Annotated in this window: 48 protein-coding genes (2 of these 48 cut by a window edge); 15 read left to right on the forward strand and 33 right to left on the reverse strand. The window is 71.3% G+C overall.

From position 1 onward, the window contains the following. From pgi to uvrC, 11 genes are all read right to left on the reverse strand, one after another. On the reverse strand, nt 1-313 hold the start of the coding sequence (gene pgi, locus OGH68_RS08405) for a glucose-6-phosphate isomerase (protein ID WP_264249974.1). Its footprint begins 1,337 nt before the window's first position; 313 of the gene's 1,650 nt are visible here — the first part of the coding sequence; its start codon is at nt 311-313; its stop codon lies off the left edge, out of view. Nucleotides 314-483: 170 nt separating this feature from the next. Further along, the gene (locus OGH68_RS08410; protein WP_003957010.1) at nt 484-819 is read right to left on the reverse strand and encodes an RNA polymerase-binding protein RbpA; all 336 of its coding nucleotides are present in this window, start codon (nt 817-819) and stop codon (nt 484-486) included. A gap of 135 nt (nt 820-954) precedes the next feature. After that, the gene (gene secG, locus OGH68_RS08415) at nt 955-1,185 is read right to left on the reverse strand and encodes a preprotein translocase subunit SecG (protein WP_005318972.1); all 231 of its coding nucleotides are present in this window, start codon (nt 1,183-1,185) and stop codon (nt 955-957) included. Nucleotides 1,186-1,319: 134 nt separating this feature from the next. After that, entirely contained in the window at nt 1,320-2,096 is a 777-nt protein-coding gene (gene tpiA / locus OGH68_RS08420) for a triose-phosphate isomerase (RefSeq protein WP_264242707.1), read from the reverse strand. 5 nt (nt 2,097-2,101) lie between these two features. Continuing rightward, nucleotides 2,102-3,313 carry a phosphoglycerate kinase gene (locus OGH68_RS08425; protein ID WP_264242708.1) on the reverse strand — a complete coding sequence of 404 codons (1,212 nt, stop codon included), beginning with the start codon at nt 3,311-3,313 and terminating at the stop codon, nt 2,102-2,104. A 117-nt stretch (nt 3,314-3,430) separates the two neighbouring features. Beyond that, complete coding sequence (gap, locus tag OGH68_RS08430; RefSeq protein WP_264242709.1) at nt 3,431-4,441, reverse strand: type I glyceraldehyde-3-phosphate dehydrogenase; 1,011 nt, start codon at nt 4,439-4,441, stop codon at nt 3,431-3,433. A 227-nt stretch (nt 4,442-4,668) separates the two neighbouring features. Next, entirely contained in the window at nt 4,669-7,629 is a 2,961-nt protein-coding gene (locus tag OGH68_RS08435; RefSeq protein ID WP_264242710.1) for a M14 family metallopeptidase, read from the reverse strand. Nucleotides 7,630-7,827: 198 nt separating this feature from the next. Beyond that, nucleotides 7,828-8,817, reverse strand: coding sequence for a DNA-binding protein WhiA (gene whiA, locus OGH68_RS08440; RefSeq protein ID WP_005318962.1), 990 nt, complete (start codon nt 8,815-8,817; stop codon nt 7,828-7,830). Continuing rightward, complete coding sequence (locus OGH68_RS08445) at nt 8,808-9,842, reverse strand: gluconeogenesis factor YvcK family protein (protein ID WP_264242712.1); 1,035 nt, start codon at nt 9,840-9,842, stop codon at nt 8,808-8,810. The genes whiA and OGH68_RS08445 overlap by 10 nt, the downstream gene beginning before the upstream one ends. Continuing rightward, nucleotides 9,839-10,783 carry an RNase adapter RapZ gene (gene rapZ / locus OGH68_RS08450; protein ID WP_264242713.1) on the reverse strand — a complete coding sequence of 315 codons (945 nt, stop codon included), beginning with the start codon at nt 10,781-10,783 and terminating at the stop codon, nt 9,839-9,841. The genes OGH68_RS08445 and rapZ overlap by 4 nt, the downstream gene beginning before the upstream one ends. Beyond that, complete coding sequence (gene uvrC, locus OGH68_RS08455; protein ID WP_264242714.1) at nt 10,780-12,765, reverse strand: excinuclease ABC subunit UvrC; 1,986 nt, start codon at nt 12,763-12,765, stop codon at nt 10,780-10,782. Before uvrC ends, rapZ begins: the two co-directional genes overlap by 4 nt. Nucleotides 12,766-13,033: 268 nt before the next feature. On the opposite strand from uvrC, the gene OGH68_RS08460 reads away from it, so the two are divergent. Continuing rightward, a complete protein-coding gene (locus tag OGH68_RS08460) occupies nt 13,034-13,957 on the forward strand; it encodes a hypothetical protein (protein ID WP_264242716.1) in 924 nt (307 codons plus the stop codon). Between the two features lie 24 nt (nt 13,958-13,981). Here the strand turns inward: OGH68_RS08460 and OGH68_RS08465 are convergent, their stop codons facing one another. Further along, nucleotides 13,982-14,404 (reverse strand): Rieske (2Fe-2S) protein, encoded by a 423-nt coding sequence (locus OGH68_RS08465; RefSeq protein WP_264242717.1) that lies wholly within the window; start codon nt 14,402-14,404, stop codon nt 13,982-13,984. A 254-nt stretch (nt 14,405-14,658) separates the two neighbouring features. Further along, nucleotides 14,659-17,634: an excinuclease ABC subunit UvrA gene (gene uvrA, locus OGH68_RS08470; protein ID WP_264242718.1), complete on the reverse strand. Its 2,976-nt coding sequence runs from the start codon at nt 17,632-17,634 to the stop codon at nt 14,659-14,661. Between the two features lie 196 nt (nt 17,635-17,830). Here uvrA and OGH68_RS08475 point away from each other — a divergent pair, with 196 nt between their 5' ends. Both OGH68_RS08475 and OGH68_RS08480 read left to right on the forward strand, forming a co-directional pair. Next, nucleotides 17,831-18,514, forward strand: coding sequence for a maleylpyruvate isomerase family mycothiol-dependent enzyme (locus tag OGH68_RS08475; RefSeq protein ID WP_264242719.1), 684 nt, complete (start codon nt 17,831-17,833; stop codon nt 18,512-18,514). Nucleotides 18,515-18,534: 20 nt separating this feature from the next. Then, entirely contained in the window at nt 18,535-19,191 is a 657-nt protein-coding gene (locus OGH68_RS08480) for an MBL fold metallo-hydrolase (protein ID WP_264242720.1), read from the forward strand. 15 nt (nt 19,192-19,206) lie between these two features. Here OGH68_RS08480 and OGH68_RS08485 read toward each other — a convergent pair whose 3' ends face one another. From OGH68_RS08485 to OGH68_RS08510, 6 genes are all read right to left on the reverse strand, one after another. After that, nucleotides 19,207-19,917, reverse strand: a complete 711-nt coding sequence (locus tag OGH68_RS08485; protein WP_264242721.1) for an alpha/beta hydrolase family protein — start codon at nt 19,915-19,917, stop codon at nt 19,207-19,209. Nucleotides 19,918-20,243: 326 nt separating this feature from the next. Beyond that, the gene (locus tag OGH68_RS08490) at nt 20,244-21,233 is read right to left on the reverse strand and encodes a TerC family protein (protein ID WP_264242722.1); all 990 of its coding nucleotides are present in this window, start codon (nt 21,231-21,233) and stop codon (nt 20,244-20,246) included. A 249-nt stretch (nt 21,234-21,482) separates the two neighbouring features. Beyond that, nucleotides 21,483-23,435: a TerD family protein gene (locus OGH68_RS08495; RefSeq protein ID WP_264242723.1), complete on the reverse strand. Its 1,953-nt coding sequence runs from the start codon at nt 23,433-23,435 to the stop codon at nt 21,483-21,485. Between the two features lie 220 nt (nt 23,436-23,655). Continuing rightward, the gene (locus OGH68_RS08500; RefSeq protein ID WP_100106600.1) at nt 23,656-24,234 is read right to left on the reverse strand and encodes a TerD family protein; all 579 of its coding nucleotides are present in this window, start codon (nt 24,232-24,234) and stop codon (nt 23,656-23,658) included. A gap of 153 nt (nt 24,235-24,387) precedes the next feature. After that, entirely contained in the window at nt 24,388-26,508 is a 2,121-nt protein-coding gene (uvrB, locus tag OGH68_RS08505) for an excinuclease ABC subunit UvrB (RefSeq protein WP_264242724.1), read from the reverse strand. A gap of 61 nt (nt 26,509-26,569) precedes the next feature. Next, complete coding sequence (locus OGH68_RS08510) at nt 26,570-27,451, reverse strand: MHYT domain-containing protein (protein ID WP_264242725.1); 882 nt, start codon at nt 27,449-27,451, stop codon at nt 26,570-26,572. A gap of 312 nt (nt 27,452-27,763) precedes the next feature. On the opposite strand from OGH68_RS08510, the gene OGH68_RS08515 reads away from it, so the two are divergent. From OGH68_RS08515 to OGH68_RS08535, 5 genes are all read left to right on the forward strand, one after another. Continuing rightward, nucleotides 27,764-28,645: a glycerophosphodiester phosphodiesterase gene (locus OGH68_RS08515; protein WP_264242726.1), complete on the forward strand. Its 882-nt coding sequence runs from the start codon at nt 27,764-27,766 to the stop codon at nt 28,643-28,645. A 41-nt stretch (nt 28,646-28,686) separates the two neighbouring features. Continuing rightward, nucleotides 28,687-29,217, forward strand: a complete 531-nt coding sequence (locus tag OGH68_RS08520) for a methylated-DNA--[protein]-cysteine S-methyltransferase (RefSeq protein ID WP_264242727.1) — start codon at nt 28,687-28,689, stop codon at nt 29,215-29,217. 41 nt (nt 29,218-29,258) lie between these two features. Further along, nucleotides 29,259-30,542 (forward strand): MFS transporter, encoded by a 1,284-nt coding sequence (locus OGH68_RS08525; RefSeq protein ID WP_264242728.1) that lies wholly within the window; start codon nt 29,259-29,261, stop codon nt 30,540-30,542. A gap of 67 nt (nt 30,543-30,609) precedes the next feature. Continuing rightward, nucleotides 30,610-31,521, forward strand: coding sequence for a pseudouridine-5'-phosphate glycosidase (locus tag OGH68_RS08530; RefSeq protein WP_264242729.1), 912 nt, complete (start codon nt 30,610-30,612; stop codon nt 31,519-31,521). Further along, entirely contained in the window at nt 31,518-32,399 is an 882-nt protein-coding gene (locus OGH68_RS08535; RefSeq protein ID WP_264242730.1) for a carbohydrate kinase family protein, read from the forward strand. The genes OGH68_RS08530 and OGH68_RS08535 overlap by 4 nt, the downstream gene beginning before the upstream one ends. A gap of 65 nt (nt 32,400-32,464) precedes the next feature. Here OGH68_RS08535 and OGH68_RS08540 read toward each other — a convergent pair whose 3' ends face one another. Then, the gene (locus OGH68_RS08540) at nt 32,465-33,103 is read right to left on the reverse strand and encodes a uridine kinase (protein ID WP_264242731.1); all 639 of its coding nucleotides are present in this window, start codon (nt 33,101-33,103) and stop codon (nt 32,465-32,467) included. Between the two features lie 217 nt (nt 33,104-33,320). Between OGH68_RS08540 and OGH68_RS08545 the strand changes: the two genes are divergently transcribed. Continuing rightward, nucleotides 33,321-33,983 carry a DUF2293 domain-containing protein gene (locus tag OGH68_RS08545; protein WP_264242732.1) on the forward strand — a complete coding sequence of 221 codons (663 nt, stop codon included), beginning with the start codon at nt 33,321-33,323 and terminating at the stop codon, nt 33,981-33,983. Here the strand turns inward: OGH68_RS08545 and OGH68_RS36135 are convergent. Both OGH68_RS36135 and OGH68_RS08560 read right to left on the reverse strand, forming a co-directional pair. Then, nucleotides 33,980-34,633, reverse strand: a complete 654-nt coding sequence (locus tag OGH68_RS36135) for a chaplin (RefSeq protein ID WP_319020189.1) — start codon at nt 34,631-34,633, stop codon at nt 33,980-33,982. The genes OGH68_RS08545 and OGH68_RS36135 overlap by 4 nt on opposite strands. A 158-nt stretch (nt 34,634-34,791) precedes the next feature. Then, the gene (locus tag OGH68_RS08560) at nt 34,792-36,162 is read right to left on the reverse strand and encodes an amidohydrolase (RefSeq protein ID WP_264242733.1); all 1,371 of its coding nucleotides are present in this window, start codon (nt 36,160-36,162) and stop codon (nt 34,792-34,794) included. Nucleotides 36,163-36,494: 332 nt separating this feature from the next. Between OGH68_RS08560 and OGH68_RS08565 the strand changes: the two genes are divergently transcribed. Further along, nucleotides 36,495-36,941: a DUF3574 domain-containing protein gene (locus OGH68_RS08565; RefSeq protein ID WP_264249975.1), complete on the forward strand. Its 447-nt coding sequence runs from the start codon at nt 36,495-36,497 to the stop codon at nt 36,939-36,941. An 18-nt stretch (nt 36,942-36,959) separates the two neighbouring features. Here OGH68_RS08565 and OGH68_RS08570 read toward each other — a convergent pair whose 3' ends face one another. The 3 genes from OGH68_RS08570 to OGH68_RS08580 form a co-directional block, all read right to left on the reverse strand. Then, entirely contained in the window at nt 36,960-38,240 is a 1,281-nt protein-coding gene (locus OGH68_RS08570) for an SWIM zinc finger family protein (RefSeq protein WP_264242734.1), read from the reverse strand. Continuing rightward, complete coding sequence (locus tag OGH68_RS08575; protein WP_264242735.1) at nt 38,237-41,107, reverse strand: DEAD/DEAH box helicase; 2,871 nt, start codon at nt 41,105-41,107, stop codon at nt 38,237-38,239. Before OGH68_RS08575 ends, OGH68_RS08570 begins: the two co-directional genes overlap by 4 nt. A gap of 164 nt (nt 41,108-41,271) precedes the next feature. Beyond that, nucleotides 41,272-41,718 carry a DoxX family protein gene (locus OGH68_RS08580; RefSeq protein ID WP_264242736.1) on the reverse strand — a complete coding sequence of 149 codons (447 nt, stop codon included), beginning with the start codon at nt 41,716-41,718 and terminating at the stop codon, nt 41,272-41,274. A 205-nt stretch (nt 41,719-41,923) separates the two neighbouring features. On the opposite strand from OGH68_RS08580, the gene OGH68_RS08585 reads away from it, so the two are divergent. Beyond that, a complete protein-coding gene (locus tag OGH68_RS08585) occupies nt 41,924-42,184 on the forward strand; it encodes a DUF6343 family protein (protein ID WP_264242737.1) in 261 nt (86 codons plus the stop codon). An 83-nt stretch (nt 42,185-42,267) separates the two neighbouring features. Here OGH68_RS08585 and OGH68_RS08590 read toward each other — a convergent pair whose 3' ends face one another. The 4 genes from OGH68_RS08590 to rpsA form a co-directional block, all read right to left on the reverse strand. After that, entirely contained in the window at nt 42,268-42,633 is a 366-nt protein-coding gene (locus OGH68_RS08590; protein WP_264242738.1) for a tetratricopeptide repeat protein, read from the reverse strand. Nucleotides 42,634-42,697: 64 nt separating this feature from the next. After that, a complete protein-coding gene (gene coaE, locus OGH68_RS08595; protein WP_264242739.1) occupies nt 42,698-43,303 on the reverse strand; it encodes a dephospho-CoA kinase in 606 nt (201 codons plus the stop codon). Nucleotides 43,304-43,353: 50 nt separating this feature from the next. Further along, nucleotides 43,354-44,292 (reverse strand): PAC2 family protein, encoded by a 939-nt coding sequence (locus tag OGH68_RS08600; protein WP_264242741.1) that lies wholly within the window; start codon nt 44,290-44,292, stop codon nt 43,354-43,356. A 189-nt stretch (nt 44,293-44,481) separates the two neighbouring features. Next, nucleotides 44,482-45,984, reverse strand: a complete 1,503-nt coding sequence (gene rpsA, locus OGH68_RS08605) for a 30S ribosomal protein S1 (RefSeq protein ID WP_264242742.1) — start codon at nt 45,982-45,984, stop codon at nt 44,482-44,484. Nucleotides 45,985-46,349: 365 nt separating this feature from the next. Here rpsA and OGH68_RS08610 point away from each other — a divergent pair, with 365 nt between their 5' ends. Both OGH68_RS08610 and hrpB read left to right on the forward strand, forming a co-directional pair. Continuing rightward, entirely contained in the window at nt 46,350-47,153 is an 804-nt protein-coding gene (locus tag OGH68_RS08610; protein ID WP_264242743.1) for a class I SAM-dependent methyltransferase, read from the forward strand. Nucleotides 47,154-47,476: 323 nt separating this feature from the next. Further along, nucleotides 47,477-50,014 (forward strand): ATP-dependent helicase HrpB, encoded by a 2,538-nt coding sequence (gene hrpB, locus OGH68_RS08615; RefSeq protein ID WP_264242744.1) that lies wholly within the window; start codon nt 47,477-47,479, stop codon nt 50,012-50,014. Between the two features lie 82 nt (nt 50,015-50,096). Here the strand turns inward: hrpB and OGH68_RS08620 are convergent, their stop codons facing one another. The 3 genes from OGH68_RS08620 to OGH68_RS08630 all read right to left on the reverse strand — a co-directional run bounded on the left by OGH68_RS08620 (nt 50,097) and on the right by OGH68_RS08630 (nt 53,152). Further along, nucleotides 50,097-51,086 carry a DUF3068 domain-containing protein gene (locus tag OGH68_RS08620; protein ID WP_264242745.1) on the reverse strand — a complete coding sequence of 330 codons (990 nt, stop codon included), beginning with the start codon at nt 51,084-51,086 and terminating at the stop codon, nt 50,097-50,099. Between the two features lie 10 nt (nt 51,087-51,096). Beyond that, nucleotides 51,097-51,234 carry an SPW_0924 family protein gene (locus OGH68_RS08625; protein ID WP_264242746.1) on the reverse strand — a complete coding sequence of 46 codons (138 nt, stop codon included), beginning with the start codon at nt 51,232-51,234 and terminating at the stop codon, nt 51,097-51,099. A gap of 151 nt (nt 51,235-51,385) precedes the next feature. Beyond that, nucleotides 51,386-53,152 (reverse strand): lytic transglycosylase domain-containing protein, encoded by a 1,767-nt coding sequence (locus tag OGH68_RS08630; RefSeq protein WP_264242747.1) that lies wholly within the window; start codon nt 53,150-53,152, stop codon nt 51,386-51,388. A 208-nt stretch (nt 53,153-53,360) separates the two neighbouring features. Here OGH68_RS08630 and OGH68_RS08635 point away from each other — a divergent pair, with 208 nt between their 5' ends. Next, nucleotides 53,361-54,218 carry a DUF4184 family protein gene (locus OGH68_RS08635; protein ID WP_264242748.1) on the forward strand — a complete coding sequence of 286 codons (858 nt, stop codon included), beginning with the start codon at nt 53,361-53,363 and terminating at the stop codon, nt 54,216-54,218. Between the two features lie 118 nt (nt 54,219-54,336). Here OGH68_RS08635 and polA read toward each other — a convergent pair whose 3' ends face one another. Then, a complete protein-coding gene (polA, locus tag OGH68_RS08640; RefSeq protein WP_264242749.1) occupies nt 54,337-57,045 on the reverse strand; it encodes a DNA polymerase I in 2,709 nt (902 codons plus the stop codon). Between the two features lie 135 nt (nt 57,046-57,180). Between polA and OGH68_RS08645 the strand changes: the two genes are divergently transcribed. Beyond that, on the forward strand, nt 57,181-57,671 hold the start of the coding sequence (locus OGH68_RS08645) for an FdhF/YdeP family oxidoreductase (protein ID WP_264242750.1). The gene runs 1,789 nt beyond the window's last position; 491 of the gene's 2,280 nt are visible here — the first part of the coding sequence; its start codon is at nt 57,181-57,183; the stop codon falls past the right edge of the window.

Genomic DNA, 57,671 nt, shown 5'->3' on the forward strand with positions numbered 1-57,671 from the left:
GGGCACGCAGCGCCGTGTGCAGGACGGCGCGGTCCTCGGTGGTGTTGATCTTCTCGCCGCGGAACATGGCGTCCCGCAGCCCGGCGACGCCGGTGGCTGCGGCCAGGTCACGCAGCAGCGCCAGCGTCTCGTCGGTGACCAGGTGCTTGGAGTGGTCGAGATACAGATCGCCGACCTGGAGGGTGTACCTGCTCCCGCGTTCCGGGTCCGCGGCGAACAGCTCCCGCAGATGCGTACCGCCCAACTGCTCGCGGTGCTTGCCGAGAGCGGTCCATTCGGGCATCTGGTTGAGCCTGGTCTGCCTTGCGTTCATCTCGGACATCAGCCCACTTCTTCTCGTACCTGCCTGCATGCCCCGCTGCGGTTCCCAACCTAATTGATCAGGCGGGCCGGCGAGGCTTCGGCGGGTCGGCGCACAGAAAGCGAACCGGTGACGAGAAAGTCCGGCCGGCACCCCGATCGGGGTGCCGGCCGGACCTGGAGTCAGATCTCGCCGCGCAGTTTGGCGAGCGCCTCCGCGAGGATCGCCTCGCCGTCCGCGTCGCTGCGCCGCTCCCGCACGTACGCGAGGTGCGTCTTGTACGGCTCGGTGCGCGGCGGGTCCGGCGGGTTGTCGCGGTCCTGACCGGCCGGGAACCCGCACCGCGGGCAGTCCCAAGTGTCGGGGACCTGTGCGTCACTGGCGAAGCTCGGCTGCGTCTCGTGCCCGTTCGAGCACCAGAAGGAGATGCGGAGGCGCGGCGCGGACTCGCCTCGCTCTGCCTCGCCCATCGGCCCCGCTCCGACCCGGCTTCCCCGGATCGCGTTGCCACTTGCCACGGTCGTAACTCCCTGCGTGATGGTGCTGCACAGCGATTCACAGCGGCTGCGCCGCGAGTGCCCCAGTCTACGTAAGGCCCAACGCTCGTCCAGTGATTGGAGTTGGACACCGGCTCCGGACACGGAACGGACGGGTCAGCTGTCCAGCTTCATCAGCAGACCGAGCACGACAATGCACGCGAACCACAGCAGACCCACGACGACGGTGATGCGGTCGAGGTTGCGCTCGGCCACCGAGGAGCCACCCACGGACGACTGCATTCCGCCACCGAACATGTCGGAAAGACCGCCGCCCTTCCCCTTGTGCATCAGCACGAGCAACATCAGCAGCCCGCTGAAAATGATCAGGGCGATCGAGAATCCCATAACCACGGCTGGACCCTACTTCCTGGCAATTCTCTTGGACTCAATACGGACGACGGGGGCCCGGGCTCGATGTGTGAGCCCCAGGCCCCCGCAAGGGTACGCCGGATCGGCGCTACCGCATACTCACCGGTTACTCACTGGTCGCGGAAGCGGACGATCTTGACGAACTCGTCGGCGTCCAGAGCCGCGCCGCCCACCAGGGCGCCGTCGACATCGGGCTGGGCCATGATCGCGGCGACGTTGCCCGCCTTCACGGAGCCGCCGTACTGGATCCGGACCTTGTCGGCCAGTTCCTGCGAGTACAGCTCCGCGAGCCGCGCGCGGATCGCGCCGCAGACCTCCTGAGCGTCCTCGGGGGTGGCGACCTCGCCGGTCCCGATGGCCCACACCGGCTCGTAGGCGATCACGACGGACTCGGCCTGCTCGGCCGGGACGTCCTTCAGACCGCCGTCGAGCTGGGCGAGGGTGTACTCGACCTGGTTGCCGGCCTTGCGGATCTCCAGGCCCTCGCCGACGCACAGGATCGGCGTCAGGCCGTGCTTGTAGGCGGCCTTCACCTTGGCGTTGCAGATCTCGTCGGTCTCCGCGTGGTACTGGCGGCGCTCGGAGTGCCCCACGGCCACGTAGGTGCACTTCAGCTTGGCCAGCATCGGACCCGAGATCTCGCCGGTGTAGGCGCCGGAGTCGTGGGCCGAGATGTCCTGGGCGCCGTACTTGATCTTCAGCTTGTCGCCGTCGACCAGGGTCTGGACGGACCGCAGGTCGGTGAAGGGCGCCAGAACGGCCACCTCCACGGCGTCGTAGTCCTTGTCGGCCAGGGCGAAGGCGAGCTTCTGGACGTGGGCGATGGCCTCGAGGTGGTTGAGGTTCATCTTCCAGTTGCCCGCCATCAGCGGGGTGCGCGTGGTCAAGGTGTTCAGTCCTCCAGTGCGGCAAGGCCGGGGAGCGTCTTGCCCTCGAGGTACTCGAGGCTCGCGCCGCCGCCGGTCGAGATGTGGCCGAATGCCTTCTCGTCGAAGCCCAGGGTCCGCACGGCCGCGGCGGAGTCCCCGCCGCCGACCACGGTGAAGGCCGGGGAGTCGACGAGCGCCTGGGCAACGGCCTTGGTGCCCTCGGCGTAGTCGGGGTGCTCGAAGACGCCCATCGGACCGTTCCAGAAGACGGTGGCCGCGTCGGCGAGTTTCGAGGCGTACAGCTTGCGGGTCTCGGGACCGATGTCCAGACCCTCCTGGTCGGCGGGGATCGCGTCCGCGGCGACGACCGCCGGGTGGGCCGGGGCCTTGGTCTTCAGGTCCGGGAACTCGGAGGAGACCAGCACGTCGACGGGGAGCACGAACTCCACACCCTTGGCCTTGGCGCGCTCCAGGTACTCGAGCACCGCCGGGACCTGGTCCTCCTGGAGCAGCGAGATGCCGACCTCGTGGCCCTGGGCCTTGAGGAAGGTGTAGGCCATGCCGCCGCCGATGAGGATGCGGTCGGCCTTCTCCAGCAGGTGGTCGATGACGCCGAGCTTGTCGGAGACCTTGGCGCCGCCGAGCACGACGGCGTAGGGCCGCCGGGCTTCCTCGGTGAGCTTCTTGAGGACGCCGACCTCGGTGGCGATGAGGAAGCCGGCCGCGTGCGGCAGCCGGGCCGGGAGGTCGTAGACGGAGGCGTGCCTCCGGTGCACGGCACCGAAGCCGTCGCCGACGTAGACATCGGCCAGGGCGGCGAGCCGGTCGGCGAAGGCGCCGCGCTCGGCATCGTCCTTGGAGGTCTCCCCGGCGTTGAAGCGGAGGTTCTCCAGGACGGCGACCTGACCGTCCCCGAGGTTCGCGACGGCGGCGGTGGCCGACTCGCCGACCGTGTCGGTCGCGAACTCCACGTGTGATCCGAGCAGTTCACCCAACCGCTCGGCGGCGGGGGCCAGCGAGAACGCCGGGTCCGGGGCGCCCTTGGGGCGGCCCAGGTGCGAGGCGACGACGACCCGCGCCCCGGCCTCCGCGAGCTTGGCGACGGTCGGCACGACGGCCCGGATCCGGCCGTCGTCGGTGATGGTGGTGCCGTCGAGCGGCACATTGAGGTCGGCGCGGACGAATACCCGCTTGCCGGTGACCCCGTCGGCCAGCAGCTGGTCGATGGTCTTCATGTTTTGCGGCTCCTCGGAGGGCTGGACGCACGGCAGGGCCCGGACAGCGCCGCATTGCGCTGCCCGAGCCCTGACGCTCACATCGTGGTGCTCTCGTGGTGGATCAGGCGGTACAGGTCAGAGCTGCTCGCCGACGAAGACCGTGAGGTCGACGAGGCGGTTGGAGTAGCCCCACTCATTGTCGTACCAGCCGAGGATCTTCACCGACTTGCCCTCCTGGACCATGGTCAGCGAGGCGTCGAAGGTGCAGGACGCCGGCTCGTTGACGATGTCGGAGGACACGATCGGGTCCTCGGTGTAGACGAGGAAGCCCTTGAGGTCGCCGTCGTCGGCGGCCTTCTTGAACGCGGCGTTGACCTCGTCCTTCGTGACCTCGCGCTGCAGCTCCACGACCAGGTCGGTGGCCGAGCCGGTGGGGACCGGGACGCGCATGGCGATGCCGTCCAGCTTGCCCTTCAGCTGCGGGAGGACCAGGGCGGTGGCCTTGGCGGCACCGGTGGTCGTCGGAATGATGTTCTCCGCGGCGGCGCGGGCGCGGCGCAGGTCCTTGTGCGGGAAGTCCAGGATCCGCTGGTCGTTGGTGTACGCGTGGACCGTCGTCATCAGGCCCTTGACGATGCCGAAGTTCTCGTCCAGAACCTTGGCCATCGGCGCCACACAGTTGGTGGTGCAGGAGGCGTTGGAGATGACGTGGTGGTTGGCGGCGTCGTACTTGTCCTGGTTGACGCCCATCACGATGGTGATGTCCTCGTCCTTGGCCGGAGCCGAGATGAGGACCTTCTTGGCGCCGCCGGCGATGTGCTTCTCGGCGTCGGCCTTCTTGGTGAAGATGCCGGTCGACTCGATGACGATGTCGACGCCCAGCTCGCCCCACGGGATGTCGGCGGGGTTGCGCTCGGAGAGCACCTTGATGGTGTGGCCGTCGACCGTGATGGTGTCGGCGGTGTGGCTCACCTCGGCCTTGAGACGGCCGAGGATGGTGTCGTACTTCAGCAGGTGGGCCGTGGTCGCAGTGTCACCCAGGTCGTTGACAGCCACGATCTCGATGTCTGCACCCTGCTCCAGCAGCGCGCGGAAGTAGTTACGACCGATGCGGCCAAAGCCGTTGATGCCTACGCGGATCGTCACGAACCGATCTCCTCGTTAGGTACGCCGGTTTTCGACGCCGGCGAGTTGTATAGGGATGTCCCCGACCGCCTACGACCCTACCCCGCTGAGGCCCCCGCAGTGACATCGAGATGCCCGGTTCTCGGGACGGTGGCCCATACCCGCCAGTAGGAATATCCGGCCGCGGTTTCGGGTGACCGGGCGCGGGGCGTGCCTGCCGCCGCCCAGCGCCCGGTCACCTCGGGTGGTCAGCGCCGCAGGGCCCGCAGCGCCGCGCCGACGACGCGCTCGCGCTCGGCTGCGCCGCGCACGTGCTCGAGGCCGAAACCGAGCAGCACACTGTCCCTGGTGCTCACCGCGGACCCGGACGGATACAGGTCCTGGCTGCGCTCCCAGCCGCCTCGCGGGGCCGGGCTGCCCTCCGGCGGCCCGGCCGCCCGCCAGGGCCCCAGTGACGTCTCGAAGCCCTCGACGGACTGCTCCACGCCGCCGATGACCAGGCCGGCCCGGTCGACGAAGACGCCACGGCCGCCGGCGCTCGGGTCGGTGACGTAGGAGACGGAGACCTCGATCTGCCGGCCCGCGTAGGCGCTCAGGTCGAAGGAGGCCGCCCGCCAGCCGTCCGAGGCTCCGGTGAAGGAGTTCCAGCTGCCGGTAGTGCCACTGGCCGTGCACGCGTCCTGCCCGAGCGTGAGGTAGTGCCCCAGGAACGGGTGCTGGTCGATGTAGAAGCCGCCGTCGCACTGGGTGGGCACGGTGGTGGACGTCCCCCCGTTCGCGTCGGGCAGCGTCGTCCAGTCGTCCTGGCCGACGGTGTGGACCTCCACGACGGCGTTGTCGTAGCCGGGCTCGGTGTTGAAGCTGAGCCGCATGTTCAGCGTGGGCTTCTCGCCGGCGGCCGTGCCGGTCAGATCGACGGTGCGGGACAGCCGCGTCCAGGAGGAGTTGTGATGGGCGGCCGCCGCGTACCACTCGCCCTCGTACGGCGAGAACGGCATCTTCGCGCCCGGGTAGTCGCCCGCGGCCGCGCTGCGGAACTGCGGGAACTCGTCGGACGGCAGCGTGTCGGAGGTGATCGTGTACGCGCCGGCCGCGTCGAGGAGGTTGCCGGGGGCGTCGCCGAGCGTGCCGGAGGCGCCCGAGAGGCGCCCGGTGCCGAGGAACCCGTTCACTCCAGTGAGTGAGGCGCGGCCGAATGCTCCGAGGTAGTACTGGGAGAAGTCGTCGCTCAGCGCCCGGCCGAGGTCGGCGTCGCCACCCGCGTGTTCACCCGCGGTGATGAGCTTTCCGCCCTCGTTGACGTAGGCGCGCACGGCCTGGGTGGTGGCCCAGGAGGGTTCCGCCGCGGCCGAGTACCACAGGACGGTCTCGAAGTGGCTCAGCACGCCGAGCGGGTGCGGGGTGCCCTGCGTGGCGACGTCCCAGACGGCGCTGCGCTTCCCGTTGCCGGCGAGGGCGCGGGTGTAGGCGGCCGTGTGCCGGGCGGCGGCCGTGCCGCCCTCCTCCGCGATCACCAGTGTGTCACCGCGCGGGCGCTCGGCGACGGTGTAGATGAAGTGCTCGCTCGCGGTGCGTCCGCCGTTCTTGGCGCGGCCGGTGAACCACACCTCGACGCGGTCGCCCGGTTCGGCGCCCTCGATCCGTGCGCGGTACTCGTCGAAGTGCAGGTTGTCCTCGCCGCCGTAGCGCTCGCCGCCCTTCCAGGGGCGCAGCTTCTCGTCGTGCGTGCGGCCGCCGTTGATCCGGTAGTTGAGCTCCTTGTGGCGCACCGATCTGCGGGCGGTGACGGAGACCTCCTGGTCGCCGCCGCGGGCGTAGGAGGTGGTGAAGGTGTCCGGGGTGAAGTCCGGGGCCTCGATCCCCGACGACGACGACGGCCGGTCGGGGTGGGCGGCGGTCTCGGCGACGGAGAGCGCGAACGGGATGTTCTTGGCGAACTCCTGCTGGATCAGTTCCTCGTCGTCGGGGAAGGTGAAGATGGAGGCGCAGTCCGCGGGGTTCCACTCGTCGTCGGGGTCGACGCGGGAGGCGGCGGCGCAGGTCGACATCTCGGGGGTGAACATCATCGTCCCGTTGACGTTGGCCGCGTGGCCGTCGGTCTCGCCGTTGGTGGTGTAGAGCTCGGACGAGACCTGCGGCCGGTAGCCGGGGATCGCGGAGTTGTCGGGCGTGCCGGCCAGCGCCTTGTAGAGCACGTCGTCCGGGGTCGGGGTGGCCACCTGCCAGCCCACTCCGTACAGCAGCAGCTGGGCGGCGGAGTGGTAGTTGATGCCGTACTCGAAGCCGATGCGCTTCTGGAAGCGGTCGATGGCCCGCGTCTCCGGTTCGGAGCCGGGGCCGGGGCCGCGGTAGGTCTCGTCGAACGGGTCGGGCGAGGAGCCTTCGTTGTCGTAGCCCCACTTGTAGGCGAAGTTGCGGTTGAGGTCGACGCCGTCGCCCGCGGTGGTCCTTCCGTCTCCGTTGTTGTCGCGGAGGTTCTTGCGCCACTGGCGCTCTTCGGTGCCGGTGAAGGTGTAGTCGTAGCCGTCGGGGTTGGCGGAGAGCACGAACCACAGCTCGGTGGCGTCCACGATCTTCGTGATCCGCGGGTCCTTGCCGTAGTTGTCGAGGTAGTGGTGCATCAGCCGCCGGGTCATCTCCGGGGTGATCCATTCACGGGCGTGCTGGTTGGACAGGTACAGGGTGGCCGGCTTGGCGCCGTCGCGGTGCCGGTCGGCGCCCTTGGAGATCTTGAGGGCGAGAATGTCCTGGTCCTTGACGGACTTTCCGATGCTCACGACCTTGGTGAGCTGCGGGTGGGCCTTCGCGGTGTCGAGGATCTCGCTCTTGAGGCCGCCTTCGCCGCTGTACGGGCGGAAGACTCCGTCTCCCGTGGCGGCGAGGCGCCTCTCCGCCTTGTCGGAGATGGTGTGCTCGGTGATCTCGACGCCCTGCTCACGCAGTTCGCCGGCCTGCCGCTGGGTGAGGTGCAGTTCGATGGTGGCAGTGCCCTTGTCCGGGATCTGCTCGCCCAGCTCATGGCCGTCGGTGCCCGCCGCGAGGACCAGCGGCACCTGTTCCTTGCTCACTTCCGCGTGCCATACGGCGAGTTCCTCGCCGTTCCCGCCCCCGCCCCTGCCCCCTGGGTCGGCCTGCGCGATCGGCGCTGCCGACACTCCCGCGATCAGGAGTGAGGCCGCTGCGAGGATCGATCTCGCTCTGCGTCTCATAAGCCCCCCTTGCTGTTGTCCGCCAGGAAAGTGCTCGTGTCCGCCGTGACGGCGGGCATGCGACAGGCTCATGACTCCCCATGATCATGTCAATAGGGCCGTACCGGCCCCGGTGGACAGGAAAGGACAGAAACGACACTGCCGACGCCTCGAGAGGCGTCGGCAGTAGAGCTGTGTAGCTACATGCCAGGAGGGTCGTCAGCCGACCAGACCGTCGGCCATCTCTTCCGTCAGATTCGACTCCGTACCCGGGATGCCCAGGTCCTGCGCCCGCTTGTCCGCCATCGCCAGCAGCCGGCGGATACGGCCGGCGACCGCGTCCTTCGTCAGCGGCGGGTCGGCGAGCGCACCCAGTTCCTCCAGCGAGGCCTGCTTGTGCTCCATCCGCAGCCGGCCCGCGGCGGCGAGATGCTCGGGCACCTCCTCGCCGAGGATCTCCAGGGCCCGCTGCACCCGGGCACCGGCCGCCACCGCGGCACGGGCCGAGCGGCGCAGATTGGCGTCGTCGAAGTTGGCCAGCCGGTTGGCGGTGGCGCGCACCTCGCGCCGCATCCGCCGCTCCTCCCAGGCCAGCACCGACTCGTGCGCGCCGAGGCGGGTCAACAGCGCGCCGATCGCGTCACCGTCACGGACGACCACCCGGTCGACTCCGCGCACCTCGCGCGCCTTCGCCGCGATCGAGAGCCGGCGCGCCGCGCCCACGAGAGCGAGGGCCGCCTCCGGTCCCGGGCAGGTGACCTCCAGCGAGGACGAGCGGCCGGGCTCGGTCAGCGAACCGTGCGCCAGGAACGCGCCCCGCCAGGCGGCCTCCGCGTCGCACGTGGCACCCGAGACGACCTGCGGCGGGAGCCCGCGGATCGGGCGCCCCCTGCCGTCGACGAGGCCCGTCTGGCGGGCCAGCTGGTCACCGCCCGCGACGACCCGTACGACGAAGCGTGAGCCGCGGCGCAGGCCGCCGGGAGCCATAACCATCAGCTCCGAGCTGTGACCGAAGATCTCCAGGATGTCGCGCTTGAGCCGGCGCGCCGCGATGCCGGTGTCCAGCTCCGCCTCGATCACGATGCGGCCGCTCACCAGATGCAGACCGCCCGCGAACCGCAGGATGGCCGAGACCTCCGCTTTTCTGCAGCAGGTCCGGGTGACGGGGAGCCGGGAGATCTCATCCTTCACCGCTGCCGTCATCGCCATGGGCCGATCCTTCCATGCATCCGAAAAATACGGTCGTACGCGGCCGCCAACAGTTCCGGATCGTGCTTCGAAACGCTGTCGGGAGAGGCCACCGGAGCCAGCTCGACCGCGGCGCCCAGCCGCTGGGCGGCATCGGCGAGGGAGTCGCGGTCGGGCACTGCGGCCTCGTCGGCCAGCACCACGTCCAGGGTGAGTTTAGGCGCGTGTCGTCCCAAAACCTCCAAATGACGCTGCGGGGAGAAGCCTTCTGTTTCACCGGGCTGCGGCGCGAGGTTGAGCGAGAGCACCCGGCGCGCCTTGGTCTCGACCAGGGCTTCCAGCAGCTCGGGCACCAGCAGGTGCGGGATGACGGAGGAGAACCAGGAGCCGGGGCCGAGCACCACCCAGTCGGCATCCAGCACGGCCGCCACGGCCTCCGGGACGGCCGGCGGGTCGTTCGGCACGAGGTGCACGGACTGGACCTCACCGGGGGTGAGCGCCACGGTCGCCTGACCGCGCACGGTGTCCACCTCGTTTGGGCGCGCCGGATCATGGCCCCGCACCAGCGCCTGCAGCTCGAGCGGGACGGCGGACATGGGCAGCACCCTGCCGTGCGCGCCGAGCAGCTTGCCGACCAGGTCCAGTGCCTGGACGTGGTCGCCGAACTGCTCCCACAGCGCCACGATCAGCAGATTGCCGACCGCGTGTTCGTGCAGGTCGCCCTTGGACTGGAAACGGTGCTGGATGACCCGGGCCCAGGTCTGGCCCCAGTCGTCGTCGCCGCACAGCGCCGCCAGGGCCTTGCGCAGGTCCCCGGGCGGCAGCACGCCGAGCTCCTCACGGAGCCGGCCGCTGGAACCGCCGTCGTCGGCGACCGTGACGACCGCGGTGAGGTCACCGGTGATGCGGCGCAGGGCCGCGAGCGACGCGGACAGGCCCATGCCGCCGCCGAGGGCGACGACCTTGGGCTGCGCGCCGCGCTTCCGTGACGACAGCGGGCGCGTGGACTTGCGCAGCCGCCGCAGGCGGAGGTTGCGTCCGGTCACTCGCGCCCCAGGTCCCGGTGGACGACGACAGTCTCGACACCGGCGGAGGACAGACGGGCGGCCAGCTTCTCGGAGGTGGCGACGGAGCGGTGCTTGCCGCCGGTGCAGCCCACCGCGACGGTCACGTACCGCTTGCCCTCGCGGCGGTAGCCGGCGGCGATCAGCTGGAGCAGTTCGGTGTAACGGTCGAGGAACTCCTTGGCGCCGGGCTGGTTGAAGACATAGTTCGCCACCTCGTCGTTGAGACCGGTGAAGGGGCGCAGCTCCGGCACCCAGTGCGGGTTCGGCAGGAAACGCATGTCGACGACGAGGTCGGCGTCGACGGGCAGGCCGTACTTGAAACCGAACGACATGACCGTCGCGCGCAGCTCCGGCTCCTCGTCGCCGGCGAACTGGGCGTCCATCTTGGCGCGCAGCTCGTGGACGTTGAGACCGGAGGTGTCGATCACCAGGTCGGCGTCACCGCGCAGCTCGCGCAGCAGGTCACGCTCGGCGGCGATGCCGTCGACGATCCGGCCGTCGCCCTGCAGCGGGTGCGGGCGGCGCACCGACTCGAACCGGCGCACCAGTGCGTCGTCCGACGACTCGAGGAAGACGATCCGGCGGGTGACCTGCTTGGCGTCGAGGTCGGCCAGGGACTCGCGGAGGTTGTCGAAGAAGCGCCGGCCGCGCACGTCGACGACGACGGCGATGCGCGCGACGTTGCCCTGCGAGCGGGCGCCCAGCTCCACCATCGTGGGGATCAGTGCGGGCGGCAGGTTGTCGACGACGAACCAGCCGAGGTCCTCCAGACACTTGGCCGCCGTACTGCGGCCGGCGCCGGACATCCCGGAGATGATCACCAGCTCGGGGATGGCCGCGTCCGCCGCGGCCTCGCCGCCGGGCTCGGTGCCGTTGCCCGTACTCACGTCTGCTGCTCCGTCTCCGTCGTGCTCAGTCATGCCGTGCTGCCCCCGTCGTTCTCTTCAATGATCTCTCCTGTGGCGGTGTTCACGGCAGGCGCGGGCGGCGCCGTCCGTGCCAGGGCCACGACCACGGACTCGGCCGTCTTGCGGCCCATGCCGGGAACCTCGCAGATCTGCTCGATTGTCGCCTGCCGCAGGCGCTTGACCGAGCCGAAATGCTTGATCAGTGCCTGCTTCCTGGTGTCGCCGAGCCCGGGAACCGCGTCCAGAGGGCTGGTCCTGATGCGCTTGGAACGCTTGGAACGCTGATAGCGGATGGCGAAGTCGTGGGCCGTGTCCCGTACCCGCTGGAGCAGATACAGGCCCTCGCTCGACCGCGGCAGGACCACGGGGTCGTCGTCGTGCGGCAGCCAGACCTCCTCGAGGCGCTTGGCGAGGCCGCAGACCGCGACGTCGTCGATGCCGAGCTCGTCCAGGGCGCGCTTGGCCGCCGCCACCTGCGGCTGTCCGCCGTCGACGACGACGAGCTGCGGCGGGTAGGCGAACTTCTTCGGCCGGCCTTCTTCGTCCTTGGCCTCGTGGCCGGGGTCGTCACCGCCGATCCACTCACCCGTACGGTCCTTCTCCGCGAGGTAGCGCTTGAAGCGGCGGGTGATCACCTCGTGCATGGAGCGGACGTCGTCCTGGCCCTCGAAGCCCTTGATCTGGAAGCGGCGGTACTCGCTCTTGCGGGCGAGCCCGTCCTCGAAGACGACCATGGACGCCACCACGTCCTCGCCCTGCAGGTGCGAGATGTCGAAGCACTCGATGCGCAGCGGTGCCGAGTCGAGCCCGAGGGCCTCCGCGATCTCCTCCAGGGCACGGGAGCGGGTGGTCAGATCGCTGGCGCGCTTGGTCTTGTGTAGCCCGAGGGCCTGGAGCGCGTTGCGCTCGACCGTCTCCATCAGGGCCTTCTTGTCGCCGCGCTGCGGGACGCGCAGGGAGACACCCGCCCCGCGGCGCCCGCTCAGCCACTGCGTGACCGCGTCGGTGTCCTCGGGCAGGGCGGGAACGAGGACCTCCTTCGGGACGGCGTCGCCGCTCTCCTCGCCGTACAGCTGCTGGAGGGCGTGCTCGACCAGGCCGGCCGTGTCGACGTTCTCCACCTTGTCGGTGACCCAGCCGCGCTGGCCGCGGACCCGGCCGCCGCGCACGTGGAAGATCTGCACCGCCGCCTCCAGCTCGTCCTCGGCGAGCGCGATCAGGTCGGCGTCGGTGGCGTCGGCCAGCACCACCGCGTTCTTCTCGAGGGCGCGCTTGAGGGCCTCTATGTCGTCACGGAGGCGGGCCGCCTTCTCGTACTCCATCTCCTCGGCCGCGGCCATCATCTGCTTCTCGAGGCGGCGGATGTACGTCCCGGTCCGGCCGGCCATGAAGTCGCAGAACTCCTCGGCCAGTTCGCGGTGCTCCTCGGGCGTGACCCGGCCCACGCAGGGCGCGGAGCACTTGCCGATGTAGCCCAGCAGACAGGGGCGGCCCTTCTGCACGTGGTTGCGGAAGACGCCCGCGGAGCAGGTACGCACCGGGAAGACGCGCAGCATGAGGTCGACGGTCTCGCGGATCGCCCAGGCGTGCCCGTACGGACCGAAGTAGCGGACGCCCTTCTTCTTGGCGCCGCGCATCACCTGGACCCTCGGGAAGTCCTCGTTCAGCGTCACCGCCAGATAGGGGTAGCTCTTGTCGTCGCGGTACTTGACGTTGAACCGGGGGTCGTACTCCTTAATCCAGGAGTACTCCAGCTGGAGCGCCTCCACCTCGGTCGAGACGACCGTCCACTCGACGGAGGCCGCGGTGGTGACCATGGTCCGGGTGCGCGGGTGGAGATTCGCCAGGTCCTGGAAGTAGCTCCCGAGGCGCGAACGCAGGCTCTTGGCCTTGCCGACGTAGATCACCCGGCGGTGTTCGTCGCGGAACCGGTAGACCCCCGGCGAGTCGGGGATCTGTCCCGGCTTGGGGCGGTAGCTGGAGGGGTCGGCCATGCCGTCCACCCTACTGGCGGGCAGTGACAGCACGGACAGTCCCCGCCAGGTACATGACCACTCCCGGCCGTGTTCCGGGCGGATGCGGGACACGGATGGGTACCGAGCCTTGTCCGGGCAAGATCAACCCGCTTCAATGCGGGGAACCCCACCCCGCTTCGCCGCGGCGGACACGGTGCTGCGCACGGCCACCGGACACACCCCTTCCGACCGGCCCGGCGCCCCTCGTTCCCTTGCTCCCTCGTTCCCTCGTTCCCCGGAGGAATCCATGCGCCACGCCGAGGCCGATCTGGCGCAGGTGCTGAACACCGGCCCCTTCCATCTGGCGCTGCGTGCCGCCCTCGCCGTACGCGGGCTCCCGCTGCAGCGCGTCCAGCACCATCTCGCCCATCGCGGGATCAAGGTGGGCGTCACCAGCCTCAGTTACTGGCAGCAGGGCGCCCGGCGCCCGCAGCGCCCCGAGTCGCTGCGGGCGGTCCGGGCCCTGGAAGAGGTGCTCTGCCTGCCGGGGAACTCGCTGGTCCGCCTGCTCGGTACGGGCGAGGGGGAGGCCTGCCGTGCCGAGACCCGGCCCCCCGGCAGAAGCGCGGACCGGTCCGGGGCGGTGGAACGGCTCGTGGCCGGCCTCGGCCCGCCCGCGGACAGCGGGCTGCACACGGTCGGACACCACGAACGGGTCCGCATCGGGGCTCGGGGGCAGCTGCTCGGACGGGACTCGCAGCAGGTCGTACGCGCCCACCGCGACGGCGTCGACCGCTACCTCGCCGTCCACCACGGCGACCCGGGCTGCGACCCCGCGTCCGTGGAGGTGAGCGCCTTCGAGAACTGCCGCGCCGGGCGGGTGCGGCGGGACCGGGCGAGCGGCGTCGTGGCCGTCGAACTGCTCTTCGACACCCGGCTGCGGCCCGGCGAGACGTACGTCTTCGGCTACGGCTTCGAGGACGGAACCGGCGGCCGGAGCACGGAGTACATACGCGCCTTCGGCTCCGCGGGCGGCCAGTACATGGTGCAGGTGCGCTTCGAGGAGGGCGCGCCGCTGCCCGTGCGCTGCCGGCGCCTCTCCTGGGGGGCGACGGGAACGCAGCGTGGTCCCCACACGGAACTCGCCCTCAGCGGGCGGCACCGCACAGTGCACCTCGTCGAGCAAGGGGTGCGGCCGGGGACCCTGGGGATCGGCTGGGACTGGGAGTGACGCTCTGCGGGCGCGGCCGCCCGTCTATGCCTCCGGGCCCGCCACGAGCCGGCCGCCCTCCGCCTTGACCGGCACCTCCGGCAGCGGCACCGTGGCAGGGCCCTGCAGGGCCCTGCCGGTCGTCACGTCGAAGCGGCTGCCGTGACAGGGGCAGTTGCCCTCCGTGCCCTCCACCTTGTCGAGGACGCAGCCGGCGTGGGTGCACTGGGCGCTGAACGCCTTGTACTCGCCCTTGGCCGGGCAGTGCACGACAAGGCGCTCCTCGCGGTAGAGCCTGGCCCCGCCGACGGGCACGGCGTCCGCGGCGCCGAGATCGACCGGTGCCGTGGGGGTGGGGACCTCCGCGTGGCCGAGCTTGGACTCGGTGGAACATCCGGCGACCCCCAGCCCGGCGGCCCCGGCGAGGGCCGCGCCCTTCAGGACGGTGCGGCGGGCGGTCGGGGCCATCGGAACTCCATGGTTCGGTTCGTGGGGGTACGGGACGCGGGTCGAGTCCTGCCGGACCCGACGATACCGGCGGAGATCACCCGGCCGGCGGCCGGGTACGGGGGTGCCGGGCCGGGCCGCTGCGCGGCATTTCCAGCCTCGCCGGCGTGTGAGGCGCGGGGTCCGGGGGCGGAGCCGCCGGTTCGGGAAGGGGGCAGGGTGGGGAACAGGCCCGCCGCAGGCGCACCCGCACCCCGCCCCGGCCGAACCGGACGTCACGCCTTCCGCGCCCGCGCCCCCTTCGCCGCCACCCCCGCCTTCTTCGCCGGCTTACGCGCCGACGGCTTCCGCGCCGCCGGCACCGCCGCCCCCGCGCCGCCCCCGGCGGCCGCCGCGTCACTGATCCGCTCCGCGTCCAGGATGTCCCGCAGGAACTTGCCGGTGTGACTGGCCGGCACGCCCGCGACCTGCTCCGGCGTGCCCTCGGCGATCACCAGGCCGCCGCCGTTGCCGCCCTCGGGACCCATGTCGATGACCCAGTCCGCCGTCTTGATGACGTCGAGGTTGTGCTCGATGACGATCACCGAGTTGCCCTTGTCGACCAGCCCGGAGAGAACCGTGATCAGCTTGCTGATGTCCTCGAAGTGCAGACCCGTGGTCGGCTCGTCCAGCACGTAGACCGTCCGGCCCGTCGAGCGCTTCTGGAGTTCGGACGCCAGCTTCACGCGCTGCGCCTCACCGCCCGACAGCGTCGGCGCGGGCTGGCCGAGCCTGACGTACCCGAGGCCGACCTCGTTGAGGGTCCGCAGATGGCGGGAGATCGTCGGGACGGCCTCGAAGAAGTCCAGCGCCTCCTCGATCGGCATGTCCAGCACCTCCGCGATGGACTTGCCCTTGTAGTGGACGTCCAGGGTCTCGCGGTTGTACCGCGCTCCGTGGCAGACCTCGCACGGGACGTACACGTCCGGCAGGAAGTTCATCTCGATCTTGATCGTGCCGTCGCCGGAGCAGTTCTCGCAGCGGCCGCCCTTGACGTTGAAGGAGAACCGGCCCGGCAGATAGCCGCGGACCTTGGCCTCCATGGTCTCCGCGAAGAGCTTGCGGACGTGGTCGAAGACACCGGTGTACGTCGCCGGGTTGGACCGCGGGGTGCGGCCGATGGGCGACTGGTCGACATGGACCACCTTGTCGACGAGGTCGTCGCCGTCGACCCGGGTGTGGCGGCCCGGCACCGACTTCGCGCCGTTCAGTTCGCGGGCGAGGTGGGTGTAGAGGATGTCGTTGACCAGGGTCGACTTTCCGGAGCCGGAGACGCCGGTGACGGCCGTCAGGACTCCGAGCGGGAAGGCGACGTCGATGTCCTGGAGATTGTTCTCCCGGGCGCCGTGCACGGTCAGCCGGCGCGTCGGGTCGACGGGGCGGCGCAGCTCCGGAGTCGCGATGGACCGCTGACCGGACAGGTACTGCCCGGTCATCGACTCCTTGTTGGCGAGCAGCTGCTTCAACGGGCCGGAGTGCACGACCTTGCCGCCGTGCTCGCCCGCGCCGGGGCCGATGTCGACGACCCAGTCGGCGACCTTGATGGTGTCCTCGTCGTGCTCGACGACGATCAGGGTGTTGCCCATGTCGCGGAGCCGGACGAGGGTCTCGATCAGCCGGTGGTTGTCGCGCTGGTGGAGGCCGATGGAGGGCTCGTCGAGGACGTAGAGCACGCCGACCAGGCCGGAACCGATCTGGGTGGCCAGCCGGATGCGCTGGGCCTCGCCGCCGGACAGCGTGCCGGCGGCACGGTTGAGCGACAGGTAGTCCAGGCCGACGTCGACCAGGAAGCGCAGCCGCTCGTTGACTTCCTTGAGGACCCGCTCGGCGATCTTCTTGTCGCGGGCATTGAGCTTGAGGCGGCCGAGGAACTCGGCGCACTCGCTGATCGACATCGCGGAGACCTCGGCGATGGACCTCTCCATCACGGTGACCGCGAGCACGATCGGCTTGAGCCGGGTGCCCTCACAGGTCGGGCAGGGCACCTCGCGCATGTAGCCCTCGAAGCGCTCCCTGCTGGAGTCGCTCTCGGCCTCGGAGTGCCGCCGCTTGACGAACTGCACGGCCCCTTCGAAGGCCGGGGTGGTCCAGGCGCGCTCGCGTCCGTACCGGTTTCGGTAGCGGACCTCGAGCTGGGTCTTGTGCCCGTGGAGCAGGGCCTTCTTGGCGCGGGCGGGCAGCCCGGCCCAGGGCATGTCCGTGGAGAAGCCGAGTGCCTGCGCGAGCCCGTCGATCAGGCGGCCGAAGTACTCCTTGGTGTGGCCGTGGGACCAGGGGTGGATCGCGCCCTCGTCGAGCGACTTCTCCTCGTCGGGGACGATCAGCTCGGGGTCGACCTCCATCCGGGTGCCGATGCCGGTGCAGTCGGGGCAGGCGCCGAAGGGAGAGTTGAACGAGAAGGAGCGGGGCTCGAGCTCCTCGAAGGACAGGTCGTCGTACGGGCAGTACAGATGCTCCGAGTACATCCGCTCGCGCTCGGGGTCGTCCTCCGGGAGGTCGACGAAGTCGAGCACGACCATGCCGCCGGAGAGTCCGAGCGCGGTCTCGACGGAGTCGGTGAGCCGGCGCTTGGCGGAGTCCTTCACGGTGAGGCGGTCGACGACCACCTCGATGGTGTGCTTCTCCTGCTTCTTCAGCGTGGGCGGCTCGGCGAGCTGGACGGTCTTCCCGTCGACCCGTGCCCGGCTGTAGCCCTTGGTCTGCAGATCGGAGAAGAGGTCGACGAACTCGCCCTTGCGCTCACGCACCAGCGGCGAGAGCACCTGGAAGCGGCTGCCCTCGGGCAGCTCGAGCACCTTGTCGACGATGGCCTGCGGCGACTGCCGCGAGATGACCCGGCGGCACTCGGGGCAGTGCGGCTTGCCGATCCGCGCGAACAGCAGACGCAGATAGTCGTAGACCTCGGTGATGGTGCCGACCGTGGAGCGCGGGTTGCGCGAGGTCGACTTCTGGTCGATCGAGACGGCCGGTGAGAGGCCCTCGATGAAGTCGACGTCCGGCTTGTCCATCTGTCCGAGGAACTGCCGGGCGTAGGAGGAGAGCGATTCGACGTACCGGCGCTGCCCCTCGGCGAAGATCGTGTCGAACGCGAGGGACGACTTTCCCGACCCCGAGAGCCCGGTGAACACGATGAGGGAGTCACGCGGGAGGTCGAGCGAGACGTTTTTCAGGTTGTGCTCGCGAGCGCCACGAACGATGAGACGGTCGGCCACGCCGGTCCGCACCTTTCTGCGTAGAAGCGGAGGCACAGCCCCCGTCCCGGACTGGGACTCAGTCTTCGGGGGCGGCCAGAAGATTGATGCCTGACTTTCAAGGATGCCTCCACCGAGCGTATAGCACGCGCATTCGATTTACGGACGCGTGCCGATACCTTCACCCGATCGAGTGGGCGGAGCTAGGGTCGACCTCATGATCGATCCTGTGAGCGACCTTCGCTCTGTACACGAAGCGACGGACCGGCTCCTCACCGCAGCCGCCGGACTGGGCAACGCCGCGGTCGCCGAGCCGTCACGACTGCCGGGCTGGACCCGCGGCCATGTGCTCGCCCACATCTCCCGTAACGCCGACGCGCTCGTAAATGTTCTCGAGGGCCGACCGATGTATGTCACAGGCGAGGCCCGCGACGCGGACATCGAGCGCGACGCGCCCCGGGCGCTCTCCGAGCAGCTCGACGACCTGCGCGCCTCGGCGGCACGCTTCCAGGACGCGGGCGGCGCCCAGGGCGACTGGGAGCGCACCGTCGAGCTGCGCAACGGTGTGACCGACCGCGCGGCACGGGTCCCGTTCCGCCGCCTCGTCGAGGTCGAGCTCCACCATGTCGACCTCGGCACGGGCTACGAGCTGGAGGACCTGCCCAAGGAGTTCACGCAGCGGGAGACCGCCTTCCTGGCGGAGCGCTGGAGCGGCCGCGCGGACGTGCCCCCGACCCGTGTCCTCACCGGCGACGGCGAGTGGCGGACCGGCGGCACCGACGGTGCTCCCGTCACCGTCTCCGGCTCCCCGGCGGATGTGCTGGGCTGGCTCTCGGGCCGCCGCGACGGTACGGGCCTGGAGTGCGCCGGGGGCCCGCTGCCCGTACTGCCGGCGCTGTAGGCGGCTATAGGCTGAGACGCATGACATACAGCGGAGCTGTGAAGGTCGGTGGCCCGGCGGACGTGCACGAGCTCGCCGACCTGATGATCTCCAAGGTCGCGGTCGGACCGATGGACAACAACGCCTATCTGCTGCGCTGCCGGGCTACCGGTGAGCAGCTGTTGATCGACGCGGCGGCCGATCCGGACACGCTGCTGCAGCTGATCGGTGACGATTCCATCGCCGCCGTCGTCACGACCCACCGGCACGGCGACCACTGGCAGGCGCTGGAGGACGTGGTCAGGACGACCGGCGCCCGTACCTACGCCGGCCGTCATGACGCGGAAGGCATCCCCGTCCCGACCGACGTGCCCGTCGAGGACGGGGACACGATCCGGGTCGGACGGGTGGAGCTGACCGCCCGTCATCTGGTCGGCCACACCCCCGGGTCCATCGTGCTGGTCTACGACGACCCCCACGGGCATCCGCACGTGTTCACCGGCGACTGCCTGTTCCCCGGCGGCGTGGGCAATACGCACAAGGACCCGCAGGCGTTCACGAGCCTGCTCGACGGTGTGGAGGAGAAGCTCTTCGCCGTGCTTCCCGACGAGACCTGGGTCTACCCGGGGCACGGCAAGGACACGACCCTGGGCGAGGAGCGTCCCCACCTGGCGGAGTGGCGCGAGCGGGGCTGGTAGGTCCCGTCGCGGCCGTCAGGCCGGCACGGGCCTGAAGCCGTGCTCGCCGCGCGCCGGAAACGGACCGAGACCCAGCAGGCCCGTGACCATCCCGGTGGTCAGCGTGTGCCAGTCGGCGGCGCCGCGCAGCATCGCGTGGTCGCCGCCGGGCATCGACAGCGCGTGGACCTCGGCGCCCGCGGCGCGGGCCCGGTCGGCGAAGGCCCAGGTCTCCCTGGGGTCGGTGACCCGGTCTCGCTCGCCGTGCAGCAGCACGAGCCGCTTGCCGGTCAGATGGTCCACGGGCTCACCCCCGGGACACCACGGGGCGAGCCCGACGACCGCGGACACCAGTGGGTGACCGGCGGCGTGCAGGGCGGCGCGGCCGCCCATCGAGTGGCCCACCAGGACGGTGGGCACGGGCCCGGTGACCGCCGCGAGTTCGTCGAGCGCTCGCAGCGCGTCGCGTCCCGCGTCGGCGCGCGAGCCGTTCCACCCCCGGAACGCGTACCGGACCCGGCCGAGCGCGATGCCGTGCCCCGTCGTGGCGCGTGCGACGGACCGGACGAAGGGCCTCATCCGCACGCCGGGCAGGTTCAGCGCCGACGGCGGCTCGAGCGCGTCGGCGCGGCCGCCGTGGAGCAGCAGGACGGCGGCCTCCGACGGCGTCACGAACCGGTCGAGGCGCAGTGCCGGCCCGGCCGGGGTTCCGGTGTCCTTCGCGCCTCTGCGGATGAGCACGGCCATCAGTCCTCGGTGTGCCGGTTGCAGGTGTCGGGCGCTCTGCTTGCTTCATGTCTCGCGGTGCGGGTGCACAGGGGCCGGTGCCGCTTGCCCCGGCGTCACGGTATTCGACACCGCGGCCGCCGCGCATCGCTGCCGGCCGGGGCAGGGAGACGCACCCGGGTCGGTGCCGGCCGGGACACGGAGAACGGCACTCGGATCGGTGTCGGCCGGGGCAGGCCCGCCCCGCGCACCGAGAACGCACCGGCGGGTGCGGACGGTCCTGCCGTCCGCACCCGCCGGGGGCTCTGTGCGTCGTCGGGGCCCGGGGGCCACGAGCCGCTCGGCCGTCAGGCCTCGACGCTCTCCTTCTTCGCGTCGTTGGCCGCTTCCCGCTCCGCCTGCTTCTTGGAGGCGATCAGGCTGGTGACGGTCGTGACGACGAGGACACCGCAGATCACGGCCAGCGAGACCGGGATGGAGATCTCCGGGACGTGCACCCCGCTCTCGTGCAGGGCGTGCAGCACCAGCTTCACCCCGATGAAGCCCAGGATCACCGACAGGCCGTAACTGAGGTGGACCAGCTTCTTCAGCAGCCCGCCGATGAGGAAGTACAGCTGTCGCAGGCCCATCAGCGCGAAGGCGTTGGCGGTGAAGACGATGTACGGGTCCTGGGTGAGGCCGAAGATCGCGGGGATGGAGTCCAGCGCGAAGAGCACATCGGTGGTGCCGATGGCGAGCATGACGACCATGAGCGGTGTCAGGACGCGCTTGCCGTTGTTACGGATGAAGAGCTTCGTGCCGTGGTACTTGTCGGCGACGCCGAAGCGGCGCTCGACCGACTTGAGGAGCCTGTTCTCCTCGAACTCCTCCTCCTCTTCGTCGGAGCGCGCCTCCTGGATGAGCTTCCAGGCGGTGTAGATCAGGAACGCGCCGAAGATGTAGAAGACCCAGGAGAAGCTTGCGATGATGGCCGCACCGGCCGCGATGAAGATGGCCCGCAGCACCAGCGCTATCAGCACACCGATGAGCAGCACCCGCTGCTGGAGGTGTGAGGGCACGGCGAACTTCGCCATGATCAGGACGAAGACGAAGAGGTTGTCGACGCTCAGCGACTTCTCCGTGATGAAGCCCGCGAAGAACTCGCCCGACGCCTGGCTCTCGCCGGCGAACAGCAGGCCGAAGCCGAAGAGTGCCGCCAGGACGATCCAGACCACGGTCCAGATGCCGGCTTCCTTGATCGATACGTCGTGGGGCTTGCGCCCGATGAAGAAGTCGACCGCGATGAGGGCGCTGAGACCGAGAATGGTCAGCACCCAGATGGTCATTGAAACGTCCACTGCGCCTCCGGCGTCGTACGGCTACTGATCAGCGTCGTCGCTGCCGGAGGTCTCCTCCACCCGGGCAATGTCCGCCACAGGCCGGCGCCCCGGGACTTCTCTGTCTGTCCGTACTGACGGGCACGCCGCGACCGGGAGTACTCCCCTCCGCGTAAAGAACAGTACATGAAAGACCAAGGATAGGTAAAGAAGAAGGTAAAGCAGGGCTCAAGTCCCCTGGTCGGACGAGTTGTTGGGGAGACCGCCCGGTCAGCGGCCCCAGGAGCGGCGGGCTTCCGTCACTCGGGCCAGCACCTGCCGCAGCACATCGCTGCCCGGCGGCACGGTCAGCGGTTCGTACGTCCACGCGTGGCGCACCCACGGGTCGGCGAGATGGTCGTCGGGGACCGGTGTGATCCGCAGCAGCGAGCGCCACAGGGGGTCGAGCACCGGACCGTAGGCGGTGGCGTCCTCACGGTCCGCCACCATCAGCAGGTGGACGCCGACGTCCGGGCCCTCGTCCGCGAGGTAGCGCAGCTGGTTGACCGCGCGGTCGTCGAAGCCGTGCGGGAAGTCATTGACGATCAGCAGCTGTTCGGCGGTGTCGAGGTCGGGCGGGAGCGCGTCGGCAGCCCCGCCCCGCACAGCCATCGTCACCAGATCGACGCGCTCGGTGAGCTTGGCGAGGACGGCGCTCACGCCCTGGGCACCGGCGGCCGGCGGTCCGGCCAGGGCCCCGGAGTCGACCAGCGAAGCCAGCGACGCGGCGGCCGTGCCCGCCGGGTCGATCGCGTGGACCGTGAACTCGCCGGGCGGGTAGACCGCGAGCAGGCGGGCGGCGAGCATGACCGCCGAGTCGGCGGCCAGGCGCCGCAGCTGCGCCTCGTCCATCGCCATCGCGGCGTCCGAGCTCGAGCGCCCGCTGTCCACCCACAGGCCGCGCTCGAGCGGCAGCCGCACCAGGCACGGGATGCGCAGCTCGGGGCTCTCCGGGAGATGGAGGTCACCGAGGCGCAGCGCCATGGGGACCTCCATGGGAACGCGGTAGGCCTGCCAGCAGGGGTTGTCCCAGCGGGCGAACGCGGGCGGCAGCGCCGGCTCGACGACGTCCGACTCGGCGGCCAGCTGGGCCAGGTCCCGGTCGAGGGCCTGCCGCGCCTGGTCGGTCAACTGCTCGCACTTCGCGCGCGCCGCCGCCCTGGCGGCGTCCCCGGTGCTGCCGATGCGGCTGCGCGGGTCGGACAGGACGTGGTCGAGCTCCTTGTCCATCCGGGACTCGGCGAACTCGACGGCACTGCGGTACGCGGCGACGGTCCGGGCGAGGTCCTCGAACATGCCCCAGACCTGGTTGTAGAGACGCTCCTCCATGGACCAGCCGCCGGCATCGCCCGCCACCGGCGCGGCGGGGCGGCCGGGCTCAGCCGTCCCGGCGGCCGGAGCCGGCGGGGGCGGGGCCGACTGCCTGCGCGGATGTGCGTAGTTGATGGGCCCGGCCGGCATCTGCGGGGCGGCGTCGGGCACGGGCGTCTGCTGCGGAGGGGTGGCCGGCGCGGCCGGGGGCGCGGTGCGGCCGTCGGCGGGCGCAGCGTCCGCCGGGGAGGGCCGGTCGGGACCGGACGCCTGCCCCGCGGCATCGGCGGTGGCCGTGGTCATCCTGGCGGGCTCGACACGCTGCGGACGCGGCCCAGCGGCCTCTTGGATGGCCGCCGCCGCCCTGGCGGCGCCCTCCATGCCCTGGTCCGCCAGCAGTTGGGCCAGTCCTCCCGCGTACCCCTGGCCCACCGCGCGGACCTTCCAGGCACCCTGGCGGCGATACAGCTCGACCGCGACGACCGCAGTCTCGGTGTCCAGGCCGGTGATGGTGAAGGAGGCGATCTCGGAGCCGTCCTGGCCCATGACCGCGACGAACGGGGCCGCGGTCGTGCCGAAGCGGTCGGGGCCGCCGGTGCCCTGAGGAAGCGCGAGCAGCACGTTGACCTGCTGCACCTCCGTCGGCACCGCGGCCAGGTCCACGACGAAGCGGGGTGACCGCTCGGCCTGCCCCGGCACCTCGACACCGGGCAGGGCCGGTACACCGGGATGGGCCACCCAGTCCTCGCGTGCCGTGCCCTGCTCACCGGAACAGGTGGCGCACGCGACGACCGGATGGCCTGCCGACACCCGGATCTCGAGTCGGGTGTCGGGCAGGGGGTGGTTCTGCCCCCGGACCAGCTCGGCCGTCATGTGCTCTGTCCCCTCGGTGCTCTGCTGTGTGCGATCGGTACGCGTGTGTGCGGCGGTCGGTACGGGTGAGTGCGGCCGGTACGGGTGGTGCGGCCGGTATGTACGGGTGCGGCCGGTACGTATGTGTGCGGCCGGTACGTATGTGTGCGGTCGGTACGCGGGCAGCTCCCGGCGGCTGTGCCTCCGGGAGCTGCGGTGCGACGCGGAACTGCCGCTGTGTCTACAGGTGCGGCAGGATGGCCGGCATCAGGTCCTGGAACGTACGGCCGTTGGCCGGGTTGCCGAGGGCCGTCATCTGCCAGCCCCCGCCGGCGCGGTGCACCTTCGCCATGATCTGGGCGGTGTACTGGCCGCCGCCGTCGAGCGTGTAGCGGGCGAGCTCCTGGCCGTTGGTCTCGTCGACGATGCGGCAGAAGGCGTTCTGCACCTCCTGGAACGTCTGGCCGGTGAACGAGTTCACCGTGAAGACGATCTGGTCGATGTGGACCGGCACCCGCTGCAGATCGACGAGGATCGCCTCGTCGTCGCCGCCGGAACCGGCGCCGCCGACCAGGTTGTCACCGGTGTGCTTGACCGAGCCGTCGTCGCTGACGAGGTGGCGGAAGAAGACCACGTCCACCGGCTGCTTGTCGGCGAACAGCACCGCGGAGGCGTCCAGGTCGACCTCCCGCGTGCGCGAGCCGAACAGACCGCGGCGGGGTGCCGCCTGCCAGCCGAGGCCCATCCGCACCGCCGTGAGGGTGCCCCCGTCACTCTTCTGCAGGCTGATGGCCTGACCCTTGGTCATGTTGACCGTCACGCGCTGTCCCCTTCTCGCGAATTGCCACCGCCCGTGTGTGCGGTCGTCCAAGCACCCTACGCAGTCGCACCGACAGCACGGCGCGGTCGTCTGTTTTTGTGTCGGTCTTGCAACACACGGACGTGTCCGGCCGTCACATCCCGCACGGCGGACTCACGCGAGCCCTGCCTCCTTCATCTGGCGCAGCTCCTTCTTCAACTCGCTCACCTCGTCACGCAGACGGGCCGCGACCTCGAACTGGAGCTCCGCGGCGGCCGCACGCATCCGGTCGGTCATCTCCTCGATGATCCCGGCCAGTTCGGTCGCCGGCCGGTCGGTGAGCACCTCGCCCTTGCGCCCCGCGCCCGCGCCGAGCGACGGGACAGGAGCCTTGGCGCCCTTGCCGGGCTTGTCGGCCTTCGTCTGGCGGTAGCCGGTGCCCAGCAGTTGCTCGGTGTCGACCTCCTCGCGTGCGATGGTCGCCACGATGTCGTTGATCTTCTTGCGGAGCGGCTGCGGGTCGATGCCGTTCTCCGTGTTGTACGCGATCTGCTTCTCCCGGCGGCGGTTGGTCTCCTCGATGGCCTTTTCCATCGCCGGGGTGATCTTGTCCGCGTACATATGGACCTCGCCGGACACGTTGCGCGCTGCGCGGCCGATGGTCTGGATCAGGGAGGTCCCGGAGCGCAGGAAGCCCTCCTTGTCGGCGTCGAGGATCGCCACCAGCGAGACCTCGGGCAGGTCGAGCCCCTCGCGCAGCAGGTTGATGCCGACCAGGACGTCGTACTCACCGGCGCGCAGCTCCCGCAGCAGTTCGACGCGGCGCAGCGTGTCGACGTCGCTGTGCAGATAGCGGACCTGGATGCCCAGCTCGAGGAAGTACTCCGTCAGGTCCTCCGCCATCTTCTTGGTCAGTGTCGTGACCAGGACCCGCTCGTCCTTCTCGGTGCGCTCGCGGATCTCGTGCACCAGGTCGTCGATCTGGCCCTCCGTGGGCTTGACGACGACCTGCGGGTCGACCAGGCCCGTGGGCCGGATGATCTGTTCGACGAAGCCGTCGCCTCGGGACAGTTCGTACGTGCCCGGGGTGGCCGACAGATAGACGGTCTGGCCGATGCGCTCCTTGAACTCCTCCCACTTCAGCGGGCGGTTGTCCAGAGCGGACGGCAGCCGGAAGCCGTGGTCGACCAGCGTGCGCTTGCGGGACGCGTCACCCTCGTACATCGCGCCGATCTGCGGAACGGTGACATGCGACTCGTCGATGACGAGGAGGAAGTCCTCCGGGAAGTAGTCGAGGAGCGTGTTCGGCGGGGAGCCCGGCTCGCGGTCGTCGAAGTGCATCGAGTAGTTCTCGATGCCGGAGCAGGAACCGATCTGGCGCATCATCTCGATGTCGTACGTGGTCCGCATGCGCAACCGCTGGGACTCCAGCAGCTTGCCCTGCTTGTCCAGCTCGGCCAGGCGCTGCTCCAGCTCCGCCTCGATGCCGTTGACCGCCTTCTCCATACGCTCCGGGCCGGCCACGTAGTGGCTCGCGGGGAACACGTACAGCGACTGGTCGTCGCTGATGATCTCGCCGGTCAGCGGGTGGAGCGTGGACAGGGCCTCGATCTCGTCGCCGAACATCTCGATGCGGACGGCGAGCTCCTCGTAGACCGGGAAGATCTCGATGGTGTCACCGCGGACGCGGAAGGTGCCGCGCTGGAACGCCATGTCGTTGCGCGTGTACTGGATGTCGACGAAGCGGCGCAGCAGCTGGTCGCGGTCGATCTCGTCGCCGACCTTGAGCTGGACCATGCGGTCCACGTACTCCTGCGGGGTGCCGAGACCGTAGATACAGGAGACGGAGGCGACCACGACGACGTCGCGCCGGGTGAGGAGCGAATTCGTCGCGGAGTGTCGCAGCCGCTCCACCTCCTCGTTGATCGAGGAGTCCTTCTCGATGTAGGTGTCCGACTGCGGGACGTACGCCTCGGGCTGGTAGTAGTCGTAGTACGAGACGAAGTACTCCACCGCGTTGTTCGGGAGGAGCTCGCGGAACTCGTTCGCCAGCTGGGCGGCCAGGGTCTTGTTCGGAGCCATGACCAGGGTGGGGCGCTGGAGCTTCTCGATCATCCAGGCCGTGGTCGCCGACTTGCCCGTGCCGGTCGCGCCGAGCAGGACGACATCCTTCTCACCTGCGAGGATCCGTCGCTCCAGCTCGGCAATGGCCGTCGGCTGGTCGCCGCTGGGCCGGAAGGGGCTGACGACCTCGAAAGGCGCCACCGTACGTTCGATCTTGGAAACGGGCCGCATGCAACCACCGTACGACCCCCCACTGACAGTCGGGGTCCCGAACGGCGGCGGAGCGGGAGGCTCAGGAGCGTCCCGCCCCGATGCGACCGCGGCGAGGCGGCCTCCCGGCGGCCCGGCCGGCGGGGCGGCGGGACGCCGCCGCCGGCAGGCCGTACGCCGTGGTCCTGGCGCCGTGGACGTGTCCGTACTGCTCGCCGCCCGTCACGAGCAGCGGGTCGAACATCACGACGGCGCCGGCGAGCAGCAGGAACACCGCGGGTCCGACGAGCATGGGGCCGAGGAGCGCGGCGGGCGGATCACCGGTGACGGTGACGGCGACGTCGACGGCCTCCACGGCGTCATGGATGTGGACACTGACCGCGGCCATGCCCGTGTAGTGCATACCGCTCACCGCGAGGCCCATCACGAGCGCGGCCCCCAGGCTCGCCAGGAATCCGTGCACCGAGACGGCGGCCCACAGGGCGGCGGTCGCCGCGACCACGGCGATCACCACGGAGAGGGCGACGGTGAGGGTGTCGTACTCGAGCCTGCCCTGAAGTCGCATGCCGTCCATGCCGAGGTAGTGCATGGACGCCACTCCGAGGCCGGTGATCGTCCCGCCGGTGACCAGGGACATCGGGGTGGCGCCCCGGTGGCCGACGATGAAGATCCCGATGCCGACCATCACGATGCCCACGGCCAGGCTGGCGAAGGTGGTCGCCCTGTCGTAGCCGATGGGGGTCTCCTCGACGGTGAAGCCCATCATGGCGATGAAGTGCATGCTCCAGATGCCCGAGCCGATGGCGCTCGCGCCGAGCAGGAGCCAGCCCGGCCGGTACGAGCCACGGTCCTGGAGGGACCTGGTGGTGCAGCGCAGCCCGAGGGCGCCGCCGAGGCATGCCATCAGGTAGGCCGCCACCGGGGTGACGAGGCCGTAGCCGAATCCGTCCACCGTGCCCTGCATGCGTCGCACCCTTCGTCCCGTGTGGTCCCCCGCCGCCCTACGATCCCCGCGGTCTCTGATGGAACGTCTGGTTCTGGGCGAGGGTACGGCTCGCGGAAGTGTATGCAAATGTCTCGGCGGAGATTTGTCGACCCTGGACCGGCGTCCGCGCCGCCGTGCCCGCCGGGGCTCTCCTTGGCGAGCCTTCCGAGGGTTGGAGAGCGTTCCGAGGGCCGATCCGTTCACCCTCCGGCCATACTTCACCTGTGCCTCATTGGCCGGGGACTGTCACTCTCGGCCCGTCCGTGATCCGACGACGTGAGGATGGACCCCGTGTACGCACGCCCCGTCGCTGCCTTGGCCGCCGCCACGACTCTGGGACTCACCGCGCTGGTCCTGCCCGGTTCCGCGGCAGGCACCGAGCAGCCCGCCGCAGCCGCGGACGGCCCGCACGTGATCGCACACCGCGGCGCCTCCGCCTACGCGCCGGAGAACACCCTCGCGGCGGTCGACCTCGCCGACGACATGGGCTTCGCCTGGGTGGAGAACGACGTCCAGCGCACCAAGGACGGCGAGCTGGTGGTCGTCCACGACGACTCGCTGGCCCGGACCACCGACGTGGAGCAGAAGTTCCCTGCCCGCGCCCCGTGGAAGGTGAAGGACTTCACCGCCGCGGAGATCGCCACACTGGACGCGGGCAGCTGGCGCGGCGCCCAATGGACGGGCTCCCGGGTGCCGACGCTGAAGCAGTACCTGAACCGCGTGGACGAGAACCAGCAGAAGCTGCTGCTGGAGATCAAGAAGCCGGAGCTGTACCCGGGCATCGAGCAGGACACGCTGCGTGTGCTGGGTGAGGAGGGCTGGCTCGACCGGAGCCATGTGCGCAGCAGGCTCGTCATCCAGAGTTTCGGCGCGGACAGCGTCAGGGCCGTGCACGAGCAGCGCCCCGACATCACGACCGGCTTCCTCGGCACGCCCGCGGTGGCGGACCTGCCCGTGTACGCGGCTTTCACGGACCAGATCAACCCCTCACACACGTCCCTCACCGCCGAGTACGTCGCCGCGGTGCACGCGCTCAAGGGCGCCCACGACAAGCCGCTGCGGGTCAGCACCTGGACCGTGAACGACGCGGCGGCGGCCGAGCGGGTGGCCGGCTTCGGCGTGGACGGGATCATCACCAACAACCCGGACGTCGTCCGGGACGCGGTTGGCTGATCCGCACCCGGCTGTCGGTGGCCGGCCGTACCGTGGTCGGCATGAAGACGTTCGAGTGGGCCGTGATCGGCACGGACATCGGTCCGCTGTTCCTCGCCGCGACCGACGAGGGTCTGGTCACCGTGGTCTTCCACGCCGCACCGTCCGTGCGGGACCGCGCTGTGCGGCAGCTGGCCGACCGTCTCGGGGCCGAGCCCGTCGAGGACGCGACGGGCCGGCTCGCCGAGCCGATACGCCAGTTCGAGGCCTATTTCGCGGGCACGCTGCACGACTTCGCCCTGCCTCTGGACTGGTCGCTCTCCGCCGGCTTCAACCGCCAGGTGCTGCGCGAGCTGCTGGCCGGCGTGGCCTACGGGACGGTCGTCGGGTACGGGGACCTCGCGGCCCGCGTCGGGCAGCCGGGCGCCGCACAGGCCGTGGGCGCCGCGATGGGGTCCAATCCCCTGCCGGTCGTGGTGCCGTGCCACCGGGTGGTGGAGACGGACGGGGGGCTCGGGGGCTTCGGGGCAGGTCTGGAGACCAAGCGGCGGCTGCTGGCCATCGAGGGCGTACTTCCGCAACCGCTGTTCTGACGCGCCGGTCGGCCGGAGGTCCCCTCTGGCACACTGCGTCGGTGACCACGAGCCCCGACGCTGCTGACATACCCGAAGCGCCAAAGGCGGCGGCGCAGGCCGCCGCCGACCTGCCCTCGATACGCCGGCGTGTCAACGCGGTGCTGATCGCGAGCCAGATCCTCGGCGGTCTCGGGGTCGCCACCGGCATCGCGCTGGCCGCGGTGCTCGCCCAGGAGGTCAGTGGCACCGAGGCACTGTCGGGGCTCGCTCCGACCGCCACCGTCGCCGGGACCGCGCTGTTGTCCGTACCGCTGGCGGCGCTGATGACCTCGCGGGGCCGCCGCCCCGGACTGGTCCTCGGCTATCTCATCGGCGCGCTGGGCGCGGGCGTGGTGGTCGTGGCCGCCGTCATCAACAGCTTCCCCCTGCTGCTCGTCGGCATGGCCGGCTTCGGCGGCGCGTCGTCCGCGAACCTGCAGGCGCGTTTCGCCGCCGCCGACCTCGCCGAGCCCGAGCGGCGCGGGCAGGCCATCTCCACCGTCGTGTGGGCGACGACGATCGGCGCGGTCCTCGGGCCCAACATCGCCTCCCCGGCCGGCCGGAGCGTGTCCGGGCTCGGCATCCCGGCAGCCGCGGGGCCCTTCCTCTGGGCGGCCGGAGTGTTCCTGGTCTCCGCGGTGCTCGTCCTCGTCCTGCTGCGCCCCGATCCGCTGCTCACCGCCCGGGCGATGTCCCGGACGGACAGCTCTCCCGAGGGCCGGTCGCTCAAGGCCGGGCTGCTGGCCGTGCGCGCGTCGCCCATGGCCCGGCTGGCTCTGGTGACCGTGGCCGTCTCGCACACCGCCATGGTGTCGATCATGTCGATGACGCCGGTCGCGCTCAGCCACCACGGCGCCGGCATCGAACTGATCGGGCTGGTGATCAGTGGCCATATCGCGGGCATGTACGCCTTCTCCCCCGTGATGGGCCGGCTCACGGACCGCCTCGGACGGCTCGCGGTGATCGGCCTCGCGGCGGGGCTGCTCTGCATGGCCGCGCTGCTCGCCGGGACGGCGGGCGCGAGCCATGGGCAGACCGCGGCCGGGCTGTTCCTCCTCGGCCTCGGCTGGTCGGCCGGGCTAATCGCCGGCTCCACGCTGCTCACCGAGTCCGTCCCCCAGCCCACACGGGCGGCGGTCCAGGGCCTGTCCGACCTGACGATGAACGCGTCGGCGGGCATCGGGGGCGCGGCGGCCGGACTGGTGGTGGCACAGGCGGGATACGGCTGGCTCAACGTGATCGGCGCACTGCTGCTCCTGCCGATGGCGGGACTGGCGATGCGGCGGGCACTCGCCACGCGGTAGCGGCCGCGGCGCGGACGTCGCCCGGCCGGGATGTTTGCGGCCGACTCCGCCGCGCCAGGGATGGGACATGTCCCAGACCGCAGTCATAGTGTCCGAAGAGGTACGGGAAGCTCTCCACGCCGGCGCCCCCGTCGTGGCCCTGGAGTCGACGATCATCGCGCACGGACTCCCGCGTCCGCGCAATCTGGCGGTCGCGGAGGAGCTGGAGGCGCTCGTCCGCTCCGGCGGCGCCGTTCCCGCGACCATCGCCGTGCTCGACGGAAAGGCCCGTGTCGGCCTCACCAAGACCGACCTGGAGCGGGTCGCCGGGGATCCGGACATGCGCAAGCTGGGCCACCGCGACATCGCCCCCGCCCTCGCGACGGGCGCGAGCGGCGCGACGACCGTCTCCGCCACCGCGTTCCTCGCGGACCGCGCCGGTGTCCGCGTCTTCGCGACCGGCGGCCTCGGCGGCGTACACCGAGGCTGGACCGAGACCCAGGACGAGTCGGCGGACCTGCGGCTGCTCGCCCGGGTGGGCGTGACCGTGGTCTGCGCGGGCGTCAAGTCGATCCTGGACGTCCCCGCCACCCTCCAGCGCCTGGAGACGCTCGGCGTAACGGTGATCGGGTACGGCACCGACCGGTTCCCCGGCTTCTATCTGGCCTCCTCGGGCGAACCGGTCGACTGGACCGTCGGCTCCCCCGCCGAGGTCGCCGCCGTGATGCGCGCCCAGGACACCGTCGGTGAGCCGTACTCCTCGCTGATCGTGGCCAATCCCGTCCCCGTGGACGAGCAGCTGGATCCGGCGCTGCACGACCGGGTGCTGGCACGCTCGCTCGACGAGGCCCGCGCGGAGGGCGTCACGGGTCAGGCCGTCACACCGTTCCTCCTCGAACGGCTGATGCGGTACACGGACGGCTCGTCCCTCGAGGCCAATCTGGCGGCGGTGCGTGGCAATGTGCGGCTGGCGGCGCTGATCGCAGCGGCGTACGCATGACGGGCCTCCTCGTCGTGGGAGAGGTCGTCACCGATGTCGTCGCCCGGTACGGCACACCGCTCGCGCCGGGCACGGACACCGCCGCGAGCATCCGTGTCCTGCCCGGCGGTGCGGGGGCCAACGTGGCCTGCTGGGCGGCACATCGGGGATGCCGCGACGTACGGCTGCTCGCCCGGGCGGGCGCCGCCGACCTGGAGTGGCATGCGAAGCGGCTGCGAACGGCGGGTGTGGTCCCGCTGCTCGTGCCCGACGACGAGGTTCCGACCGCGACGGTCGTCGCACTCGTCGACGCCACCGCCGAGCGGACGTTCCTCACCGACAGCGGCGCGGTGCTGCGGCTGTGCCCGGCGGACTGGTCCCCGTCGATGCTCGACGGCGTCGGCCATCTGCATCTGTCCGGCTATCTGCTTTTCTCGGACACCAGCCGGGCTGCCGCTCTGAGTGCCATGGGCACGGCACGGAGCAGGGGCGTGCCGGTGAGCGTGGACCCCGCCTCCGCGGGGTTCATAGCCGACCTGGGCGTCGAGCGCCTGTTGTCGGTCCTCGACGGCGTGGACGTCCTGCTCCCGAACGCCGACGAGGCACGCCTGCTGACCGGTCTCCCGGACCCCGCCGACGCCGCCGCGAAACTCAGCCGCCTCGTGCCGCTGACGGTGGTGACGCTGGGAGGCCGGGGGGCGCTGGTCGCCGAGGCGGGCGAGATCACAGCCCGCCTGCCGCCGCACCCGGCCGAGGCGTTGGACTCGACGGGCGCGGGCGACGCCTTCACCGGGGCGTTCCTCGCGGCGCGGCTGGCGGGCGCCGATGCCCGTACGGCGGCTCAGGAGGGCTGCCGGGCCGGTGCCGAGGCGGTGGAAACGGTCGGCGGCCGGCCCTGACCCGGCCCCGTCAGCTCCGTCCCGACGGCGCCGGGGTACCGCGCTTCGTCCGCCGTACGAACACGTCAGCCGGTGCCGGACCAGGCCGGGTGCCGGGGGTCGTCCGCCCGTACGAGCACGTCGGCCGCGTCGCCCGGGGCGACCTCCGACTCGTAGCGTGCGTACGCCGGGAGGGTCCAGCGTTCGCTCTCGTCCGTGCGGCGCTCCAGGGCCCCCGGCGAGAGTTGCAGGTGCACGGTCAGGTCGAACGGGAACCAGTGCCCGAGCAGGAACGGACCGTGGAGCAGCAGCACGCCGCCGGAGGGCAGGCCGACGTGCGGGCTGCGGGTGGCCCGGTCGGTCGCCGGGTCCCACAGGTCGGGCAGGACTTTGCCGGTTCCGCCCGCCTCCAGCGGTCCGAAGACCTCCCGCCACAGGGCGCCGGTGTCGAACCAGCCGCTGTAGTACGTGTCGGGGTCCTCCCGCCCGTACTCGAACCGCAGGGACGCCGGGCGGAGAAAGCCGCCCGTCCCCACCACGACGACGCCTCTTCCCCGCAGCCGCAGCGCTTCGGCGAGCCGCTCGGCAAGCTCGCCGGGCCGCGCGGCTGGAGCGCCGTCGACGCCGATGCGCAGCCAGGGACTGCCGTCAGCGGCAGTGCTCCGCAGGGCCCGCTCGGCCAGGTGCTCGGTCAGCCGCTCCCAGGTGATCGCCTCGAGTCGCACGGCCCCATCATCACCCGGCGGGTGCGGCCGGGTCCTCGCGGGCCGGGGCGCCTCGTGGACCGAGAGGGGGCTGCGGGCGGGCAGGAAGTACGTCACATGGAGGACGACGGGCTCGGTGCCGAGGTGGCGGCCGGTGTGGCGCGGCCCTGACTGCCTTCGGGAACCGGGCAGTTGCGCGCCATGGGAGCGGAGCGTACCCCTGGGGTACGTACCCGACATGGACGTGGTGGTGATCCGGCCGCTCAAGGGAAGGCACTGCTCGGAGTGTTGCAGGGGGCCGCTGCCGATGCATCTCGTCGAGTCCGGTGCGCCCGTCTGCCTGGACTGTGCGGACCTCGGTCACCTCGTGTACCTGCCGAGAGGTGACGCCGCCCTGACCAGACGGGCACGGGAGGCGAGTTCGCTCTGGGCGGTGGTGGTCCGGCTCAACCGGCGGCGCGGACGCTACGAGCGCCAGGGACTGCTCGTGGAGGAGCCGGCGCTCGCCCTCGCGGAGTCGGCCTGCCTCGCCGACGCGAACGCCCGTGCCCGCCGCCGTGCGCGGGACGCGGCGCGCCGGGCCGCTGAGGACGTGCGGTTCACCGCGGAACTGACAGCGGTGATTGCGCGGTTGTTCCCCGGCTGCCCCGCGGAGCGTGCCGCAGACATCGCCTCGCACGCGTCCGTCCGCGGCAGCGGCCGCGTGGGCCGCACCGCGGCGGGCCGCTCGCTGGACGAGGAGGCCGTCACGGCCGCGGTGCGCGCGTCCGTACGGCACCTCGACACCGCCTACGACACCCTGCTGGCGGCCGGTGTGGCCCGCCACCAGGCGCGCGCCCGCGTCGCGGAGGAGATCGACGCGGTGCTGGCGTCCTGGCGGCGGCCCGTTGAACCTGCCTAGGACTGCTGCGAGGGACGGAACCGGCGGTACAGCACGAGGCCGCCGAAAATCATGGTCGCGCCGGCGGGCACCGCGAACGCCAGCCCGTCGGACCCGGTGTGGGCGAGCGACCCTCCGGCGGCCTTCGGGGCCTCCTCGCCCTGCGCGGCCGGCTGCTCGGGCTTGGCGACCTCCGGCGGCGTGGCCGGCTTCTCCTCGACGGGCGGCTTGCCCGAGTCGTTCACCGAGGTGTTGCCGGTGGCGGGGTTGCCGATGCCGACGACGTTCACGGAGTTGCCGCTCACGTTGACCGGCACGTCGACGGGCATCTGCACGCCGTTGCCCGACAGCACGCCGGGGGAATGGGCCACTTCGCCGTCTGCCTGGGCGCCGCCGCCGTTGTCACCGCTGCCACCGTTGCCGCCTTGCGACACGTTGGCGCAGGAGTTGCCCGCGGCCGGGTTGAGCAGTCCGACGACATTGACCGTGTTGCCGCACACGTTCATCGGGACGTGCACCGGAAGCTGGACGCCGTTTCCGGAGAGCACGCCGGGAGATCCGACGGCGGCGCCGTGCGCACCCGAGTCAGCCTGAGCGTAACCCGTCGCCATGGCCAATGCGCCGCCTGTGAGCATCACGGTCGCCAGGCCCTTTCGGTGAACCTGCCTCATGGGTTGCCTGCCTTCAGATGGAGTTCCACGGGACACTTGCCCGCACCGGAGCTAACGCCGCACAACCACATCGGTTCTGCCCAACGACGCATTCACTCCATCGAGTGTGTCGTGTTTGAGCGGCCTCCGCACCCCTGACCTGGCCGGGTCGCCACCCCTCACGCGTTGTACTCCTGGATGCGCCGCCCGTCCCGCCGGCGGATCAAGGCAGGCAGTTCCCGGTCGAGTTCGGCGGCGACCGCGGGCACGTCGAGTGTGAGCAGCCGACGGTCCCGCATCAGGACCTTGCCGTCCACGACGGTAGTGCGGACGTCCGAGGACCGCGCGCTGTGCACCAGGGTCGCGGCCACGTCGTGCACCGGCCGGGTGTGCGGGCCGGTGAGGTCCACCAGGATCACGTCCGCCCGCCGCCCGGGGGCGAGCGCACCGATCCGGTCGCCGAGCCCCACTGCCCGCGCGCTCTGTGCGGTGGCGTGGTCAAGTGCCTGCCGGGCGGTCAGCCATGCCGGGTCGCGTTCCGTCGACTTCTGCACGAGCACGGTGAGCGTCATGGACTCCCAGACGTCGAGGGTGTTGTTGGAGGCCGCGCCGTCGGTCGCCAGTCCTACGGGGACGCCGAGGCCGGCCAGCGCCCGGACCGGGGTCGTGTCCCAGCCGAACTTGAGGTAGCCGCGCGGCGCAGTGGCGACGGCGACCCGGCCCGTGGCGCGCCGCAGCACGGGCAGGTCCCGTCCTGTGATTCCGGTGCCGTGTGCGATGAGCAGATCGGTGTCCAGCAGCCCAGCCCGCTCCAGGACCTCGATGGGGGTGCGTCCGTACCGTTCGAGGCTGTGGTCGGTCTGCGCCTTGTTCTCGGCCGCGTGGAGATGGACGGGGAGCCCGTGCTCGCGGGCCAGTTCGGCCGTGGCCGCGAGGTCCTCGTCGTCGACCGTGTACGGAGCATGGGGCGCCAGCGATGTCGTGATCCGCCCATCGGCCGACCCGTTCGCGCTGAGCGCGAAGTCGAGGGACCGTTCGCGTCCTTCGGTTCCCTGGCCGGAGAAGTACGCCCAGCCCAGGTTGGCCCGCAGACCGCTGTGCGTCACGGCCGCGGCGACCTTGTCCATGGCGAAGTAGTGGTCCGCGAAGGTGGTGACCCCGCCCCTGATCATCTCCGCGCAGGCCAGCAGGGCGCCCAGTTCGACGACGGAGTCGGTGAGGTTGGACTCGATGGGCCAGATCCAGTCGTTGAACCATTCCTCGACGGGCATGTCCTCCGCGATTCCGCGGAGCGCGACCATCGGCGAGTGAGTGTGGCAGTTGACGAGACCCGGCATGGCGACCTGCCCGCTGCCGTCGATGCGTTCGGTCGCGGGGAGGTCCGCGACAGCGGCGGCTGTCGTCACGGCGTCGACGACTCCGCCGCGGACGACGACGGCCGCGTCGTCCGCGAAGTCGATCCGGCCGTCCTCGCCGTGCACCAGCGCGGTGCAACCGGTGATCACGAGATCGGCTCGTGTCGTGCGGTCCCCGTTCTCCACTGCGGCCATCCGGTACTCCTTGTCGACGTCACCGGCTCCCGGTCCGGGGGGCCGGGTCCGGGTCCGGACCCGAGGCGGGTTCGGACCCGGCTCCGGATCCTGTCCTACCCCGCGTCGCGCCGGCCGCGCTGCGGGATGCGCTCGTGCGGGTGGATTCCGGCCGGAGCTTGTGCCCCGGCCGGTTGCGGGGAGCTCCCGGCGGTAAGGGTGGGCGCGGGCCGGCTGTCCGCCGGCCGCTCGTACCGGCAAGAGGACCTGACCGTGCGGACCTCGACGCAGTCTCTCCGCCGCCCGATCCGCCCCGCGCGCTGAAGCCCCGGTCGGTGGGGCAGCGCACCCTGATGGCCGTCGCCGGCGCGGCGGTGGCCGTCCTGGCCGTGGGCGCACCAACCTCGCGGGCGACCCTGGACGGCGGGTGGAGCGGATCCGGGACGCCGGCCGCGGTGGTGGCGCGGGGCGAGGCCTACATCGAGACGCGGCTGTTCTTCGGCACTCAACGCCCTGACGGAGGGCCTGATGTGACGGACGCCCAGTTCACGGCGTTCATCGACCGGAGCGTCACACCCGCCTTCCCGGAGGGGCTGACCGTCCAGCAGGGACGCGGCCAATGGCGCGACTCCGACGGCGTCATCGAGCGGGAGCGTTCGTACGAGCTGATCCTGCTGTATCCCGCCGCCGAGGCCCGTGCACGTGGCGGCCGGATCGAGCGGATCCGTGACGCGTACGCGCGCATGTTCGCGCAGGAGTCGGTGGCGCGGCTCGACGAACCGACGAGGATCGATTTCTGACATCGTCCGAAGTCGCCGTCACCTCCCGAGGAGCGCGGCGAGCGCCCCGACCGGGTCGGTGTCGGGGGTGCCGCGCGGCCACCAGTCCTCGCGGTCGGGGTCCGACTCGTACTGGTACCAGAGGCCGTTGCGACCGAGCCGGAGCTGGAGCGAACGCGCGGAGAGGTGGTTGCGCCAGGGCCGGAAATCGGGGAAGTCCGCGGCGGCCAGGGCCGGGCGTGCCCGGTCGAAGGGGCCGGCGGGCGGATCCCACGGCTCCTCCAGCACGGACAGGGCCTCCGGTCCGCCCTGCCGCCACGCGGCGACGGCACGGGCCAGATCGGTGGGCGTACGGTCGGCCGCTGCGGCGAGGTCCCGGTACAGGGCGCGGGTGGAGGCGGTCAGGCCCGAGCCGGGATGGGCGGCGGCGAGCCGGACGGTGTCCTGCCAGCGGGTCAGAGCGGCGACCGGGTCGTGACCCGTGGTGAGCAGGGCGTGGGCCCGTCCGGCGGCCTCACCGGCGAGCAGGTCCAGTGCGAGCGGGTCAGGAGCGCCGGGTACGTGCGGATAGGCCGGGGGACGGCCGGGTCGCCGGGGGGCGGTGAAGGGCGGCGGCAGGGGCGGCAGCGTGGTGGCAGCGGCGACGGCCTCGCCCGCCGGCACTGTCGCCAGGGGCGCCGCTGACGCGGCCGCGGTGTGCTCGGCGGCGGAACGCGTCGCGTTACGGCGGGAGAGCGCGGAGAGGATCTCCCGTTCTCCGCGGCCGCGCATCAGGAAGAGCACGAACGGGTCCTCGTCGAGCAGCCTGGCCGTCTGGTAGCTGAGTGCCGCGGCGTGCTTGCAGGGGTAACCGTCGTCCGGGCAGGAGCAGTCGGGGATCAGGTCGTCCGGTGTGGGCAGCAGTTCGGCGGTGCTCGCCAGCGCCTGCGGGACATCCTTGTCGAGGAGGGCCGCGATGTGGTCGGGGCGGGCCGCCGCCGCGGCCAGGAAGTCGTCCCAGTCGTCGTCGCTGAGGGTGCGCAGACGGATCTCGGTCCGGTACGGACGGGGGCGGCTGCCCTGCACGTACGCCATGACGCGGCCCGGCGTCACCGTGATGGCGGCGACATGGCCGCGGGCGGCATAGGCCCGGCCGCGCACCAGGCGCGCCGGGTCGAGGGCGGTTTCCTCGAGGGCCTCCACCCAGGCGTTGCCCCACCAGGTCGTGGCTGTCTCCTGCCCGGCGAGCGGCTCGAGCGCGGGGAAGGTCCGGCGCTGGTCGTCGTGGTGCGGCCCTGCCGGCGGGCCGGGTCGCGAGCCGGGGCGCGTACGCGGGGTCATGAGGGCCTCCGCAGAGAGACGAGGTCGGCCAGCTCCCGGTCGGTGAGTTCGGTCAGCGCCGCCTCGCCGGAGCCCAGCACCGCGTCCGCCAGCGCGCGCTTGGAGGCGAGCATCTCGGCGATGCGGTCCTCCACCGTGCCCTCGGTGACGAGACGGTGGACCTGGACGGGCTGTGTCTGGCCGATGCGGTAGGCGCGGTCGGTCGCCTGCTCCTCGACCGCCGGGTTCCACCAGCGGTCGTAGTGCACGACATGGCCCGCCCTGGTGAGGTTCAGCCCGGTCCCCGCGGCCTTGAGCGAAAGGATGAACACCGGCACCTCGCCGGACTGGAAGCGGTCGACCATCCGTTCGCGCTCCGCCACCGGCGTCCCGCCGTGCAGCAGCTGGCTCGGGATCGCGCGGGACGAGAGGTGGGCGGAGAGCAGCCGGGCCATGGAGACGTACTGGGTGAAGACGAGGACGGAGCCGTCCTCCGAGAGGATCGTCTCGAGCAGTTCGTCGAGCAGCGCGAGCTTTCCCGAGCGGCCCGTGAGCCGGCCGGCGCCGGTGCCGCCCTGGCCGGTGCCCAGCGCGGCGCCGTACTCCTTGAGGAACTGGGCCGGGTGGTTGCAGATCTGTTTGAGGGCCGTCAGCAGCTTCATCACAAGGCCGCGGCGCGCGATGCCGTCCGCCGCCTCGATGGCCGCCATCGTCTCGCGCACCACGGCTTCGTAGAGGGACGCCTGCTCGCGTGTGAGCGGCACCGGATGGTCGGACTCGGTCTTGGGCGGCAGCTCGGGCACGATCCCCGGGTCGGACTTCTTCCGGCGCAGCAGGAACGGGCGGACGAGCCGCGCGAGCCGCTCCACGGCGTCGTCGTCCTCTCCGGTCTCCACCAGGCGGGCGTGGCGGGAGCGGAATGCCTTGAGCGGGCCGAGGAGCCCCGGAGTCGTCCAGTCCAGCAGCGCCCACAGCTCGGAGAGGTTGTTCTCCACAGGGGTGCCGGTGAGGGCCACGCGGGCGGGGGTGGGGAGGGTGCGCAGAGCCTTGGCGGTGGCGGAGAACGGGTTCTTCACATGCTGGGCCTCGTCGGCGACGACCATCCCCCAGGTGTGCGCGGCCAGCTCCTCGGCGCTGCTGCGCATGGTGCCGTACGTGGTCAGCACGAAGCCGCCGTCCGGTCTGTCGAGGGTGCGGCCCGCGCCGTGGAACCGCCGCACGGGGACGTCCGGGGCGAACCGGGCGATCTCCCGCTGCCAGTTGCCGAGGAGCGACGCCGGGCACACGACGAGCGTCGGCGCGGTACGCGCGCGGCGCAGGTGCAGGGCGATCACGGTGACGGTCTTGCCGAGACCCATGTCGTCGGCCAGGCAGCCGCCGAGGCCGAGCGACGTCATGAGGTCCAGCCAGGCCAGGCCACGCAGCTGGTAGTCCCGCAGAGTGGCGTGCAGGCCCTCGGGCGCCTCGGCCGGGGCGGCGGGGACGGTGAGGCGGTCACGCAGGGCGGCCAGCGCGCCCGTGGGCACCGCCTCCACCGTTTCGCCGTCGACGTCCGCCGTGCCGGTCAGCGCCACTGCCAGGGCGTCGACCGGCTCCAGGAGACCGAGCTCCCTCTTGCGTGCCTTGCGCACCAGGTCGGGGTCGACGACGACCCAGCGGTCACGCAATCGCACGATGGGGCGGTGCGACTCGGCGAGCGCGTCCATCTCGCGTTCCGTCAGCGGATCTCCGTCGAGGGCCAGCTGCCAGTCGAACCTGAGCAGATCGCCGCTGTCGAAGAAGGGGGTGCCGTCGGTGGCGGAACCGGGCGCGGACCGCACGACGGCGGCGGCCGTGAGCGTACGGGCGAGCTCCTTGGGCCAGTGGACGCTCACTCCGGCCGCGTCCAGGCGGGCGGTGCCCGGTCCGAGCAGCTCGTACAGCTCGTCCTCCGTCAGCGGCAGCACGTCCGGCACGTCCCGCTCCAGCAGCCGGGCGAGCGGCTGCCAGGCGCGGGCGGCACGGCGCAGCGCCAGCACGGTGTCGATGCGGGCCCGCGGCCCGAAGTGCTCGTCGCCGTCTCCTGCCCAGAGCCGCGCGGCGTCCATGACCAGGGTCGGGTCGGCGAGGCTGTGCACCTGGACCACGGCGGCCCCCGCGCTGCGCTCCGCCCCGCCGCCGTCCGCGGTGGCGTCGAAGAGCTCGTACGCGGACAGGTCCAGGCGCAGGGCGACCCGGACGCCGGCGTCCATCCCGGCCGCCGCCTCGGCCGCCCACTCGCGGGCCCCGGGGAGGTGCTGCGGCTCGGCCGCCGCGAACGGCGCACCTGCGGCGTCGGAGGCGGCGGGTGTGCGCGGCAGGCTGTCGGCCACCGCGTCGAAGAAAGCACGCACCAGCGACTCCGGCTCCGGGAGCCGCAACGGCCCGTCCCCGTCGGCAGCCGGCCCGTCCCCGTCGACGGGAGCGGCGTGCGCCTCGTACGGCATGGCGGCGGCGATGGCACGCAACTGCGCGACGTCATCGGCGTCGAGCGGTCCGGCACGCCAGGCGTCGTGGTCGGAGGGAGTCAGCCCCGGCAGCAGCCGGCCGCGGGCGACGAGATGCAGCGCGTGCAGCACGGCCGCGCCCCAGCAGGCGGCGGCGGGGTGCGCGACAGGGTCCAGCCGGGCCCTGATCAGCAGCGGCGCGGCGTCCACCACCGGCATGACGACAGCGGGAACGGTGACGCTGCGGACGGACGGCGTGTCCGCCTGCCCGTGCGGGCGGACGACGGTGATCTCACCGCTCGCGCCGGGGAGCGGATGCCCGTCCGGGGACCAGAAGGCGATCCGGCCGTCGCGCGGCAGTGCGGCGGGCAGGAAGACGGCGGCTGCGGCACGGACGGCTGTCGTGTCCGGCTCCGGGACCATGGCGTCATCTCCTCTCCCGCCAGTGTGTGCAGGGACATGTGAATGCGTGGGGTGCCCGGAGTGGCACCGCGCATGAACGACCTTACGGGCGGGGTATGACAGCGACGGCACACACGGCTGTGACCTGGTCTTTCACCTGGTGACCGGCACCCCTCACCGCGGTGTCAGCCGTGGTTTCGCACCAGGGCGACGAGCTGTGAGGTGTGATGCCGGCGGACCACGGCGACGACCGTCAGCAGGGCGAAGAAGATGACCGGGGTGAGCGCGTTCTGCCCGTCGAACACGGTCAGCTGCGTGGCGAAGGCACCGATCATCAGTCCCATGAGTGCCATCGCGGCGACCCCGGACAGCAGCGGGATCACCAGGGCGATCGCACCGGCCAGCTCCAGGCCGCCCACCAAGTACATGTACCAGTCGCCGTAGCCGATTGCGTCGAAGCCCTCCGTCGCGGAGGAGTGCGCCACGAGTTTCGGCGCAGCGCTGGCGACGGCGAAGAACAGAGCGAGGACGATCTGCAGCGCGCGGACGACGAGGTGGGTGCGGCGGGTCGGTCCGGCGGCGAGCGTCGGGACGGCAGCGGTGGACGAAGCGGAGGAAGCGGTGGCGGACATGGGTGTCTCCTCGGACGTGAGCGGTGAGAGATGCGAAGGCACTTTCATTTCCATGGCGCTGTCGGACAGTTCCATGGCGCTTTCACACAGTCGGACCGCCGCTTGCCGCGGAAATCATCGGTCCGGGCCGACAAATCCGCGGCGCCCCCGGAGATTTGGGCAGCTGCCCGTAGGAGGTGCATCCTGGAGAAGGAGATGCGATGCCATGCGTACTGGGAGTGAACCCGTCACCGCACGCAGTCCCCTGCGGATGCGCTTCTGGCTGGGCGTGTGGGGCCTGATCTGGACGGCGGTAGGCACGGTCGCCTTCGCGCTCACCGAGCGTCCCGGCTGGGCCGTGGTATGCGGGATTCTCTTCCTCGTCGTGGCCGTGGACCTGTTCCTGGTCGTGCGCCACATCCGCCAGGGCCCGCACTTTCAGCCCGGCCGGGACGTCCCACCGTACGAACCGCCCGGCCGCGACTGAGCTGCGGCGCCGGCCGAACGGCCCCGTCCGGACGCCGCTCGGAGCCCGGACGCCGGTCGTCGTCCGGGCCCGCGGCGCCGGTGTCACTCTGTGTCGAAACGGGCGGCCTGGAGATACTCCGGGTTCGGGTCCAGGGCCGCCGCCAGGCGGAAGTGGCGCTTGGCCTGCTCCGGCCTGCCTGCCCGTTCGAAGGTGCGGGCGAGGGCGAAGTGCGCGAACGCGTTGTCGGGCTCACGCTCGAGGACCAGCTCGAACTCGAGCTCTGCCGGACGCAGTTGCGCGGCGGCGAAGAACGCGCGTGCGCGCAGCAGCCGGGCCGCCGTGTTCTCGGGGTGGGCAGCGATCACCGAGTCCAGCAGCTTGACGGCCCCGCGCGGGTCCCGCGCGGCCAGCAACTGCTCGGCGGCGCGGTAGTCGATGACGTGGGTCTCCGGGTTGCTGTTCGACACGTTCGCATCCTTCCCCTGGCTGTGCCGTTGCCAACACGGGACGCCGTGGCGCTATTCCGTCAGGTCACCGCGCCCGCGAGGCGCGCCGGGTCAGCTCGTTCCAGACTTCACGGACCTGCGGCTCCAGCTTCTCCAACGGTCCGTCGTTGTCGATGACGATGTCGGCGACGGCCAGCCGCTGCTCACGCGTGGCCTGGGCGGCCATGCGGGAGCGGGCCTCGCTCTCGGTCATCCCGCGCAGTTCCACGAGCCGTTCGAGCTGGGTCTCCGGCGACGCGTCCACGACGATCACCAGGTCGTAGAGCGACTGGAGGTTGTTCTCCGTGAGCAGCGGTACGTCGTGGACGACCACGTCGTCAGGGCCCGCGGCCTGTTCGAGTTCACGGGACCGGGCGCCGACCAGGGGATGGACGATGCCGTTCAGAACGGCGAGGCGCTCGGGATCGGTGAACACGATCGAACCGAGCTTGGGACGGTCCAGGGAGCCGTCGGCACCCAGGACTTCCGGGCCGAAGGCGTCGACGACGGCCGCGAGGCCCGGCGTCCCGGGCTCGACCACCTCACGGGCGATCCTGTCGGCATCGACCAGGACCGCCCCGTACGAGACGAGCCGCCGGGACACTTCGCTCTTGCCGGCACCGATACCGCCGGTCAGGCCCACTGTCAGCATGCGCCGCAGCCTACGCGAGCACTCACCGGCCCCGCCCTGTCGGCCGGGTCCTAGGCATCGCCCTCGCGTTCCGCGAGGAAGCGCTCGAACTCCAGCCCGAGCTCGTCCGCCGACGGCAGCTCGACGGCCTCGGCGACGAGACTGCCGCGGCTCTCCGCCCCGGTCATCGCGTCGTACTGGTGCTCAAGGCCCTGCACCAGGGCGACCAGCTCTTCGTCGCCCTCGCCGATCTGCCGCTCGATCTCGGTCTGGGTGCGGTGCGCCTCCGTGCGGAGCGAATGCGCCACTGCCGGCAGCACCAGTCCCGTGGCGGCCGTGATGGTCTCCAGCACGGTCAGCGCCGCGTCCGGATAGGAGGAGCGGGCCACGTAGTGCGGTACGTGGGCGGCCACGCCGAGCACGTCATGACCGGCCTGCATCAGGCGGTACTCGACGAGTGCCTCGGCGCTGCCGGGGACCTGGGCCTCGTCGAAGGGGCTTTGATGGCCCGGTGTGAGGTCCGTGCGGTTGCCGTGCGGCGTGATGCCGACGGGCCGGGTGTGCGGAACACCCATGGGGATGCCGTGGAAGTTCACCGCGAGGCGCACTCCGAGCCGCTCGACGATCTGTCCGACCGCGGCGGCGAAGCGCTCCCACTCGACGTCCGGCTCGGGCCCGGAAAGCAGCAGGAAGGGTGCGCCGGTGGCGTCCTGGACGAGCCGCACCTCCAGCGAGGGGGTGTCGTATCCCGCCCAGCGGTCGCGCCGGAAGGTGAGCAGCGGCCGACGGGCGCGGTAGTCCACGAGCCGGTCGTGGTCGAAACGCGCCACCACCTGGTGGGGCAGCGTCTGCAGCAGATTGTCGACGATCTGCTCGCCGGTCTCCCCCGCGTCGATGTAGCCGTCGAAGTGGTACAGCATGACCAGGCCGGCGGACTCCTGCGCGAGCGCCATGTCGACGACCGCCAGGCCCTTCGGCTCCCACTCGTACAAATCCTGCGGATCAAGCACGATTACCGCTCCTCCTCGTGTTCGAAGACAAGAACGTGCGGTGGGGTGTGTGCATTCCCGTTCTCTCTTGTGTTCCGGTGTGGCCGGTGTCGAACATCCGGGGGCGGCCGTGGTCCCTGAACGCGGTAAGGCCCGCCCCCCGGAGGGGAGCGGGCCTTACTTCAGCTGTTGGCTGTCAGGGGCAGAGCGTCAGCTCTGGCCGCCGGCCAGCTTCTCGCGCAGGGCGGCAAGCGCCTCGTCCGACGCCAGGGCGCCGGAGTTGTCGTCCGACTCCGAGGAGTAGGAGCCACCGGAAGCACCCGCGGGGGCACCGGCCGGGGCAGCGGCGCCACCCTCGGCAGCGGCGGCCTCGTCGGCCTCGCGGGACTTGATGACCTGAGCCTGGTGCTGCTCGAAGCGCGACTGCGCCTCGGCGTACTGGGTCTCCCACGCCTCGCGCTGGGACTCGAAGCCCGGCAGCCAGTCGTTGGTCTCCGGGTCGAAGCCCTCGGGGTAGATGTAGTTGCCCTGGTCGTCGTAGGACGCGGCCATGCCGTACAGGGTCGGGTCGAACTCGACCGAGGCCGGGTCGGCACCGAAGGACTCGTTGGCCTGCTTCAGCGAGAGGCTGATGCGACGGCGCTCGAGGTCGATGTCGATGACCTTGACGAAGATCTCGTCGTTGACCTGGACGACCTGCTCCGGGATCTCCACGTGGCGCTCGGCCAGCTCGGAGATGTGGACCAGGCCCTCGATGCCCTCGTCGACGCGCACGAACGCACCGAAGGGAACGAGCTTGGTGACCTTACCCGGGACGACCTGCCCGATCTGGTGGGTCCGGGCGAACTGCTGCCACGGGTCCTCCTGCGTCGCCTTCAGCGACAGGGAGACACGCTCGCGGTCCATGTCGACGTCGAGAACCTCGACGGTGACCTCCTGGCCGACCTCGACAACCTCGGACGGGTGGTCGATGTGCTTCCAGGACAGCTCGGACACGTGCACGAGACCGTCGACGCCACCCAGGTCCACGAACGCACCGAAGTTGACGATCGAGGAAACGACGCCGGAGCGGACCTGGCCCTTCTGCAGGGTGGTGAGGAACGTCTGACGCACCTCGGACTGGGTCTGCTCGAGCCAGGCGCGGCGGGACAGGACCACGTTGTTGCGGTTCTTGTCCAGCTCGATGATCTTCGCCTCGAGCTCCTTGCCCACGTAGGGCTGGAGGTCGCGGACACGGCGCATCTCGACGAGGGAGGCCGGCAGGAAGCCACGGAGGCCGATGTCGAGGATGAGACCACCCTTGACGACCTCGATGACGGTGCCGGTGACGATGCCGTCCTCTTCCTTGATCTTCTCGATGGTGCCCCAGGCCCGCTCGTACTGGGCGCGCTTCTTCGAGAGGATCAGGCGGCCTTCCTTGTCCTCCTTCTGAAGGACAAGGGCCTCGATCTCGTCGCCGACCTTGACGACCTCGTTCGGGTCGACGTCGTGCTTGATCGAGAGCTCGCGGCTCGGGATGACACCTTCGGTCTTGTAACCGATGTCGAGCAGGACCTCGTCCCGGTCGACCTTCACGATGACGCCGTCGACGATGTCGCCGTCGTTGAAGTACTTGATCGTCTCGTCGATCGCGGCGAGGAAGGCTTCCTCGTTACCGATGTCGTTGACCGCAACCTGCGGGGTGGTGGCGGTGGTCTCGGTGCTGCTCGTCATGTGGGAAAGGGCTCCGGTGCGGACATTGAAGTCGTAGGTACTGCTACGCCGAGAGCCTTGTATCGCAGCTGCAGAAGCCGGACAGCCTTGGAAGCACCTATCGATGGATCCGGAGGATCCTGGAGGTGCCTCGTGAACCGAGGGACACATACAGATGCGAGCGCGGCCTGCTCGGTCCGAGGCACGCAGGCCCGCAGCGCAACTTGTAGCATACGGGGGCAGCCGGACACGGTCAATGCGCGAAGGCGCACACCCGGGACGGAAGACCGCATTTCCGGCACAACTCTTGTTCGCCGAGGCCACGATGGCCTCTTTCGGGGGCCTGGCGTCGGCGCGCTGGAACGCAAACTACAACGACGGTGACGATGAGCCAAGATTTCGAACCGGAAGCGACCCGCCGTGACACAGGTGACGCGGAGAGCAGCCGGGCCAGCCGCAGCTGGTGGGACGGGAACGCCGACGAGTACCAGAGCGAGCACGGTGCCTTCCTCGGCGACGACCGCTTCGTCTGGGGGCCGGAGGGGCTGGACGAGGCGGATGCCGCGCTGCTCGGCCCGGCCGGGTCGCTGAAGGGCCTGGACGTGCTCGAGATCGGCGCGGGCGCAGCCCAGTGTTCACGCTGGCTCGCCGCCCAGGGCGCCCGGCCCGTGGCCCTCGATCTCTCGCACCGGCAGCTCCAGCACGCGCTGCGGATCGGCGGGGGCGTACCGCTGGTGGAGGCGGACGCGGGCGTGCTGCCGTTCCGGGACGGATCCTTCGACCTCGCGTGCTCGGCATACGGAGCGGTCCCCTTCGTCGCGGACCCGGTCCGGGTGTTCCGGGAGATCAGGCGGGTGCTGCGACCGGGCGGACGGTGGGTCTTCTCCGTCACGCACCCGATCCGCTGGGCCTTCCCCGACGAGCCCGGGCCCGAGGGCCTGTCGGTGGCCGCCTCGTACTTCGACCGCACTCCGTACGTGGAGCAGGACGAGGAGGGCCACGCCGTCTACGTGGAGCACCACAGGACGCTCGGCGACCGCGTACGGGACGTGGTGGCCGGCGGCTTCCGGCTGATCGACCTGGTCGAACCGGAGTGGCCCGCCTGGAACAGTCAGGAGTGGGGCGGCTGGTCCCCGCTGCGCGGCAACCTGATCCCGGGCACGGCGATCTTCGTCTGCGAGCGGGACTGAGACGAGCCGGACCGGGGGGTCGCTCCGGCCGAAGGCGCGGGAAGAGCACCGACGGGGCCGGTCCGGGCCGGGAGCGGGAACGGCCGGGCGATGACGGACCGACCGGGAGCCGGAACAGCCGCGCGTGACCGACCGGCCGGGAGGGAACGGGAACGGCCGGGGTGGTGGAAACCGGTCGAGAGGGTTCCGGCCGGTGGGGCGGAGACGGAGCGGAGTGGGTACGGCCGGGTGGTGGGGACGCCTCGAGCGTGATGGTCATACAAACCCACCGGGGCTGTGGACAGCCTGACCCGCCGTCCGCCGGGACGTACGAGACTGAGCCCGTGATCCGAAACGACGCAATCGACCGTCTCCCCGTCCGTCATGCCGTCGACGACCTGTTCGCCGCGCTCGACGCGCACGGCACGGCAGTGCTGTGCGCGCCGCCGGGCACCGGCAAGACCACACTGGTGCCGCTGGTGCTGGCCGAGGCCGGCGCCCGGGTCGTGGTCGCGGAGCCACGGCGGATAGCGGCGCGCGCGGCAGCGCGGCGCATGGCGTGGCTCCTGGGCGAGAAGGTAGGAGGCCGCGTCGGCTTCACCGTCCGCGGCGAGCGCGTGGTGGGGCGCGAGACCGTCGTGGAGGTCGTCACCACGGGTGTGCTGCTGCAACGGCTGCAGCGCGATCAGGAGCTGGCCGGTGTCGACGTGGTGATGCTCGACGAGTGTCATGAGCGGCATCTGGACGCCGACACGGTTGCCGCTTTCCTGCTGGACGTACGGTCCGCCCTGCGGCCGGATCTGCGGCTTCTGGCGGCCTCGGCCACGACGGACGCCGAGGGCTGGGCGCGGCTGCTCGGCGACGCGCCGGTGGTGCGGGCCGCAGGCGTCGCCCACCCGGTCGAGGTGGTCTGGGCACCACCGGCCCGCCCGGTACGGCCGCCGCACGGGATGCGGGTCGATCCGGAGCTGCTCACCCATGTGGTGTCGGTGATACGCAGGGCGCTCGCGGAGCGCGAGGGTGACGTGCTCTGCTTCCTGCCGGGCGTCGGCGAGATCGGCCGCGTCGCGAGCCGGTTGTCGGGGGTGGAGGCTGAGGTTCTCCAGGTGCACGGCCGGGCGCCCGCGGCGGTCCAGGACGCCGTGCTCGCCGGCGGGGAGACCCGACGGGTGATCCTGGCGACCTCGGTCGCGGAGTCGTCCCTGACCGTGCCGGGCGTGCGGGTGGTCGTCGACTCGGGGCTGGCGCGCGAGCCGCGTACCGACCACACGCGCGGTCTGAGTGCGCTGACGACCGTGCGGGCCTCGCAGGCCTCGGGCCGGCAGCGGGCCGGCCGAGCCGGGCGTGAGGGGCCGGGGGCGGTGTACCGCTGCTGGACGGAGGCCGAGGACACCCGGCTGCCGCGTTTCCCGGCACCGGAGATCAAGGTCGCGGACCTGACGTCGTTCGCACTGCATGCCGCGTGCTGGGGCGACCCGGCGGCCAGCGGTCTCGCGCTGCTGGACGCTCCCCCGCCGGGCGCGATGGCCGCCGCGCGCTCCGTGCTGGCCGCGATCGGGGCGGTCGACGGAGCTGGGCGGGCCACCGAACGGGGCGCCCGGATGTCGCGCCTCGGCCTGCATCCCCGGCTGGCCCGCGCGCTGCTGGACGGCGCCCGGCAGGTGGGCGGGCGGCGGGCGGCCGAGGTGGTCGCGCTGCTGAGCGAGGAGCCGCCGCGGGAGTACGGGGACGACCTGGCCGGCGCCTGGCGCGCGGCCCGGCGGGGCGGCGACGCGTACGGCGCGCGATGGCGGGCGGAGGTGCGCCGACTGGAGGCATCACTCGGCGGCTCGGGACGTGGGCGGGCACCGTCCGGGAACCAGGAACCGCCCGGGAACCAGGGACCGTCCGGGAACCAGGGACCGTCCGGGGACGATGCCGTCGCCGGGCTGGTCACCGCCCTCGCGTTCCCCGAGCGGGTGGCCCGACGGCGCGGCGACGGGGCGTACCTGATGGCCTCCGGCACTGGCGGCGAGCTCGCCACCGGCTCGCGGCTGCGTGAGGCGCCCTGGCTCGCAGTCGCCGTCGCGGACCGCCCCGCCACCGCCGCGTCCGCGCACATACGGCTGGCCGCCGTCCTCGACGAGGACGGCGCCCGCGAGGCCGCCTCGCATCTGCTGACGGGTGGCGAGGAGGTCCACTGGGAGGACGGAGACGTCGCCGCGCGGCGCGTGGAGCGGCTCGGCGCCGTCGACCTCGCCGTACAACCGCTGAGGGACCCCGATGCGGCGCTCGTGCGCCAGGCGCTGCTGGAGGGCCTGCGGCGGGAGGGGCTCGGACTGCTGCGCTGGACACCGGAGGCGCGCGGTCTGCGCGAGCGGCTGGGGTTCCTGCACCGGGTGGCCGGCCCGCCGTGGCCGGGGATGTCGGACGCGGAGCTGCTCGAGGCGGCGGACGACTGGCTGGAGCCGGAGCTCACCCGGGCCCGCCGGCGAGCGGATCTGGGCCGTATCCAGGCGGGTCAGGCGCTGCGACGGCTCATGCCGTGGGCGACCGGCGACGCGGCACGGCTGGACGAGCTCGCGCCGGAGCGGATCGAGGTGCCGAGCGGCTCCCGGATACGGGTCGACTACAGCGGTGAACAGCCGGTGCTCGCGGTGAAGCTGCAGGAGCTGTTCGGGCTGCGCGAGACACCCGAGGTGGCCGGTGTTCCGGTGGTGGTGCATCTGCTCTCCCCCGCCGGGCGGCCCGCGGCGGTCACCGCGGACCTGGCGTCGTTCTGGCAGGAGGGCTACCGGTCGGTGCGGGCGGAGCTGCGGGGGCGCTACCCGAAGCACCCGTGGCCCGAGGACCCCGCCACGGCGGAGCCGACCCGGTTCACGAACGCCCGGCTCAGACGCTGACCGGCTCGGGCCCCTACGCCCGGGCGTGACCGGCGGCTCGGGCTTACGGCGCTCGGCCACTGACCGGCTCACGGCTCGGCGTTCAGGCACCGGCCGGCTCGGGGACGGGTTCTCGTGCCGGAGTGTCCCGGCGGCGGGCGCGGGCCTCGAGCCACAGGGCGAGCCCGAGGAGAACGCCGCCGAGGGCCAGGAATCCCCATGGCAGGTACGACGTCAGCAGCAGCACCAGACGACGTTGGGAGGTGACCAGCTCGACCGTGGAGTCGACGTAGTCGGGCCGCATCTTCACGTGCCCGGCGAACGCGGTGACCTTGTCGCGGCCGCCGAGCAGGGAGCCGCCGCGCAGCTCCTCCTTGTGGATCTCCTCGCCGTTGACGGGGGCTCCGGTGACGGGTTCGACCCAGAACATCCGCGTGGTCGTGTACCAGCGGGTGGTGCCGGTCTGCTTCTCCAGTGTGGCCGCGTCGATGCCGGGGACGGGCATCTTCTTCGGGTAGGGCACCTTGGTCCAGGGGATGGTCTGCTCGAAGTAGTAGACCTCCAGACCGCGGAACTGCCGGGTGCCCTTGTAGTGGATGGGGGCGGATGTGCGGGCCTGCGCGTCGAAGTACACGTAGTCCCGCTTCTCGGTGAGGAACGGCCACTTGAACTCGATGCCCCCGCGCCGGACCGGGTCGCCGTCGACGGACTCGCCGGTCGCGTGCACGGGCTCCTGGGTATGCGCGTCGAAGATGTAGCGCTCGGGGATCTGGGAGACCATTTTGCCGTCGGGCCCTTGGACGTAGGAGAGGGAGTCCCAGACGACGACGTCGCGTCCGGCGGTCTCCTCGATCCTTTCCGACTCCACGACATTGCCCTTGAGGGTCTGCACGATGGTGACCTTCTCGACCTCCTTGGACTCGAGGGTGCCGTAGTCGAGGAGGGTGGCGGGTTTCGCCTCGAGCACCATCTCCTGGTACTGGTCTGCCGGGACCTTGGCGAGCCGTGGGAAGGCGTACCAGCGGAGCAGGGGTGCGAGGGCGGCGAAGAAGACGGCGAGGGCGACGAGCACGAGGCCTGCTCTGCGGCGCACGGTTTCCCCCTCACCTCTTCGGGCCGGGCACGGTGGTCAGCAGCGGCTCGGGCGAGGTCTCGCCGGCGGGCGCGCCGATCGCCGTGACGGTGAGCACGAGGGCGAGGGCGGCGGCCAGTCCGACAGCGGCGGCGACGAGAGCGCGCATGCTCGGCCTCCCGGAGACACAGAACTGATAGGGCGTCAGGTCTGGGGCACCGTAGCAACCGGGCCGGGAGAAGAGAAGGAGAAGAGACCACGCGGCCCCGCCCCGCCTCCGGCGTCCGGGGGCGGGGCGGGGCGGTACGGGACCGGCTCGATCAGGCGGTCGGTGAAGGAGAGGGGGAAGGTGACGAGGACGGCGACGGAGCGGGGGACGGGTCGGGTGCCGGGGTTTCGCTCGCCGGCTCCGTGACCTTCAGTTCGATGTCCAGGCTTCCGCCGCCCGGGGCGGTGAGCCGGAGCACGAACGTGCCCGCCGTGTCGTCCGCGAAGACCTTGGGAAGCTCGAGGACACCGTCGGCGCCGGTCCTCAGTCCGGTCAGAGTACGGACGACCGTCCCGTCGTCGGCCTTGAAGTACGGCCCCCTGCCGTTCTCGGCCGGGTCGTCCTTGGAGACGATCATCGTGGCGGTGACGGAGACACCGGAGGCGGCCACGCCGTCACAGGCGGCCTTGACGCGGATGACGTCGGCGAAGTCGCCGCCGGTGGTGGCCTCGAGGGTCTTGGTGTCGGTCCGGACGATGCTGTCCGCTTCCCGCTCGGTGACGGTGGCCGTGAACTCGACGCCGGGCAGGGACCGCTCGACGACCGTGGCCCGCACCGTGAAGTCACCGGTCCGCTCGCCGGCGATCAGCGCCGGGGCGCTGACCGTGCCGTCGGCACCGGTGGCCGCCACGACACTCGTCCGACCACCGGTGAACCGGGCGTCTGTCTCCCCGACGACCATGAACCGGACGGCGACCTTGGCGACGGGCTGCCCCTCGGCGTTCTCCGCGCGGACCGTGGCACGCTCGGCGAACTCGCGGCCGACCACGGCCGTCAGCGGACCCGTGCCGGCGTTCTCGATCCGCGTCACGGGCGCGGGCGCCGGGGGCGGTGTCGTCGTCGGAGGCGGGGTCGGAGTGGGGGTGGGGGTCGGGGTGGTGGGAGGCGACGCCGGCTCGGACGGACCCGGCGCCGTGTCCGGGCTCGGGGTCGGCTTCGGCGTCGTGGGCTTGGACGGACGCGGCGTCGGCGTGGGCGTCGGGAGCGGGCCCGCGCTGTCGGGGCCGTCGCCCACCGGCAGCTTGCCCGTGCCGTCGGGGACCTCGTGCGTGCCGCGCTTGTAGTACTCGAACCACGACAGCACCGTCCGCAGGTACTCCCGCGAGTGGTTGTATCCGAGGATCGCCCTGTCGAGGTCGTCCTTGTTGCCGAGGTCCCGGCCGCCGGCGCAGAGATAGCGTCCCGCGGCGAGCGCCGCGTCGTAGATGTTGTTGGGGTCCTTGCGGCCGTCGGCGTTGGCGTCCTGGCCCCAGGTCTGCCAGGTCTGCGGAATGAACTGCATCGGCCCGACGGCACGGTCGTAGACCGGGTCGTCGTCGTAGGCGCCGTCGTCGGTGTCCGAGATGTTGGCGAAGCCGACGCCGTTGAGGACGGGGCCGAGGATCGGGGAGAGGGTCGTGCCGTTGGCGTCCACCCGCCCGCCGCGGGCCTGGCCCGACTCGACCTTGCCGATCGCGGCCAGCAGCTGCCAGGGGAGCCGGCAGGCCGGGTCGGACGCGGCGATGGTCTGCTCGGCCTGCTTGTACGCGGCGAGAACGGACGCGGGTATACCGGCCTCGCCCGGGCCGAGTTCCGGCAGATCGCCCGAAGCGCCGGGCTTGTCGGGTGTGTTGAGCGGTGGGAGGTCCGTGTAGTACGGGGAGTTGCCGGTGACCGGGGTGCCGGGCGGCGGGGTGACGTCCGACGCCTCCTGCCCCGTGCCCGAAGCGGCGGACGTGACGCCGGGCGCCTGTGACGCGGAGAGCGCGGCCACCGCCGCGGCGGCCACGGCCGTCGTCGTCGCTCCCCTGCGCAGTCGGCGGCCGAATTGCGCTGCCATACGTCGTTCCCTCCCCGTCAGCGGCTGCTCGCGCTCCCCAGCGCGGACTCACGTGACCCTAATGCACGGTGAGGCTCGCGAACACCAGGAGCTGACCGGTTTTCACCACTTCGCCACCTGCGCGTCCCGGTTTCCGGACCCGTATTCCCGCACACACATCACGCATACTGATCGGCACTGATCAACAACGGTCACAGGGGGCATCGTCATGCCGTTCACGCTCAGCCACGCCGCCGCGGTGCTGCCGGGCATCCGCAGGGACGGAACCGCCCGCGGACCACTGTTCGCCTCGGCCCTCGTCCTGGGTTCGTTCGCACCGGACATGACGTACTTCGCGGCCAGCGTCCTTCCCGGTGCGATGGAGTTCGGATCCGTGACACACGGGCTTCACGGCGTGCTGACGGTCGACGTCGCCATCACCACCGTGCTCGTGACGCTCTGGCTGCTGATGCGCGACCCGCTCGTGGCTCTGCTGCCGGCGGCGTGGCAGGGGCGCGTGTACGCGCTGCTCCGGGGCCGGCCCTCGGCCGCCCGGCCGCCGCTGGTGACCGCGCTGTGGTTCTACGTCTCGGCGGTGATCGGGGCCGGAACACATGTGGTGTGGGACGCGTTCACCCACTTCGACCGGTGGGGTGTGCGGATCGTGCCGGTGCTCGCGGAGCCCGTCGCCGGCTTCCCGCTCTACACGTACACGCAGTACGGCAGTTCGGCGGTGGCACTGGTCGCGCTGGTGTGGTTCATGGCCACGGCGCTGCGCCGTGCGCCGGCCTCTCCCGCACCGCCCGTCCCGCCGCTCGGCCGCCGGGCCCGTCTGCTGGCCGCCTGGCTGCTCGCCGCCTGCATGGCGGCGGGCATCGTGCACCGCTGTGTGCGCTGGTACCAGTACTGGGGCCGGATCGAGACGCCGCTGGACATCATCCCGACGGCGTGCTTCGGCGCCGGTGCCGGGCTGGCGGTGGGCCTGGTGCTGTACGCGACGGCGGTACGCCTGCGTGGCCGCAGCCGCCCGCCGGGCGGCGCGGACCTGCCGAAGACCGCCGACCCGGACCACGCGGGCGTCAGGTAGGCAGGCGCCCACTCGCCCGCTCATACGCACGCCCCGGCGGTGACGCGACCGGGCCGTGGGACGTCGGCACCCTTGTGTGCCCGGGCCGGCCCCGCCGGCCCGGGCACACAGGTCCGGGTCAGTGCGCCGCAGACTCCCAGTCCGGCCCCGCGCCCACCGACACGTCCAGCGGCGCCCGCAGCGACACGGCCGACGCCATCTCCCGGCGCACCAGCGCCTCGACCTCCTCGCGCTCCCCCGGCCACACCTCGAGCACGATTTCGTCGTGAACCTGCAGCAGCAGCCGGGACGACAGCTTCGCCTCCGTCAGCGCCCGGTCCACGTTCAGCATCGCGACCTTCACGATGTCCGCCGCCGTGCCCTGGATCGGGGCGTTGAGCGCCATCCGCTCCGCGGCCTCCCGCCGCTGCCGGTTGTCGCTGTTGAGGTCGGGCAGATAACGCCGGCGGCCGAGCATGGTCGCCGTGTACCCCGTCGCCCGCGCCTCGTCCACGACCCGCCTCAGATAGTCCCGCACCCCGCCGAACCGCTCGAAGTACGTGTCCATCAGGACCCGCGCCTCGGCCGGTTCGATGTTCAGCTGCTGGGAGAGACCGAACGCGGAGAGCCCGTACGCCAGTCCGTACGACATGGCCTTGATCTTGCGCCGCATCTCCGCGTCGACGGCGGACCGCTCCACGGAGAAGACCTGGGAGGCGACGGTCGTGTGCAGGTCCTCACCGGAGGTGAACGCCTCGATCAGACCCTCGTCCTCCGACAGATGGGCCATCACCCGCAGTTCGATCTGGCTGTAGTCCGCGGTCATCAGGGACTCGAAGCCCTCGCCGACGACGAACCCCCGGCGGATGGCGCGGCCCTCGTCGGTGCGGACCGGCACGTTCTGCAGGTTCGGGTCGGTGGACGACAGACGGCCCGTCGCGGCGACGGTCTGACTGAAGGTGGTGTGGATCCGGCCGTCGGCGGCGATCGTCTTGATCAGGCCCTCGACCGTCGAACGCAGCCGGGCCTGCTCCCGGTGGCGCAGCATGATGACCGGCAGCTCGTGCTCGGTCTGCGCGGCCAGCCACGCGAGCGCGTCCGCGTCGGTGGTGTAGCCGGTCTTGGTCTTCTTGGTCTTCGGCAGGTTCAGCTCGCCGAAGAAGACCTCCTGCAGCTGCTTGGGCGACCCGAGGTTGAACTCGTGGCCCACTGCCGCGTGCGCCTCCTTCACCGCCTGCTGCACGGCGCCCGCGAACTGCTGCTCCATCGCCTCGAGGTGGGCGCGGTCGGCGGCGATGCCGTTGCGCTCCATCCGGGCCAACACCAGGGAGGTGGGCAGCTCCACGTCGTGCAGCAGCTCGGCCGCGCCGACCTCCTTCAGCTTCTCGCCGAACGCCTCGCCCAGGTCGAGCACCGCACGGGCCTGGGCCATCAGCGCATCGGCCTCGGCCTGCTCGTCGGCGCCGAACGCCAGCTGCCCGTCCGCGGCCGCCGGGGCCAGCTCACGGTGCAAATACTCCACCGACAGCGCGTCCAGCGCGAAGGAACGGCGCCCGGGCTTCACCAGATAGGCCGCGAGGGCCGTGTCCATGGTGACGCCGGCGATCTCCCAGCCGTGCTCGGGGAAGACCCGCAGCGCGTCCTTGGCGTTGTGCATGACCTTCGGCCGCGACGGGTCGGAGATCCAGGCCGCGAAGGCCCGCTCGTCGGACTCGTCGAGCTGTGTCGTGTCGAACCAGGCCGCCTGGCCGTCGGCGGCCGCCAGCGCGACCTCGCTGACGCTGCCCACGCCCAGCGCCCACGCCGAGACGGTGGCCACACCGAGCGGCTGCCTGCCGTGCTGCTCCAGCCAGTAGGCCACCTCGCCGGCACCCAGCACGCTGCCGTCCAGCTCCACACCGGCCTCGGGGGCCGCGGGCTCCTCCTTGGCCGCGCCGGGGTCGACCGAGAGCAGCCGCTCACGCAGGCTCGGGTTCCGGATCTCGAGGACCTCCAGGAAGCCCTTCAGCGCCGTCCTGTCGTACGGCGCGCGCTCCAGGTCGGCGACGGCCCTGGGCAGCTCCACGTCACGCACCAGCTCGGTCAGGTGACGGTTGAGCTTGACGGACTCAAGATGGTCGCGCAGCGCCTGCCCGACCTTGCCCTTGACCTCCTCCGCGCGCTCGACGAGCTCCGCGAACGAACCGAACTGGTTGATCCACTTCGTCGCCGTCTTCTCACCCACACCGGGAATGCCGGGCAGGTTGTCCGACGGGTCGCCGCGCAGCGCGGCGAAGTCCGGATACTGCTGAGGAGTGAGCCCGTACTTCTCCTCGACCTTCGCCGGGGTGAAGCGGGTGAGTTCGGAGACGCCCTTCGTCGGGTACAGCACGGTCGTGTGCTCGCTGACCAGCTGGAAGGAGTCCCGGTCGCCGGTGACGATCAGCACCTCGAACCCGGCGGCCTCCGCCTGGGTGGCGAGGGTGGCGATGACGTCGTCCGCCTCGAAGCCCTCGACGGCGAACCGGTGCGCGTTCATCGTGTCGAGCAGCTCGCCGATCAGCTCGACCTGCCCCTTGAACTCGTCCGGGGTCTTGGAGCGGTTCGCCTTGTACTCCGGGAAATCGGCCGAACGCCAGGTCTTGCGGGAGACGTCGAAGGCCACCGCGAAATGCGTGGGCGCCTCGTCACGCAGGGTGTTCGCCAGCATCGACGCGAAGCCGTAGACGGCATTGGTCGTCTGGCCGCTCGCGGTCGTGAAATTCTCCGCGGGCAGCGCGAAGAACGCCCGGTACGCCAGGGAGTGCCCGTCCATGAGGAGCAGGCGCGGTCGGTTGTCTGCCGTCTTCTTCGATGCTGTCTCAGCCACGCCCCCGATCCTGCCATGCACCACTGACATTCCTTACCGCCCCGACCTGGCGACGACGGCTGTCACAGGGGCGTGACAGGATCGGAAGCACAGCATGGAACGCACCAGCACAGGCACGGCTCAAAGGAGAGCGCGATGGCCAGCAAGCCGCCCGCAGGGGACCCGGTCCAGGACGCCCCGCAGGTCACAGCCCCGCAGCACGCGGCGGCCGGCCTGCCCGCCGTCGGCCACACGCTGCGGGTCGCACAGCAGCAGATGGGCGTGGGCCGCACCGCGCGCACCCTGCTGAAAGTGAACCAGAAGGACGGCTTCGACTGCCCGGGCTGCGCATGGCCGGAGGGCGAGGAGCGCCACGTCGCCGAGTTCTGCGAGAACGGCGCGAAGGCCGTCGCCGAGGAGGCGACGCTGCGCCGCGTCACCCCCGAGTTCTTCGCGGCGCACCCGCTGCCCGACCTCGCGAACCGCAGCGGCTACTGGCTGGGCCAGCAGGGCCGGATCACCCGGCCCATGTATCTCCCGGAGGGCTCCGACCGGTACGAGCCGGTGAGCTGGGAGCGCGCCTTCGCGATCATCGCCGAGGAACTGGGCGCGCTCGGCTCCCCCGACGAGGCCCTGTTCTACACCTC

It is taken from the genome of Streptomyces peucetius (genome assembly GCF_025854275.1).
Classification (GTDB): Bacteria; Actinomycetota; Actinomycetes; order Streptomycetales; family Streptomycetaceae; genus Streptomyces; species Streptomyces peucetius_A.

Bases quoted from the DNA above. Each gene is read 5' to 3' on its own strand.
- secG (WP_005318972.1), bottom strand. From the start codon at position 1,185: ATGGGATTCTCGATCGCCCTGATCATTTTCAGCGGGCTGCTGATGTTG.
- OGH68_RS08425 (WP_264242708.1), bottom strand. From the start codon at position 3,313: ATGAAGACCATCGACCAGCTGCTGGCCGACGGGGTCACCGGCAAGCGG.
- OGH68_RS08435 (WP_264242710.1), bottom strand. From the start codon at position 7,629: ATGAGACGCAGAGCGAGATCGATCCTCGCAGCGGCCTCACTCCTGATC.
- whiA (WP_005318962.1), bottom strand. From the start codon at position 8,817: ATGGCGATGACGGCAGCGGTGAAGGATGAGATCTCCCGGCTCCCCGTC.
- rapZ (WP_264242713.1), bottom strand. From the start codon at position 10,783: ATGACTGAGCACGACGGAGACGGAGCAGCAGACGTGAGTACGGGCAAC.
- uvrC (WP_264242714.1), bottom strand. From the start codon at position 12,765: ATGGCCGACCCCTCCAGCTACCGCCCCAAGCCGGGACAGATCCCCGAC.
- OGH68_RS08460 (WP_264242716.1), top strand. From the start codon at position 13,034: ATGCGCCACGCCGAGGCCGATCTGGCGCAGGTGCTGAACACCGGCCCC.
- OGH68_RS08465 (WP_264242717.1), bottom strand. From the start codon at position 14,404: ATGGCCCCGACCGCCCGCCGCACCGTCCTGAAGGGCGCGGCCCTCGCC.
- OGH68_RS08475 (WP_264242719.1), top strand. From the start codon at position 17,831: ATGATCGATCCTGTGAGCGACCTTCGCTCTGTACACGAAGCGACGGAC.
- OGH68_RS08480 (WP_264242720.1), top strand. From the start codon at position 18,535: ATGACATACAGCGGAGCTGTGAAGGTCGGTGGCCCGGCGGACGTGCAC.
- OGH68_RS08485 (WP_264242721.1), bottom strand. From the start codon at position 19,917: ATGGCCGTGCTCATCCGCAGAGGCGCGAAGGACACCGGAACCCCGGCC.
- OGH68_RS08495 (WP_264242723.1), bottom strand. From the start codon at position 23,435: ATGACGGCCGAGCTGGTCCGGGGGCAGAACCACCCCCTGCCCGACACC.
- uvrB (WP_264242724.1), bottom strand. From the start codon at position 26,508: ATGCGGCCCGTTTCCAAGATCGAACGTACGGTGGCGCCTTTCGAGGTC.
- OGH68_RS08510 (WP_264242725.1), bottom strand. From the start codon at position 27,451: ATGCAGGGCACGGTGGACGGATTCGGCTACGGCCTCGTCACCCCGGTG.
- OGH68_RS08520 (WP_264242727.1), top strand. From the start codon at position 28,687: ATGAAGACGTTCGAGTGGGCCGTGATCGGCACGGACATCGGTCCGCTG.
- OGH68_RS08530 (WP_264242729.1), top strand. From the start codon at position 30,610: ATGTCCCAGACCGCAGTCATAGTGTCCGAAGAGGTACGGGAAGCTCTC.
- OGH68_RS08535 (WP_264242730.1), top strand. From the start codon at position 31,518: ATGACGGGCCTCCTCGTCGTGGGAGAGGTCGTCACCGATGTCGTCGCC.
- OGH68_RS08545 (WP_264242732.1), top strand. From the start codon at position 33,321: ATGGACGTGGTGGTGATCCGGCCGCTCAAGGGAAGGCACTGCTCGGAG.
- OGH68_RS36135 (WP_319020189.1), bottom strand. From the start codon at position 34,633: ATGAGGCAGGTTCACCGAAAGGGCCTGGCGACCGTGATGCTCACAGGC.
- OGH68_RS08560 (WP_264242733.1), bottom strand. From the start codon at position 36,162: ATGGCCGCAGTGGAGAACGGGGACCGCACGACACGAGCCGATCTCGTG.
- OGH68_RS08565 (WP_264249975.1), top strand. From the start codon at position 36,495: ATGGCCGTCGCCGGCGCGGCGGTGGCCGTCCTGGCCGTGGGCGCACCA.
- OGH68_RS08570 (WP_264242734.1), bottom strand. From the start codon at position 38,240: ATGACCCCGCGTACGCGCCCCGGCTCGCGACCCGGCCCGCCGGCAGGG.
- OGH68_RS08575 (WP_264242735.1), bottom strand. From the start codon at position 41,107: ATGGTCCCGGAGCCGGACACGACAGCCGTCCGTGCCGCAGCCGCCGTC.
- OGH68_RS08580 (WP_264242736.1), bottom strand. From the start codon at position 41,718: ATGTCCGCCACCGCTTCCTCCGCTTCGTCCACCGCTGCCGTCCCGACG.
- OGH68_RS08585 (WP_264242737.1), top strand. From the start codon at position 41,924: ATGCGTACTGGGAGTGAACCCGTCACCGCACGCAGTCCCCTGCGGATG.
- coaE (WP_264242739.1), bottom strand. From the start codon at position 43,303: ATGCTGACAGTGGGCCTGACCGGCGGTATCGGTGCCGGCAAGAGCGAA.
- rpsA (WP_264242742.1), bottom strand. From the start codon at position 45,984: ATGACGAGCAGCACCGAGACCACCGCCACCACCCCGCAGGTTGCGGTC.
- OGH68_RS08610 (WP_264242743.1), top strand. From the start codon at position 46,350: ATGAGCCAAGATTTCGAACCGGAAGCGACCCGCCGTGACACAGGTGAC.
- OGH68_RS08625 (WP_264242746.1), bottom strand. From the start codon at position 51,234: ATGCGCGCTCTCGTCGCCGCCGCTGTCGGACTGGCCGCCGCCCTCGCC.
- OGH68_RS08630 (WP_264242747.1), bottom strand. From the start codon at position 53,152: ATGGCAGCGCAATTCGGCCGCCGACTGCGCAGGGGAGCGACGACGACG.
- OGH68_RS08635 (WP_264242748.1), top strand. From the start codon at position 53,361: ATGCCGTTCACGCTCAGCCACGCCGCCGCGGTGCTGCCGGGCATCCGC.